This is a genomic window from Kribbella kalugense, from assembly GCF_004365875.1.
In the GTDB taxonomy this organism is placed as follows: Bacteria; Actinomycetota; Actinomycetes; order Propionibacteriales; family Kribbellaceae; genus Kribbella; species Kribbella kalugense.
Genome location: NZ_SODF01000003.1, coordinates 401,260 through 458,930 on the forward strand (window position 1 = coordinate 401,260; position 57,671 = coordinate 458,930).

The 57,671-nt window shown below is 67.7% G+C and carries 53 protein-coding genes (2 of these 53 only partly in view); 26 read left to right on the plus strand and 27 right to left on the minus strand.

The annotated features are described in order from the left end of the window. From nirB to EV650_RS33255, 3 genes are all read right to left on the minus strand, one after another. On the minus strand, nucleotides 1-2,895 hold the 5' portion of the coding sequence (gene nirB, locus EV650_RS33245) for a nitrite reductase large subunit NirB (protein ID WP_134123125.1). It extends 984 nt beyond the left edge of the window; only the first 2,895 of its 3,879 coding nucleotides appear in the window; the start codon lies at nucleotides 2,893-2,895; its stop codon lies off the left edge, out of view. After that, complete coding sequence (locus tag EV650_RS33250) at nucleotides 2,892-4,844, minus strand: molybdopterin oxidoreductase family protein (RefSeq protein WP_439648822.1); 1,953 nt, start codon at nucleotides 4,842-4,844, stop codon at nucleotides 2,892-2,894. Before EV650_RS33250 ends, nirB begins: the two co-directional genes overlap by 4 nt. A gap of 140 nt (nucleotides 4,845-4,984) precedes the next feature. Next, on the minus strand, nucleotides 4,985-6,352 hold the full coding sequence (locus EV650_RS33255; RefSeq protein ID WP_134123127.1) for an MFS transporter: 1,368 nt from the start codon (nucleotides 6,350-6,352) through the stop codon (nucleotides 4,985-4,987). Between the two features lie 161 nt (nucleotides 6,353-6,513). Here EV650_RS33255 and EV650_RS33260 point away from each other — a divergent pair, with 161 nt between their 5' ends. Continuing rightward, nucleotides 6,514-8,655, plus strand: coding sequence for an MMPL family transporter (locus EV650_RS33260; RefSeq protein WP_134123128.1), 2,142 nt, complete (start codon nucleotides 6,514-6,516; stop codon nucleotides 8,653-8,655). Between the two features lie 108 nt (nucleotides 8,656-8,763). On the opposite strand, the gene EV650_RS33265 is transcribed toward EV650_RS33260, so the two are convergent. Further along, nucleotides 8,764-11,760, minus strand: a complete 2,997-nt coding sequence (locus EV650_RS33265; RefSeq protein ID WP_166678369.1) for a helix-turn-helix transcriptional regulator — start codon at nucleotides 11,758-11,760, stop codon at nucleotides 8,764-8,766. Between the two features lie 103 nt (nucleotides 11,761-11,863). Here EV650_RS33265 and EV650_RS33270 point away from each other — a divergent pair, with 103 nt between their 5' ends. After that, complete coding sequence (locus EV650_RS33270) at nucleotides 11,864-13,300, plus strand: Nramp family divalent metal transporter (protein ID WP_134123130.1); 1,437 nt, start codon at nucleotides 11,864-11,866, stop codon at nucleotides 13,298-13,300. A gap of 84 nt (nucleotides 13,301-13,384) precedes the next feature. On the opposite strand, the gene EV650_RS33275 is transcribed toward EV650_RS33270, so the two are convergent. Beyond that, nucleotides 13,385-14,167 (minus strand): aminoglycoside 6-adenylyltransferase, encoded by a 783-nt coding sequence (locus EV650_RS33275; RefSeq protein ID WP_134123131.1) that lies wholly within the window; start codon nucleotides 14,165-14,167, stop codon nucleotides 13,385-13,387. 67 nt (nucleotides 14,168-14,234) lie between these two features. Continuing rightward, entirely contained in the window at nucleotides 14,235-15,164 is a 930-nt protein-coding gene (locus EV650_RS33280; protein ID WP_134123132.1) for an SMP-30/gluconolactonase/LRE family protein, read from the minus strand. A 175-nt stretch (nucleotides 15,165-15,339) separates the two neighbouring features. On the opposite strand from EV650_RS33280, the gene EV650_RS33285 reads away from it, so the two are divergent. After that, nucleotides 15,340-16,710 (plus strand): three-helix bundle dimerization domain-containing protein, encoded by a 1,371-nt coding sequence (locus EV650_RS33285; protein ID WP_238174639.1) that lies wholly within the window; start codon nucleotides 15,340-15,342, stop codon nucleotides 16,708-16,710. On the opposite strand, the gene EV650_RS33290 is transcribed toward EV650_RS33285, so the two are convergent. After that, nucleotides 16,701-17,603, minus strand: coding sequence for an SMP-30/gluconolactonase/LRE family protein (locus EV650_RS33290; RefSeq protein ID WP_134123133.1), 903 nt, complete (start codon nucleotides 17,601-17,603; stop codon nucleotides 16,701-16,703). The two genes, EV650_RS33285 and EV650_RS33290, sit on opposite strands and share 10 nt — an antisense overlap. A 57-nt stretch (nucleotides 17,604-17,660) precedes the next feature. Between EV650_RS33290 and EV650_RS33295 the strand changes: the two genes are divergently transcribed. Next, the gene (locus EV650_RS33295; RefSeq protein WP_238174640.1) at nucleotides 17,661-18,107 is read left to right on the plus strand and encodes an Lrp/AsnC family transcriptional regulator; all 447 of its coding nucleotides are present in this window, start codon (nucleotides 17,661-17,663) and stop codon (nucleotides 18,105-18,107) included. 65 nt (nucleotides 18,108-18,172) lie between these two features. Beyond that, nucleotides 18,173-19,960, plus strand: a complete 1,788-nt coding sequence (locus tag EV650_RS33300) for an acetyl/propionyl/methylcrotonyl-CoA carboxylase subunit alpha (RefSeq protein ID WP_134123134.1) — start codon at nucleotides 18,173-18,175, stop codon at nucleotides 19,958-19,960. A gap of 26 nt (nucleotides 19,961-19,986) precedes the next feature. Here EV650_RS33300 and EV650_RS33305 read toward each other — a convergent pair whose 3' ends face one another. Further along, nucleotides 19,987-20,658: a TetR/AcrR family transcriptional regulator gene (locus tag EV650_RS33305; protein ID WP_134123135.1), complete on the minus strand. Its 672-nt coding sequence runs from the start codon at nucleotides 20,656-20,658 to the stop codon at nucleotides 19,987-19,989. 72 nt (nucleotides 20,659-20,730) lie between these two features. On the opposite strand from EV650_RS33305, the gene EV650_RS33310 reads away from it, so the two are divergent. Continuing rightward, nucleotides 20,731-22,011, plus strand: a complete 1,281-nt coding sequence (locus EV650_RS33310; protein WP_202875150.1) for a serine hydrolase domain-containing protein — start codon at nucleotides 20,731-20,733, stop codon at nucleotides 22,009-22,011. A 171-nt stretch (nucleotides 22,012-22,182) separates the two neighbouring features. On the opposite strand, the gene EV650_RS33315 is transcribed toward EV650_RS33310, so the two are convergent. After that, nucleotides 22,183-22,662, minus strand: coding sequence for a GNAT family N-acetyltransferase (locus EV650_RS33315; RefSeq protein WP_134123136.1), 480 nt, complete (start codon nucleotides 22,660-22,662; stop codon nucleotides 22,183-22,185). Between the two features lie 107 nt (nucleotides 22,663-22,769). On the opposite strand from EV650_RS33315, the gene EV650_RS33320 reads away from it, so the two are divergent. Next, nucleotides 22,770-23,624, plus strand: coding sequence for a peptidylprolyl isomerase (locus EV650_RS33320; RefSeq protein WP_134123137.1), 855 nt, complete (start codon nucleotides 22,770-22,772; stop codon nucleotides 23,622-23,624). Between the two features lie 56 nt (nucleotides 23,625-23,680). Here EV650_RS33320 and EV650_RS33325 read toward each other — a convergent pair whose 3' ends face one another. The 3 genes from EV650_RS33325 to EV650_RS33335 form a co-directional block, all read right to left on the minus strand. Then, nucleotides 23,681-24,841 carry a glycoside hydrolase family 76 protein gene (locus EV650_RS33325; protein WP_134123138.1) on the minus strand — a complete coding sequence of 387 codons (1,161 nt, stop codon included), beginning with the start codon at nucleotides 24,839-24,841 and terminating at the stop codon, nucleotides 23,681-23,683. A gap of 77 nt (nucleotides 24,842-24,918) precedes the next feature. Further along, on the minus strand, nucleotides 24,919-26,142 hold the full coding sequence (locus EV650_RS33330; RefSeq protein WP_134123139.1) for a SpoIID/LytB domain-containing protein: 1,224 nt from the start codon (nucleotides 26,140-26,142) through the stop codon (nucleotides 24,919-24,921). Next, nucleotides 26,139-27,521: a peptidoglycan recognition protein family protein gene (locus EV650_RS33335; protein ID WP_134123140.1), complete on the minus strand. Its 1,383-nt coding sequence runs from the start codon at nucleotides 27,519-27,521 to the stop codon at nucleotides 26,139-26,141. Before EV650_RS33335 ends, EV650_RS33330 begins: the two co-directional genes overlap by 4 nt. A gap of 155 nt (nucleotides 27,522-27,676) precedes the next feature. Between EV650_RS33335 and EV650_RS40535 the strand changes: the two genes are divergently transcribed. Next, the gene (locus tag EV650_RS40535) at nucleotides 27,677-28,573 is read left to right on the plus strand and encodes a hypothetical protein (RefSeq protein WP_166678370.1); all 897 of its coding nucleotides are present in this window, start codon (nucleotides 27,677-27,679) and stop codon (nucleotides 28,571-28,573) included. Nucleotides 28,574-28,653: 80 nt separating this feature from the next. Here the strand turns inward: EV650_RS40535 and EV650_RS33345 are convergent, their stop codons facing one another. Next, the gene (locus EV650_RS33345) at nucleotides 28,654-29,547 is read right to left on the minus strand and encodes a hypothetical protein (RefSeq protein WP_238174641.1); all 894 of its coding nucleotides are present in this window, start codon (nucleotides 29,545-29,547) and stop codon (nucleotides 28,654-28,656) included. Nucleotides 29,548-29,669: 122 nt separating this feature from the next. On the opposite strand from EV650_RS33345, the gene EV650_RS33350 reads away from it, so the two are divergent. Together EV650_RS33350 and hypB are read left to right on the plus strand one after the other, a co-directional pair. Then, a complete protein-coding gene (locus tag EV650_RS33350) occupies nucleotides 29,670-29,999 on the plus strand; it encodes a hydrogenase maturation nickel metallochaperone HypA/HybF (RefSeq protein WP_134123141.1) in 330 nt (109 codons plus the stop codon). Between the two features lies 1 nt (nucleotide 30,000). Further along, nucleotides 30,001-30,777, plus strand: coding sequence for a hydrogenase nickel incorporation protein HypB (gene hypB / locus EV650_RS33355; protein ID WP_134123142.1), 777 nt, complete (start codon nucleotides 30,001-30,003; stop codon nucleotides 30,775-30,777). Here the strand turns inward: hypB and hypE are convergent. The 5 genes from hypE to EV650_RS33380 form a co-directional block, all read right to left on the minus strand. Continuing rightward, nucleotides 30,774-31,841 carry a hydrogenase expression/formation protein HypE gene (gene hypE / locus EV650_RS33360; protein ID WP_238174642.1) on the minus strand — a complete coding sequence of 356 codons (1,068 nt, stop codon included), beginning with the start codon at nucleotides 31,839-31,841 and terminating at the stop codon, nucleotides 30,774-30,776. The two genes, hypB and hypE, sit on opposite strands and share 4 nt — an antisense overlap. Continuing rightward, a complete protein-coding gene (gene hypD / locus EV650_RS33365) occupies nucleotides 31,834-32,952 on the minus strand; it encodes a hydrogenase formation protein HypD (RefSeq protein ID WP_134123143.1) in 1,119 nt (372 codons plus the stop codon). Before hypD ends, hypE begins: the two co-directional genes overlap by 8 nt. Beyond that, nucleotides 32,949-33,263, minus strand: coding sequence for a HypC/HybG/HupF family hydrogenase formation chaperone (locus EV650_RS33370; protein ID WP_134123144.1), 315 nt, complete (start codon nucleotides 33,261-33,263; stop codon nucleotides 32,949-32,951). The genes hypD and EV650_RS33370 overlap by 4 nt, the downstream gene beginning before the upstream one ends. A gap of 22 nt (nucleotides 33,264-33,285) precedes the next feature. Next, the gene (gene hypF, locus EV650_RS33375; RefSeq protein WP_202875152.1) at nucleotides 33,286-35,559 is read right to left on the minus strand and encodes a carbamoyltransferase HypF; all 2,274 of its coding nucleotides are present in this window, start codon (nucleotides 35,557-35,559) and stop codon (nucleotides 33,286-33,288) included. Between the two features lie 82 nt (nucleotides 35,560-35,641). After that, a complete protein-coding gene (locus tag EV650_RS33380; RefSeq protein WP_134123145.1) occupies nucleotides 35,642-36,106 on the minus strand; it encodes a helix-turn-helix domain-containing protein in 465 nt (154 codons plus the stop codon). 177 nt (nucleotides 36,107-36,283) lie between these two features. Between EV650_RS33380 and EV650_RS33385 the strand changes: the two genes are divergently transcribed. The 9 genes from EV650_RS33385 to EV650_RS33425 are packed head-to-tail and all read left to right on the plus strand — an operon-like array spanning nucleotide 36,284 to nucleotide 43,932. Further along, nucleotides 36,284-37,357, plus strand: coding sequence for an NADH-quinone oxidoreductase subunit B family protein (locus EV650_RS33385; RefSeq protein WP_202875154.1), 1,074 nt, complete (start codon nucleotides 36,284-36,286; stop codon nucleotides 37,355-37,357). 4 nt (nucleotides 37,358-37,361) lie between these two features. Then, nucleotides 37,362-39,161 (plus strand): nickel-dependent hydrogenase large subunit, encoded by a 1,800-nt coding sequence (locus EV650_RS33390; protein ID WP_134123146.1) that lies wholly within the window; start codon nucleotides 37,362-37,364, stop codon nucleotides 39,159-39,161. A gap of 1 nt (nucleotide 39,162) precedes the next feature. Further along, nucleotides 39,163-40,002: a NifU family protein gene (locus tag EV650_RS33395; RefSeq protein WP_134123147.1), complete on the plus strand. Its 840-nt coding sequence runs from the start codon at nucleotides 39,163-39,165 to the stop codon at nucleotides 40,000-40,002. Further along, nucleotides 39,999-40,667, plus strand: coding sequence for a DUF5947 family protein (locus tag EV650_RS33400; protein ID WP_202875156.1), 669 nt, complete (start codon nucleotides 39,999-40,001; stop codon nucleotides 40,665-40,667). Before EV650_RS33395 ends, EV650_RS33400 begins: the two co-directional genes overlap by 4 nt. Next, nucleotides 40,660-41,292, plus strand: a complete 633-nt coding sequence (locus EV650_RS33405; protein WP_134123148.1) for a DUF6084 family protein — start codon at nucleotides 40,660-40,662, stop codon at nucleotides 41,290-41,292. Before EV650_RS33400 ends, EV650_RS33405 begins: the two co-directional genes overlap by 8 nt. After that, on the plus strand, nucleotides 41,289-42,566 hold the full coding sequence (locus EV650_RS33410; protein WP_134123149.1) for a hypothetical protein: 1,278 nt from the start codon (nucleotides 41,289-41,291) through the stop codon (nucleotides 42,564-42,566). Before EV650_RS33405 ends, EV650_RS33410 begins: the two co-directional genes overlap by 4 nt. After that, a complete protein-coding gene (locus EV650_RS33415; RefSeq protein WP_134123150.1) occupies nucleotides 42,563-43,021 on the plus strand; it encodes a hydrogenase maturation protease in 459 nt (152 codons plus the stop codon). Before EV650_RS33410 ends, EV650_RS33415 begins: the two co-directional genes overlap by 4 nt. A 3-nt stretch (nucleotides 43,022-43,024) precedes the next feature. Beyond that, nucleotides 43,025-43,243, plus strand: coding sequence for a HypC/HybG/HupF family hydrogenase formation chaperone (locus tag EV650_RS33420; RefSeq protein ID WP_134123151.1), 219 nt, complete (start codon nucleotides 43,025-43,027; stop codon nucleotides 43,241-43,243). After that, nucleotides 43,240-43,932 carry a DUF6390 family protein gene (locus tag EV650_RS33425; RefSeq protein ID WP_134123152.1) on the plus strand — a complete coding sequence of 231 codons (693 nt, stop codon included), beginning with the start codon at nucleotides 43,240-43,242 and terminating at the stop codon, nucleotides 43,930-43,932. The genes EV650_RS33420 and EV650_RS33425 overlap by 4 nt, the downstream gene beginning before the upstream one ends. Here the strand turns inward: EV650_RS33425 and EV650_RS33430 are convergent. The 3 genes from EV650_RS33430 to EV650_RS33440 are packed head-to-tail and all read right to left on the minus strand — an operon-like array spanning nucleotide 43,884 to nucleotide 45,984. Then, entirely contained in the window at nucleotides 43,884-44,285 is a 402-nt protein-coding gene (locus tag EV650_RS33430; RefSeq protein WP_134123153.1) for a helix-turn-helix domain-containing protein, read from the minus strand. The two genes, EV650_RS33425 and EV650_RS33430, sit on opposite strands and share 49 nt — an antisense overlap. Nucleotides 44,286-44,329: 44 nt before the next feature. Beyond that, the gene (locus EV650_RS33435) at nucleotides 44,330-44,608 is read right to left on the minus strand and encodes a muconolactone Delta-isomerase family protein (RefSeq protein WP_134123154.1); all 279 of its coding nucleotides are present in this window, start codon (nucleotides 44,606-44,608) and stop codon (nucleotides 44,330-44,332) included. Then, nucleotides 44,605-45,984, minus strand: a complete 1,380-nt coding sequence (locus EV650_RS33440; RefSeq protein ID WP_134123155.1) for an NAD(P)H-quinone dehydrogenase — start codon at nucleotides 45,982-45,984, stop codon at nucleotides 44,605-44,607. The genes EV650_RS33435 and EV650_RS33440 overlap by 4 nt, the downstream gene beginning before the upstream one ends. Nucleotides 45,985-46,015: 31 nt before the next feature. Here EV650_RS33440 and EV650_RS33445 point away from each other — a divergent pair, with 31 nt between their 5' ends. Continuing rightward, entirely contained in the window at nucleotides 46,016-46,477 is a 462-nt protein-coding gene (locus tag EV650_RS33445; RefSeq protein WP_134123156.1) for a gamma-glutamylcyclotransferase, read from the plus strand. A 31-nt stretch (nucleotides 46,478-46,508) separates the two neighbouring features. Further along, entirely contained in the window at nucleotides 46,509-48,143 is a 1,635-nt protein-coding gene (locus tag EV650_RS33450) for a phospho-sugar mutase (RefSeq protein WP_134123157.1), read from the plus strand. A gap of 45 nt (nucleotides 48,144-48,188) precedes the next feature. On the opposite strand, the gene EV650_RS33455 is transcribed toward EV650_RS33450, so the two are convergent. From EV650_RS33455 to EV650_RS33470, 4 genes are all read right to left on the minus strand, one after another. Continuing rightward, nucleotides 48,189-48,635 carry a hypothetical protein gene (locus EV650_RS33455; RefSeq protein WP_134123158.1) on the minus strand — a complete coding sequence of 149 codons (447 nt, stop codon included), beginning with the start codon at nucleotides 48,633-48,635 and terminating at the stop codon, nucleotides 48,189-48,191. A gap of 179 nt (nucleotides 48,636-48,814) precedes the next feature. Continuing rightward, a complete protein-coding gene (locus EV650_RS33460) occupies nucleotides 48,815-49,768 on the minus strand; it encodes a neutral zinc metallopeptidase (RefSeq protein WP_134123159.1) in 954 nt (317 codons plus the stop codon). Between the two features lie 113 nt (nucleotides 49,769-49,881). Then, a complete protein-coding gene (locus EV650_RS33465; RefSeq protein WP_134123160.1) occupies nucleotides 49,882-50,754 on the minus strand; it encodes an alpha/beta hydrolase in 873 nt (290 codons plus the stop codon). A 2-nt stretch (nucleotides 50,755-50,756) separates the two neighbouring features. Continuing rightward, nucleotides 50,757-51,317, minus strand: a complete 561-nt coding sequence (locus EV650_RS33470; protein WP_134123161.1) for a PH domain-containing protein — start codon at nucleotides 51,315-51,317, stop codon at nucleotides 50,757-50,759. Nucleotides 51,318-51,363: 46 nt separating this feature from the next. Between EV650_RS33470 and deoC the strand changes: the two genes are divergently transcribed. From deoC to EV650_RS33490, 4 genes are read left to right on the plus strand one after another with little or no spacing between them, the layout of a single operon-like run. After that, on the plus strand, nucleotides 51,364-52,320 hold the full coding sequence (gene deoC, locus EV650_RS33475; protein WP_134123162.1) for a deoxyribose-phosphate aldolase: 957 nt from the start codon (nucleotides 51,364-51,366) through the stop codon (nucleotides 52,318-52,320). A gap of 5 nt (nucleotides 52,321-52,325) precedes the next feature. Next, nucleotides 52,326-53,762: an aldehyde dehydrogenase family protein gene (locus EV650_RS33480; RefSeq protein ID WP_134123163.1), complete on the plus strand. Its 1,437-nt coding sequence runs from the start codon at nucleotides 52,326-52,328 to the stop codon at nucleotides 53,760-53,762. 19 nt (nucleotides 53,763-53,781) lie between these two features. Next, the gene (locus tag EV650_RS33485; protein ID WP_238174643.1) at nucleotides 53,782-54,627 is read left to right on the plus strand and encodes an aldehyde dehydrogenase family protein; all 846 of its coding nucleotides are present in this window, start codon (nucleotides 53,782-53,784) and stop codon (nucleotides 54,625-54,627) included. 2 nt (nucleotides 54,628-54,629) lie between these two features. After that, a complete protein-coding gene (locus EV650_RS33490; RefSeq protein ID WP_238174644.1) occupies nucleotides 54,630-55,643 on the plus strand; it encodes a S66 family peptidase in 1,014 nt (337 codons plus the stop codon). Here the strand turns inward: EV650_RS33490 and EV650_RS33495 are convergent. Then, a complete protein-coding gene (locus EV650_RS33495) occupies nucleotides 55,637-56,251 on the minus strand; it encodes a hypothetical protein (protein ID WP_134123166.1) in 615 nt (204 codons plus the stop codon). The two genes, EV650_RS33490 and EV650_RS33495, sit on opposite strands and share 7 nt — an antisense overlap. A 17-nt stretch (nucleotides 56,252-56,268) precedes the next feature. Further along, nucleotides 56,269-57,279, minus strand: coding sequence for a serine/threonine-protein kinase (locus EV650_RS33500; RefSeq protein WP_134123167.1), 1,011 nt, complete (start codon nucleotides 57,277-57,279; stop codon nucleotides 56,269-56,271). Nucleotides 57,280-57,323: 44 nt separating this feature from the next. Here EV650_RS33500 and EV650_RS33505 point away from each other — a divergent pair, with 44 nt between their 5' ends. After that, a protein-coding gene (locus EV650_RS33505; protein ID WP_238174645.1) for an RNA polymerase sigma factor crosses the window boundary here: on the plus strand, nucleotides 57,324-57,671 show its 5' portion. Its footprint extends 195 nt past the window's final position; only the first 348 of its 543 coding nucleotides appear in the window; it begins with the start codon at nucleotides 57,324-57,326; its stop codon lies off the right edge, out of view.

Here is a 57,671-nt window from a genome sequence, read left to right on the forward strand (position 1 = left end):
CGCCACCACGGGCTTGCAGATGTCGCAACCACGCCCGGACCCGTGCCGCTCGACGATCTCGCTGAACGTCCGCAGCTCGGTGATCCGAACGACATCGAACAGCTCGGCCCTCGACAGCGCGAAGTGCTCACACAACGCCTTGCTGACCTCGACCCCGGCCTCGGTGAGCTCGCTGTTGAGCAGATTCTTCACGATCGGCAGGCACGAACCACAGCTGGTCCCGGCGCGCGTCTCACCGCAGACCGACTTGATGTCGGAGCATCCCTCGCGGACGGCGCACCGGATAGTGCCCGCGGATACGTTGTTGCACGAGCAGACCGGCGCATCGTCGGGCAGCTCCAACTGCACCGGTCCAGCACCCTCGGGCAGCAAGAACGCGGCCGGGTCAGCGCCAAGCTCTCTGCCGACCATCGGGCGAAGTCCGGAGTACGCCGACGCATCGCCGACGAGGATGCCGCCGAGCAGGGTACGAGCGTCGTCCGACAGCACGAGCTTCTTGTAGACGCCGGCCACCGGGTCGGCGTACACGATGTCGAGCGCACCCTCGGTCGCGCCGAACGCATCCCCGAAACTCGCCACGTCGACACCGAGCAGCTTGAGCTTGGTCGAGGTGTCCGCGCCGGGGAAAGTTGCCTCGCCACCTAGTAGGCGGTCGGCAACTATCTCGGCCATCGTGTAGCCGGGGGCAATCAATCCCCAGACGCGCCCTTCAATACAAGCGACTTCGCCGATCGCCCACACACCGGGCACCGACGTACGGCAGGCCTCGTCCACGACGACGCCGCCGCGTTCGCCGATCTCCAAACCGGCTTCACGGCCCAGCTCGTCGCGGGGACGGACACCGGTCGCGAAGACGACCACGTCGGCCGGCAGGTCGGGGCCATCGGCAACAGCCATCGCCCGCGCTGCCCCTTGCGGAGTGAGCTTGACCCGCTGACATTGCGTTGCTGTGAGTACTTCGACATCGAGTCCCGCAATCAACCGGGACAGGGCCGACCCGCCGCCCTCGTCGACCTGCAGTGGCATCAACCGTGGCGCGAACTCGACGACCTTCGTGGTGGCATCCAACGCACGCAGCGCACCGGCCGCCTCCAGGCCGAGCAGCCCACCTCCGACGACGACGCCGCTGACCTGCTTACCCTCGGACTTCAGCCGCTCGACGTACACCCGGAGCGCCGCGACATCGTCGATGGTCCGGTAGACGAAGCAGCCTTGCGCATCGTTGTTCTTGACCGGCGGGACGAAGGCCGCCGAACCAGTCGCCAGGACAAGTTCGTCGTACCCGATCTGCTCGCCGCGCGAGGTCGTCACGGTGTTGGCCGAGGTGTCGATCGAGGTGATCCGCAGGCCCTTGCGCAGGTTCACCGCCGGGTCGTTCCACAGGTCGGGGTCGCCGAGCGAGAGGTCCTGTGGGTCGCGGCCGGAGAAGTAGCTGGTCAGCGCGACCCGGTCGTACGGCAGCCGCGGCTCCTCGGCGAACACCGTGATCCGGTACTGGATGTCCGTGTCGCGTTGCCGCAGCGCCTCGACCAGCCGGTGCGCGACCATGCCCCCGCCGACCACCACCAGGTGCTTGGCCTTGTTCAGCTCTGCCATCGTCGCCCTCCTGCTCAGGACTGGTTCGGTCTCGCCGCGACGAAAGCGGTCGAGCAGTTCGCCGACGGCACCGGTGCAACTGCCGCACCCGGTTGTCGCCCGCGTCATGGCGGCGATGCCGGCAACACTGTCGGCACCCCCACGCCAGGCCGCCTCGATCGCGACCCTGGTGACCCCGTTGCACCTGCAGACCGGCGCCGCCTTCAACTTTGGTACGACGGGCTCCACCAGCAACCCGTCCGCCACGACCGGTGTACGCCGATCCGCCAGCAAGACCAGCTCTGCGGCGACCTCCGGCGCCCCCACTGCGACCGCTGACCGCACGACGCCATCGCGGAGAACGGCCCGCACATATCGCGTGTCGTCCTCGAGCCGCACCACCTCGCCGTCCTCGTCTTTGTTGCCTAGGACAAGTACGTCGAGCCCGCCCGCGGTCAATCGCACAACCTCGTAATCGGGAAGCTCAAAGTGCTTTCCCATCAAGTGCGTAGCGAGCGCCTCAGCCTGCGTCCACGCAGAGTCAACGGTCCCGGTGACCCGACCATCGATCTCCGCACAGTCACCAATCGCGTGCACTCGCGGGTCATCCGGGCTGGTGAGAGTCCGGTCGACCACGATCCCAGTCCGCACGGTCAGACCGTCCGCGAGCTCGGTGCGCGCCTGCACGCCACACGCGGCGACCAGCAGTTCGCCGTACACCTCCCGCCCGTTCGCCAACCGCAGCGCCCGGAACCGCCCGTCCCTCACCGAAGTCCCGTCGACCTCGGCGTTCAGGAGCACCTCGACCCCAAGCTCCCGCACCGCCCGCGTGACCCGTCGGCCCGCGGAAGGCCGGATCGCCTTGTCCAGCAGGGTTTCCCCGTCATGTACCAACGTCACCGCAACCCGGCGTTCCCGAAGCGCACACGCAGTCTCGACACCGAGCACACCCCCGCCCAGCACGACCGCGCGCCGCACCTCCCCCGCCGCCGCAACGATCGCCCGCGCATCGTCCACAGACCGCAACGTGCAAGCACCATCGATCGCCGCGATCGGAACCGCGCCGGTAGCGAACACCAGCCGGTCGTAGCCAAACTCCCGCCCGTCAGCGACAGTCACCACCCGACGACCCCGATCAACCGCCACCGCGGTCGCGACCGGCTCGTCGCCCACCACCGGCTCCGCCCGCCCCGCGACGAACTCGGTCAGTCGGCTCCGGTTGTACGACGGTTCGTCGCCCAGCACAGTCACGTCGTACGACGGCAACAGCTGAGCCAACCGCCGCCCCGCCATCCCACCGCCGATGATCACGACTCTCATGCCGAAACCCCCGTCGCCGGAAGGGCCGCAGCAGTGACCTCAACCGCACACGCCTTGAACTCAGGCATCCCCGACACCGGGTCGAGCACATCGTTGGTCAGCTCGTTGACCGCCTCCGCCCCACCGAAGTGGAACGGCACGAACACCGTGTCCGGCCGCACGTCCGCCGTCACCCGCGCCGGCAGCACCATCGACCCACGCGCAGTACGCAACCGCACCGGCCGCCCGTCACCGATCCCCAACTGAGCGGCCACCCGCGGATGAATCTCCGCGAACACCTCCGGCTCGGCTTCGGCCAACTCCGGCACCCGCCGCGTCTGCGCCCCACTCTGATAGTGCTGCAGCAACCGCCCAGTCACAAGATACAGCGGCGCCTCCGCGTTGAGGTCATCCGCCACCGGCCGATGATCGACCGCCACCACATGCGCCCGCCCGTCCGCCGTCGGGAACCCGTCCGCAAACAACCGCGGCGTACCCGGATGCCCTTCCGACGGCACCGGCCAGAACAAGACCTCGCCGGCATCCAACCGGTCCCAGGTGATCCCCGAGTAGTCGGCTCTCCCACCAGCGCTCGCTCGCCGAAGCTCCTCGAACACCTCAGCCGGATCGGTCGAAAACCCTTTACTACCAAGCCTTTCGGCCAAACCAGCGAACACCGCGAGATCGCTCCGAACCTCACCCGGTGGCGGTACGGCGGCCCGCCGCCGGAGCACCCGCCCCTCGAGCGAGGTCATCGTCCCGTCCTCCTCGGCCCACTGCGTGACCGGAAAGACGACATCCGCCAGCAACGCGGTCTCCGACGGTACGACGTCCGCCACGACGAGCAGATCCAACGAGGCGAGCCGTTCACGGACGGAGGCGAGATTCGGCGCCGACACGAGCAGGTTGCTCCCGTGGACGAGCAGCGCCTTCGGGCCATCCGACGTACCCAGGGCGTTGATCAGCTCGACCGCGCTCTTCCCTGGACCGGGCAGCTCATCGACACCCCAGACCCGCATCAGGTGTTCGCGAGCGGTTGGATCCGAGATGCTGCGGTAGCCGGGCAGCTGGTCGGCCTTCTGACCGTGTTCCCGACCGCCCTGTCCATTCCCTTGCCCGGTGATGCAGCCGTATCCACTGCCCAGCCGACCTGGGAGCCCGAGCGCCAACGCGAGGTTGATACAAGCGGTCACCGTGTCGGTACCCTTGCTGTGCTGCTCCGCACCCCGACCGGTCAGGATGAACAGTCCCCGCCCGCCGTGGACCGGAGCCGCCGCAGCCAGCACCCGCGCCGCCCGCCGGATGGTTGCGGCCGGCACACCAGTCACCCGCTCAGCCCGCTCCGGCCACCAGGAAGCCGTCGAGCGAATCAGCAGGTCAGGGTCATCAGTCCGATCACGGAGGTAGGTCGTGTCGGCGAGGCCCTCCTGCACCACCACGTGAGTGAGCGCGAGCACCAACGCCAGGTCAGTCCCAGGCGTTGCTTGCAGGTGGATCCCACCTGCATCGGAGGTCAGTCCAGCAGTGGCCGAGCGCCGCGGGTCGACGACCAGAAGCCCACCCGAGTCCCTCGCGCTCTGCAGATGAGCGACCGCCGGCGGCATCGTCTCGGCAATATTGCTACCGACCAGCAGGACCGCGTCCGCACCACCCAGATCGGCCAGCGGGAACGGCAGTCCGCGATCGATCCCGAACGACCGGTTGGTCGCGGCCGCCGCCGACGACATACAGAACCGTCCGTTGTAGTCCACGTTCGCGGTCTTCAACGCCACCCGAGCGAACTTGCCGAGCGCGTACGCCTTCTCGTTCGTCAGCCCACCGCCACCAAACACCGCCACCGCATCGCGACCGTGCGCCGCCTGCAGCGTCCGGATCCGCTCAGCGACGAAGTCCAGCGCGGCGTCCCAGCTCGTCTCCACCAGGTCTCCAGCACCGTCGCGGATGAGCGGCGTGGTGAGCCGATCTGGCACCGTGAGTACCTCTGCAGCCGTCCACCCCTTGCGACACAGCCCGCCCTGACCCCGCGGCCGCACCTCCACTGCACCCGGCCGGGCGACCGGATGCAGGGTGGTTGCGCACTGCAAAGCGCAGTACGGGCAGTGGGTAGGGATCACACGCGCTCCTGGCTGAGCGGGCCGCCCTTGCGGAGGTAGCAGAAGTACGTCACCGCGAGGCAGACCACGTAGAAGCCACAGAAGACATACAGCGCAGGCACCAGCGAGCCGAAGTTGCTCGTCGACATCGCGAAACCACGCGGCACCAGGAACCCGCCGTACGCACCGATCGCAGAAGCGATCCCGATGCAAGCCGCCGCCTCCCGCCGCGCCCGGCCCGCGTCGTTCGGCGTGGTCAGCCGGAACACCGCCGGGATCATCCGGTACGTCGAACCGTTCGCCGCACCGCTGGCGACGAAGAGGAACAGGAAGCTGATCAGGAACGCGGCGAAGCTGTTCGCGTTCAGCGAGACGATCGCGGCGAGGATGCCGAGGCCCATCACCACGAACGAGCAGACCGTCACCCGGGCACCGCCGACCATATCGGCGAGCTTGCCGCCGAACGGTCGCGCGAACGACCCGACCAGCGCGCCGAGGAACGCGATGTGCGCCACCGTGATCTCGGGGAACGTGGTCTTGATCAGCAGCGGGAACGCCGCCGAGAAGCCGATGAACGAGCCGAACGTGCCGATGTAGAGGAACGAGATGATCCAGGTGTGCGGCCGCTTCGCCGCGGCGATCGACGTACGGAACGACGAGTTCGCCACCGACAGGTTCGCCATTACCTTCCAGGCCCAGAACGCGGCCAGGACGATCAGCGGGATCCACAACAGCCCGGCCCGATCCAGCGCGAGACCCGTCCCGGCGACGATCACGATCGGCACCACGAGCTGAACCACCGCGACACCCAGGTTGCCGCCGGCCGCGTTGATGCCGAGCGCGAAGCCCTTCTCCTTCTCCGGATAGAAGAACGAGATGTTGGTCATGCTGCTGGCAAAGTTGCCGCCACCGGCTCCCGCGGTCGCCGCGACCAGTGCCATCACCCAGAACGGCGTACCGGGCTGGGTGATGAAGTAGGTCAGGCCGATGGTGGGGATCAGCAGCAGCGACGCGGACACGATGGTCCAGTTCCTGCCGCCGAACTTCGGTACTGCGAACGTGTACGGCAGGCGCAGCGTCGCGCCGACCAGACTGGGGAGCGCGACCAGCCAGAACAGCTGGTCGGTCGTGTAGGTGAAGCCGGCCTTGGGCATCGACACCACGACGATGCTCCACAGCTGCCACACCGAGAAGCCGAGAAACTCGGCGAAGATCGAGGGCCAGAGGTTCCGCCGCGCTACCGCACGGCCCTTCCCGGCCCAGAATCCTGCGTCCTCCGGATCCCACACATCGATCCAGCGCCCGCGCCGCGGCACCTCGACAGTGCCCACAGCACCGGTCTGGTCGCGCGGAGTGACGACCTCCGGGCCTGCTTCGAGCGTCATCGTGCGTCTCCGATCGTCCGACCTGACTGATTAGGCCAGGACGCTATGACCGGGGTGTTTCCACGTAGTCATCTTGTTGTTACGTCGCCGAAACGGGTCCCGCACACCCCTCGCGGGGTGGTGAGAGATCGCAGGTACTGTTCCAGCGTGCGGAGTCTTTTATGAAGGGGTGGATGTGGCGGGCAGGCATCGCCGCCGTACTGATCATCTGGCTCGTGCTGGGGTCGCTCGGCGGTCCCGCTGTGGGGAAGCTGAGCGAGGTCCAGCAGAACGACAACGCCAACTTCCTCCCGAAGCAGGCCGAGTCGACGGTGGTCGCCAACGAGGCGAGCAAGTTCGTCGACTCCAAGGCCCTGCCGTACTTCGTCCTGGTCGAGCGCGACTCCGGGATCACCCAGGCGGACCGGGACAAGGTCAAGGCGTTCGCGGCCGGTCTCCCGAGCCTCGACATCGGTAACGGGAAGAAGCTCGGCGAGTACCTGACCGCTCCGATCGCTCCCGCGACCCCGTCTGAGGACGGCAAGGCGCTGCTGCTCACCGTCCAGACCAACGGCGACCGCGCCGACGAGGTGGTCAAGCAAGGCACGACCGTGCTGTTCGCGGTCGCGGACACGCTGCGGACCAACATCAAGCAGGACCTCACACCGACTGGTCTGCAGGTCTATGTCACCGGTCCGGGCGGGGTGTTCGCGGACTTCGTCGTCGCGTTCAGCGGGATCGACGGGATCCTGCTCGGGGTCGCGCTGGCGGTCGTGTTCGTGATCCTGCTGATCGTCTACCGCAGTCCGATCCTGCCGGTCGCGGTTCTGCTCACCGCGGTCTTCGGCCTCGCGCTCGCCGCGCTGGTGGTCTATCCGCTGGCGAAGCACGGCGTACTGCAGCTGAACGGCCAGAGTCAGGGCATCCTCTTTATCCTCGTCGTCGGAGCGTCGACCGACTACTCGTTGCTGCTCGTTTCCCGCTACAAGGAAGAGCTGCACGACTACGAGAGCAAGTACCAGGCGATGCGGGTCGCCTGGCGGGCGGCGATCGAGCCGATCGCAGCCAGCGCGGCGACGGTCATCCTCGGTCTGCTCTGCCTGCTGCTCTCCAAGCTCGGCAGCACCAAGGGCCTCGGTCCGGTCGGCGCACTCGGCATCGCCGGCGCATTCATCGCGGCGATGACGTTCCTGCCCGCGATCCTGCTCGCCTTCGGCCGGCGGATCTTCTGGCCGTCGATCCCGCGCGTCGACCACGTCCACTCCAGCGACCAGGTCGGCGGGCGGCGACTCTGGGGCCGCGTCTCCGGGCTCGTCGGCCGACGAGCCCGCCGGGTCTGGGCGATCACCGCGCTGGCGTTGCTGGCCTGCGCGGCGTTCCTGCCGACGTTCAAGGCCAGCGGTACGTCGCAGGAGGACCTGTTCCTCAACAAGGTCGAGTCGGTCACCGGTCAGCAGCAGCTGGCCAAGCACTTCGACGCGGGTGCCGGTACGCCGGTGGAGATCCTGACCCCAGTCGCACAGGTGGACCAAGTCATCCAGACCGCGACGAAGGTCGACGGCATCGGTACGGCGTCCGCCTCAGTGGCTCCCGGCGTACCGCCGAAGGTTGTCGACGGCAAGGTCCTCGTCCAGGCCACCCTGAAGGTTCAGGCCGACTCACCGGACGCGACCAAGGTCGTCAAGCACCTGCGGTCCTCATTGGACTCGGTCAGTCCGGACATCCTGGTGGGCGGCAACACGGCGATCAACCTCGACGTACTGGACGCCGCGCAGCGCGACCTGAAGGTGATCATCCCGACCATCCTCGCGGTCATCTTCGTCGTACTGATGCTGCTGCTCCGCTCGCTGGTCGCCGCGATCCTGCTGGTGATCGCCAACGTGCTCTCGTTCGGCGCGACCGTCGGCGTCAGCGCGCTGATGTTCAACCACGTCTTCAAGTTCCCCGGCGCCGACCCCGGCATCCCGCTCTACGCCTTCGTCTTCCTCGTTGCCCTAGGCATCGACTACTCGATCTTCCTGATGACGCGCGTCCGCGAGGAATCCCAGGAACACGGCACCAGACCCGGCATCCTGGTCGGCCTGGCCGTCACCGGCGGCGTCATCACCTCAGCCGGCGTAGTCCTGGCCGCCACCTTCTCCGCCCTAGCCGTCCTCCCCATCCTCTTCCTGGTCCAAATAGCCTTCATGGTCGCCTTCGGCGTCCTCCTAGACACGACCGTCGTCCGCTCCCTCCTCGTCCCCTCCCTAGCCCACGACCTCGGCAAGAAGGTCTGGTGGCCCAGCAAACTGTCCCGATCCGACGGCGCCAGAACTCGGGACTGACGACAGGAAATGGGGGCTAGACACCTGATATTTCCTGTCTCCAGCCCCCGGCACCTGTCCACACCCACGCCAACTGGACGGGCGGAGCTGGCGGGGCGTTGGAGATGCTCAGGGCTTCCTGAGGGAGGCTAGTTCGGTGCGGTTGGAGACGCCTAGTTTGGTGTAGACGTGGGCGAGGTGGGTCTTGACCGTGCCGCGGCTCATGAAGAGGCGTTCGCCGATTTCGGGGTTGCTGAGGCCTTCCACCGCGAGCGCGACGACCTGTTCCTCGGTCGGGGTGAGGCTGGCCCAGCCGGCGGACGGTCGGCCGCGGGATCCGCGGGTACGGCGGGCATACGCGACGGCTTCGTGCAGCGGGAGCGGCGGCTCGTCCGACGTCGGCAGGTCGGGATGGTCGGGTGGCGTAGCCAGACCGAGATTGGCGCGGGCGGCAGCTGCGGCAGTGGCCAGGCGGGTCGCGTCCGCAGGACGGTTGGTGTGATTTGCCAACAGGGCAAGAGATTCCAGGCTCTCGATGGTGTAGGTGCGCAATCCGTGGTCAACCCGGATGGTCAACGCCTGATGCAGCAGGTCCGCCGCATTCTCCGGCTGCGTGGTGATCGCGATCCGGCCTTGCTGGTCGAGTGCGTCGGCGAGGATACGTGGGAGGTTGTAGCGGCGCGCCAATTCGACGGCGCGTTCGAGTACCTCGGACGCGTCACGGCCACCGGCGCGCAGGGCAGCCGCGACCGACGGCAGCAGCATGGCGGGTACGAACGTCTCAGCGAGCGGACCGTCCGCCGCGGTCTCACGGGCCGTCCACTCGACGGCCGCGTCGTACTCACCGCTCCAATAGGAGATCAGCCCCATGACTTGCCCGAGGTTCGACACGACCGCACCCGCGGTCTCGGCCAGCTCGAGCAGCGGCCGCATCAACTCGCGCGCGTCGTCGAGTCGGCCGGTGCGCGCGAGCATCGTCGCCAGCTGTCCACGTGCGGTTCCGACGCGGTGGAAGTCAGCCAGTGGTTCTGCCGCAGCGAGGGCCCGCTCGGCGACTTCGACCCCCTTCGACGGTTCGCCGGTCGACATCAGGCTCTCGGACCACACGGTCAGCACAGTCGTCGCGATCCCGCGTTCGCCGCTGGTGATCAGACCGTCGGCGGCGCGATCGATCAGCGGCCGCAGCTCATCATGCCGGTCCCACAACGAAAGCAGGACGCACTGCAAGGCGATGTTCGCGTTCCGCGCCTGCTCGTCGTCCCCCGCCAGCCGCACCCCCTCGGCCGTCAGGTCCCACGCCTTCTGGAAGTCCGTGAAGAACTCGCCCACGGCAACCAACGCAAGGAAAAACGAGCGCAACCGGTCGTCACCCAACTCCGTCGCAAGCTCGAGTCCGCGACCGGCCGCGTCGTACCCGAACGGATCGACTGTGTCGGCAACGGTCGCGTAGCCGTAGAGCAAACGGGCCTGAAGCAACGTTCGGTCGTCGGGCGCGAGCTCGATCGCGCGGCGCAGATAGCCGATGCCCTCGTTGCCCGTCGCCTGCAAGTTCCACAACCACCTCAGCGCCGCGGCCAACCGCCGACCGCGGTCCGGGTCCTCCGCCGACAGCCCGTACTCGAGAGCGGCCCGGAAGTTCTCCCGATCCGGCTCGATCAGCGTCCGCCAGGCGTCCCGATCCTTGTCCAGCAAGGGTTCCGCGGCCTCGGCGGCTCCGAGGAAATGGTCGAGATGCCGATCCCGTACATCGTCGTCTGCCGTCAACCGTGTTCCGGCGTACTCGCGGATCGTCTCCAGCAACCGGTACCGTCCGCCCTCGGCGACAACGAGCGATTTGTCGACAAGCCGCGCCAGGATCTCGAGTACGCCGCCTGGGCCGCAGACCGCCGTGGCTGCGTCCAGGGCGAACCCGCCCGCGAAGACCGCGAGCCGCCGGAAGACCTGGCGTTCGTCCGGATCGAGCAGGTCGTGACTCCACTCGATCGACGCAGCGAGGGTCTGCTGCCGGGCCGCGACGCCGCGAACGTTCTTGGTCAGCAGGCCGAACCGGTCGCTCAAGCCGGCCTCGATCTGCTCCGGTGTGAGCGTCCGTACCCAGGCCGCCGCGAGTTCCAGCGCGAGCGGCATCCCGTCCAGCCGAACGCAGATCGACCGGATCGCCTGCTCTGACTCGGGAAACTCCGAGCCGGCCCGCTCGACGAAGAGCGCCCGCGCCTCGTCCGGAGCGAGCGCGGGCACCCGCCAGATCGCCTCACCGGGAAGGTCCAACGGCTCCCGGCTCGTCGCCAGCACCGAGATCTCCGGGCATCCGGTGTGCAGCGCGAGCACGAACTCCGCGACGCCGTCGATGATCTGCTCGCAGTTGTCCAAACAGATCAGCGCTCGTTGTGTCCGCAGTTGGCCGATAAGAAGCCGGTCCCCCGACTCCGCCAGGAGACCGATCGCGGCTGCGACCGCGTCTGGGATCTGGGTGCGGTCCGTGACCGCCGACAGGTCCACCCACCAGACGCCGTCCGGCCAGCGCTCGGCCAACTCGGCCGCGGTCTGCGCCGCCAACCGGGTCTTCCCGCTGCCACCCGGACCCGTGAGGGTGACGAGCCGGCTGCCGGAGAGTTGGGTCCGGAGCGCGGCGACCTGGGTACGGCGGCCGACGAAGCTGGTGAACATCACCGGGAGGTTGTTCGGCACCTGGTCCAGCGAAAGCAACGGCTCGGTCGTCGCGGTGAGTTCGAAGATCCGCTCCGGCGATCCGAGATCCCTTAAGCGGTGTACGCCGAGGTCGGCGACAGCCATCCCGGCAGCAGTTGTTGCTGTTAGCAACGTCTGGCCCGGGTTCGCGATCGCCAGCAGTTGCTCAGCATGCCGGACGGCCGGCGTTATGGTTTGCCCGGTGTGCAACGCGATTCGAAGGAGTTCACCGGCGGGGACCTGGGATGCCGCCTCCCGGAGCTCCTGCGCCGCGGCGATCGCGTCGGCCGGGTCGTCGTACACGAGCACGGGCCAGCCGGCATCCCGGCGTACCAGCTGCTCTCCCGGAAGTTTCGCGGCCAGTCCAGCCAAGCGTGCGTACGCCGGTGCGCTCGCGGCCCCGGCATACGACGCGGTAAGAACGGTCACCCCACCCATGCCGGTCAGTGTGCCATTCCCCTGTGTCCACTGTGTCGGGTCGCCGTTGTCGACAGTATTCGTTAACCTCCGGGGCAGGGGGTCGAGGAGAGTGAGGAGCCTGATGGCAGACACCACGTCGACTGACCACGGACGATTCGCACTACCGACCAAGAATCTGCCCGCACCGCAAGTTCGCGACCTGCCCGAGCCGCCCGCCAAGACCTGGAAGATCATCGGCCCCGGCATGGTCGGCGCCGGGGTGGGGCTGGCCTCGGGTGAGTTCATCCTCTGGCCGTACATCTCCAGCCAGGTCGGACTGGTGTTCCTCTGGGGCGCCGTCGTCGGCGTGGTGGTCCAGTGGTTCCTGAACATGGAGATCGAGCGGTACACGCTGGCAACTGGTGAGACAGCGTTGACCGGCTTCAACCGGTACGGGAAGCATTGGGGCCTGTTCTTCGCGATCATGACGTACTTCGCGAACCTCTGGCCCGGCTGGGCGACGAGCTCGGCGTCGATGCTCACGTACCTGTTCGGCGGCGGCGACCCGCGCTGGATCGCGATCGGCATGCTGCTGCTGATCGGGGCGATCCTGACCTTCGCGCCGGTCGTCTACGTGATGCTCGAGCGGCTGATCGCGGTCAAGATCGCGGCCGTCGCGCTGCTCGTCGTACTCGCATTGATCTTCGCGATCCGCGGCAAGACCTACGGCGCACTCGGCGACGCAGTCACGCACCCGCAGTTCCCGGCCGACCAGCTCGGGTTCGCGCTGGTGATGGGCGCGATCGCGTACGCCGGTGCGGGCGGCGGGCAGAACCTTGTCCAGAGCAACTGGATCCGGGACAAAGGTTTCGGCCAAGGTCTGCACGTGCCGCGGCTGACCTCGCCGGTGACTGGCGAGACCGAGGCCGACCCGACCGCCAACGGGTACACGTTCACCCCCGACGACGCGAACCTGGCCCGTTGGAGGCGCTGGTGGAAGTTCGCGAACATCGAGCAGGCCGCGACGTTCGTGGCGATCACCGTGATCACGATCGTGTTCACGTCGATGCTGGCCCACGCGACCCTGTTCGGGAATCCGGACGTCAAGAACAGCATCGGCTTCCTGAAGATCGAGGGTACGACGCTGCAGACGGTCGTCGGCGGCTGGTTCGGCTACCTGTTCTGGGCGATCGGCGCCTTCTCCCTGTTCGCCGCGGCGGCCGGGATCGTCGACTACACGTCCCGCCTGTCGTCGGACATGATCAAGGCCCGCTACCTCCGCGAGTCCAAGATCACCGAGTCCAAGCTGTACTTCTGGCTGGTCTGGGGTCTCGTTGCCTTCGGCATCATCGTCCTGCTGGCCGGCCTGACTCAGCCCCTGGTCCTGCTGGTCATCTCCGCCTGCACCGCCGGCACGATGATGTTCGTGTACTCCGGCCTGCTCTGGTGGATGAACTCCCGGGCCCTCCCCCGCGCCATCCGCATCACCCCCTGGCGCACCGCAGTCCTCGGGTTCTCCTTCCTGGCCTTCGGATTCCTGGCCGTCTTCACCCTCATCGACCAGCTGAAGAAGCTGTAGGCGGACCGCCATGCATGCAGAACCCCGGTTTGGGCGGCCCAAAACGGCCTTCCGACGGGGTTCTGCCTGCGTGGAGATGCAGCCTCAGCCGAGGAAGTCGACGGCGGCTTCCTCGGCGGCGGTACGTCGTACCACCTGAACGCCGCTGCGCTCCCGGACCGTGCGGTAGACGTCGACCGTCGCCTGCAAGGCGCGCAGGCAGTCGGCGCGGTCGGCGGTCGCGACGGTCTCTCGCAGCGCCGGCCCGAGCTCCGGTGCGAGCGTTTCCAGCCGCCGTACGCCGGCCGGCCGCGTGGTCCGCCCGATCCCGGCCAACGGCGCAATCGAGATCGACCGCATCGCGCCGAGACTTTCAATGGCCTCGAACAACTCACCCCGGGCGATCTTCACCGCGACGTAGTGCACCCAGACCCAGAAGCGATCCTCGATCCACTGCGCATCCGGCTGCGGCCACTGCGCCGTGGACTCGGCCCGAACCCGCTCGACAGTGTCGTCCCGCTGCCACAACACGAGCCCGTCCTCGACCCGATCGCGATAGCCGTCGGGCGTCACGAACTTCAGATCGACATGCACCAGCGGCGGCCCGAACAACGCGATCAACAACCGCGGCTCACCGACATGCTCCCCGGTAAAGCTCGCCAGCAGCGGACCCAGCCGCCCCGCAAACTCCTTCGCCTCGGCGAGGCACTCCGGCTGCCCCTCCGCCGTACAAACCAGCACCAGATCCAGATCCGAATACTCATCACCGGTGCCCGAGGCAACCGATCCCCCGACCACCACCGCAAGCACCCGCGGATCCTTCTCCGCCTCGGCCACCACATTCTCCGCAAGCACCCGCAAATGCTCCGGCACGCCGACCAGCTCCACACTTCCTCCTAAATCAGGTCAGCAGGCCATCATCACCCACACCCCACGCCGAAGCGACTGATTTAGGTCAGTGACTGGGCCCGTACGCCTCCGGTGCGCCGTTCGCCGTGGTGTAGAGGGAGTAGACGGAGGTGGTGGCGGTGATGAAGAGGCGGTTGCGTTTGGGGCCGCCCCAGGTGAGGTTGCTGACGGTTTCGGGGACCAGGAGTTTGCCGAGCAGGGTGCCGTCGGGGTGGTAGACGTGGACGCCGTCGGCGGCGGAGGTCCAGACGCGGCCTTGGGTGTCGAGGCGGAAGCCGTCGAAGATGCCGTTGCCGCATTCGGCGAACAGCTCGCCGCCGGAGAGTTTGTCGCCGTCGACGGTGAAGACGCGCATCGTGCCCTCCTCCGAGTCGGAGATGTAGAGCAACGACTCGTCGGGCGAGAACGCGAGCCCGTTCGGGCGGTTGAAGTCGTCGGCGACCCGGGTCAGCGCGCCATCCGTGCCGACCCGGTACACGTGACACCCACCGGTCTCGATCTCACCCTTGTAGCCCTCGTAGTCGCTGTCGATCCCGTACGCCGGATCGGTGAACCAGACCGAGCCGTCGCGCTTCACCACGACGTCGTTCGGGCTGTTCAGCCGCTTCCCGCCGTACTCGTGGGCGAGCACCGTGACGCCGCCGTGGTGCTCGGTCCTGGTCACCCGCCGGTTGCCGTGCTCGCAGCTGACCAGGCGGCCCTCGGTGTCGCGGGTATGGCCGTTGGTGTTGCCGGCCGGCTGCCGGAAGACGGAGACCTGGTACGACGTTTCGTCCCAGCGCAGGATGCGGTCGTTCGGGATGTCGCTCCAGAGCAGGTACCGACCGGCAGCGGAGTACACCGGGCCTTCGACCCAGCGGCCGCCGGTCCACAGCCGCTCGAGCCGGCTGTCGCCGCGGGTGCCGGCGAACCGGTCGTCCAGCTGCTCCCAGACGGCCGGCGCGGTCCCTGCCAACGGCTCGAGAATTCCGGTCATCACGACTCCTCGCGAACTCGGCTGCAAACGCTTTCGGCCGAGCCTATGTGGTTCTCCCCGACCGCGCCCCCAGACGCCCGCCGGTTGGACCTCTGGGCCGGAAGGATGTGCGTGGCGCCGAACGGGGGCGCAGAGTACGGCGCCGGAGTCAGACACCGTGATGTGGAGACATCCTTTGACGCTCGACACCGTTCGCGAAGAGAAGGCGATCGAGAACCTCACTCGCCGTCTCAACGACAGCTTCGCCGACATCCATACTCCCGAAGAAATCGAAAATGCCGTGGCGGCGGCTCGCCGGCAGTTCGAGGGGGACCGGGTCCGCGACTACGTCCCGATCCTGATCGAACGCATGGCCCGCCAGGAACTCACCCCGCAACCCGACCCAATCACGATGGAAGACCCGCCGACCACCCAAGCCGGACCCGACAGTCCGCGCCGACGCATCCCGATCGCCCTCCCGGCCGCGGTCGCCGGAGTACTCGTGCTCGCCACAGTCGCGACCGTCCTCGTCGTCCGCAACGGTGACGACGTACAGGCGCAGACCCCGTCCGGCCCCATCACCCTCAGCGGCGTGATCGGCTCCGAGAAACGCGCTTTCTTCGAGGATCCCGACGTCAAGGCGGCCCTGGCCAAGCACGGCTTCGAGGTCAAGGTCGACACCGCCGGCTCACGCGAGATCGCGACCTCGGTCGACCTGAGCAAGTACGACTTCGCGTTCCCGTCCAGCACCACCGCGGCGGAGCGGATCCTGCAGCCGACCTCCGGCCGACCGACCGTCAGCGGCAAGAAGTACTCCGTGTTCTCGTCGCCGATGGCGATCGCGACCTTCCAGCCGATCGTCAACCTGTTGTCCGCGAGCGGCATCGCCAAGCAGATCAACGGCACCTGGTACTTCGACGTTCGCAAGTACGTCGACCTCGCGCACGCCAACTGGCGGTGGACCAACGTCCACGGCAACACGACGTACCCGGTGAACAAGCGGATCCTGATCACCACCACCGACCCGCGCACCTCGAACTCGGCGGCGATGTTCCTGTCGATCGTCAGTTATGTTGCCAACCACAACAGTGTGGTGCAGAGCGAGGCGGACGAGAAGAAGGTGCTGCCGCTGGTCGCGCCGCTGTTCGTCAACCAGGGCTACACCGACAACTCCAGCGAGGGACCGTTCGACGACTACCTGTCGCTCGGGATGGGCAAGTCGCCGATGGTCAACATCTACGAGGCGCAGTTCGTCGAGGCCGCGGTCGAGCACAAGCTGAAGCCGGGCATGGTGCTGATGTACCCGTCGCCGACCGTGCAGTCCAAGCACACGCTGATCTCGCTGAACGCGAACGGTGAGAAGCTCGGTGAACTCCTGTCGACGGACCCCCAGCTCCAGCAGCTCGCGGCCCGGCACGGGTTCCGGACCACCGACGCGTCCCAGTTCGCCAACGTGGTCAGCCAGAACAAGGTCCCGGTCGCGAAGGACGTTATCGACGTCGCCGACACCCCGACGTACGACACCCTCGAGCGTCTCCTGGACGCGGTCTCCAAGTCCTACCGCTGAACGTTCGACAGCCACGACCACACGGACGTGGTCGCAGTCATGAACAAACGGTTGCCCTTGGCACCGCCGAACGTCAGGTTGGACATGACGTTCGGCAGTAGCAGCTTGCCGATCAGAGTGCCGTCCGGGTCGAAGCAGTGCACGCCCTCGTGCGTCGCCGCCCAGACCCGGCCGGCGCCGTCGAGCCGGATCCCGTCGAACATCCCGGCCTCGCAGTGCGCGAACACCTCGCCGCCGATCAGCTTCTCGCCGTCCACGTCGAACCGGCGGATGTGCTTGGCCGGCGTATCGACGACGTACAACTGCTGCTCGTCGTGGGTGAAGGCGAGACCGTTCGGGCGGATGAAGTCGTCAGCAACCACCGTTAGCACGCCGTCGGGCGCGATCCGGTAGACGTGGCAACCATCGATCTCCTGCTCGGCGGCGTGACCCTCGTAGCTCGAGGTGATGCCGTACGGCGGGTCGGTGAACCAGATCGAGCCGTCGCTGTGTTCCACCACGTCGTTCGGACTGTTCAGCCGGCGGCCGTCCAGGTGGGACGCGAGGACCGTACGGCTGCCGTCGTACTCCGTCCGCACGACCTGGCGATCGCCCTGCGAGCAACTGATCAGCCGGCCGACGCGGTCGATCGTGTTGCCGTTGATGTAGCCGGACGGCTCACGGAACACGCTGACGTGCCCGGAGACCTCGTCCCAGCGGAGCATCCGGTCGTTCGGGATGTCGCTGAAGAGCAGACAGCGCCAGGCAGGCGAGTACGCCGGTCCTTCGAGCCAGCGGCCGCCGTCGTACAGGCACTCGACGTACTCGTCGCCGGCGACCTTGGCGAACCGCGCGTCGAGCACCACCAGCTCGGCCCGGATCCGCGGGAGAGTGTTGGTCAGAGTGATCGTCATGCCCAAACCATATCCTGCTATCGTCAGCTTCGACAGAATGAGATTTGGATTCGGGTGATGATGACCATAGATGATGTGGACCGCAAGCTGCTGGCGGCGTTGCAGGAGGACGCCGGGCAGTCGTACGCCGCGCTCGGGCAGATCGCCGGGTTGTCGGCCGGATCGGCTCACGAGCGGGTCCGGAAACTGAAGTCGGCCGGCGTGATCCGGCGTACGACGGTCGACGTCGACCCGGCCGCGCTCGGTCGCGGCGTACTCGCGTTCGTCCTGCTCGAGTCCAACGCCTGGATGGGCGATTCCCGGGAGGCGCTGCTGGCCATCCCGGCGGTCGAGGAGGCACACATCACCGCCGGCCCGGCATCGGTTCTGGTGAAGGTCCGGACGACAACCACCGAAGACCTGCAGGCGACCTTGCGCGCCCTCCACCAGGTGGACGGCGTGACCAGCACGCAGACAGTCGTCGTACTGGAATCCTTCTTCGAACGCCAACCCACCGTGGTGTGAGCAACGCCCTGTCTCACCGGAGGGCTGCTTGACCCTAGACTCGGGCCAGCCGAAGGGAGTCAGCTGTGTCCGACAGCAAGCAGATCACCAAGGTGCTCGTCGCCAACCGGGGCGAGATCGCCGTCCGGGTCGTCCGCGCCGCCGCCGACGCGGGGCTGGGCAGCGTCGCGCTGTACGCCGACCAGGACCGGGACGCTCTGTTCGTCCGGCTGGCCGACGAGGCGTACGCGCTGGATGGATCGACACCGGCCGACTCCTACCTGAACATCGAGAAGATCCTCGACGTCGCGGCCCGCTCCGGTGCGGACGCCGTACATCCCGGCTACGGCTTCCTGGCCGAGAACGCCGCCTTCGCCCAGGCCGTGCTGGACGCCGGGCTGATCTGGATCGGCCCGCCGCCGTCGGCGATCGACTCGCTCGGCGACAAGGTCAAGGCGCGGCACATCGCCGAGAAGGTCGGCGCACCGCAGGTCCCGGGCACGCCGGACCCGGTCGCCGATGCCTCAGAGGTGATCGCCTTTGCTGACGAGTATGGGCTGCCGATCGCGATCAAGGCGGCGTACGGCGGTGGTGGGCGCGGGATGAAGGTCGCGCGCACGCTGGAGGAGATCCCGGAGCTGTTCGAGTCGGCGACTCGCGAGGCTGTCAGTGCCTTCGGTCGCGGTGAGTGCTTCGTCGAGCGGTACCTGGACAAGCCGCGGCACGTCGAGACCCAGTGCCTGGCCGATGCCCACGGCAACGTTGTCGTCGTCTCGACGCGTGACTGCTCGCTGCAGCGTCGGTACCAGAAGCTGGTCGAGGAGGCGCCGGCGCCGTTCCTGTCGGACGAGCAACTGGAGACGCTTTACAAGTCGTCGAAGGCGATCCTGCGCGAGGCGGGATACGTCGGGGCCGGGACGTGTGAGTTCCTGGTCGGGCAGGACGGGCTGATCTCGTTCCTCGAGGTGAACACGCGGCTCCAGGTCGAGCACCCGGTGTCGGAAGAGGTCACCGGGCTGGATCTGGTCCGGGAGATGTTCCGGATCGCCAACGGCGAGGAGCTCGGGTACGACGACCCTGCGGTCTCGGGGCACTCGATCGAGTTCCGGATCAACGCGGAGGACGGCGGGCGTGGGTTCCTGCCGGCTCCGGGGACGTTGACCCGCTGGCATGCGCCGTCTGGTCCCGGCGTACGGCTGGATGGCGGTTACGACCAGGGCGAGACGGTGCCGGGGGCGTTCGACTCGCTGATCGCGAAGTTGATCGTGACCGGTCGCGATCGTCAGCAGGCGCTGGAGCGGTCCCGTCGGGCGCTGCGTGAGTTCGTCGTCGAGGGGATGCCGACTGTCATCCCGTTCCACCAGGCGGTTGTTTCGGATCCTGCCTTCGTCGGGACCGACGGGTTCAAGGTCCACACGCGGTGGATCGAGACCGAGTACGACAACCAGCTCACGCCGTACGACGGCCCTCTCGCTGACGCACCAGAGGACGCCGAGCGGGAGAAGGTGACTGTCGAGGTCGGCGGCAAACGACTCGAGGTCGTCCTGCCCGCCGGTCTGGGTGCGATGGCCGGCGCGACCGCCGGCACTGGCGCTGGCGCTGGCGCGAAGAAGAAGCCGTCCAGGCGGGCCGGCAGTGCGAAGAGCTCGGCCGCCTCGGGCGACTCGCTCACCTCGCCGATGCAGGGCACGATCGTCAAGATCGCCGTCGACGAAGGCGCGACCGTTGCCGAGGGCGACCTGATCGTCGTCCTCGAGGCAATGAAGATGGAGCAGCCCCTTAACGCCCACAAGTCCGGCACCGTCACCGGCCTCAGCGCCGAGGTCGGCGCCACCGTCTCGGCCGGCGCCACCATCTGCGAGATCAAAGACTAGGCCTCGGCTGGATTGCCAGACTGGGCCTAACGCGCGAGGCGGGCCGCGAAGCCGTCCAGGATCGACTGCAGCCCGAACTCGAACGTGTTGTCCGGCTCGGCGGCGTACTCCGCGGCGGCCGTCGTTCCCATCCGGGCGCGCAGATGCCGGAACTGTGACGCCTGCGACCGCGCCGCAGTCATGAACTCCTTCATCGTGCGCTCGGCGTCCTGCCCGCCGCGACTCAGCCGACGGTTGAGCGACACCTGCGCAGCGGCACCGAGCGCACTGCCGATCACGAAGAGCATGACCGTACCGGCCGCGCAGTCCGCGTCCGCCGGCGCGAACCCGGCACGTTCGTAGTTCGCCAGGCTGTGGTCGTCGTACTCGAACTTAGATCGACCGGCGAGCAGATGACTCCCGAAGGCCTGGGCGTACCACGGGTGCCGCAGCAGCATCGATCGCAACCCGGTCGCCATCACGGTCGCCGCCGCGCGCCAGTCCATCGCATCGAGATCCGGGAGCCCGACCTCCGCCCAGGCCGCGTCGGCGGCGAGCTGGACGAGCTCGTCCTTGGTCTTGATGTGCCAGTAGATCGCGGTCGGGGCTGACCCGAGCCGCTGACCGAGGGCGCGCATGTTCAGCCCGTCCAGCCCTTCGGAGTCGAGCTGCTCGATCGCGGCCGTGACGATCTGCTCGACGGTCAAGGTGTTCCGCATGACTTGAACTTAGTTCAATCGAGGCGCTAAGGTCTACTTGTACTTAGTTCAAGTCACCGAGGAGTGGGGCAAATGCTGACAGAGTTCGTCGAGAAGACAGCGGTCGAGCTGGGGATCCCGGGCGTTGCCGTCGGGGTGCTGATGGACGGGGAGGAGACGGTCGTCACCCACGGCGTGACGAGCCTGGCGCACCCGCAACCGGTCGACCGCGACACCCTCTTCCACATCGCGTCGGTGACGAAGACCTTCACCGCGACCGCCCTACTGCGGCTGGTCTCCCAGGGCAAGGTCGAGCTCGACGCTCCGGTACGCCGGTATGTCCCCGAGCTGCGCCTGATGGACGAGGACGTCGCCGAGCGGATCACGGTGCTGAACCTGCTCAACCACACCGCCGGCCTCGACTGGAACGTCATCGACCCCGCGGACGGAGACCTCTCGCTCGCCGCGTTCGTGCAGAAGCTGGCCGGCTTGCCGATCATCGCCGCGCCCGGCAGCAGGGCGTCGTACAGCCAGGCCGGATTCAACCTGGCCGGTCGCATCATCGAGAACGTCACCGGTCAGCCGTACGAGAAGGCAATCGCGGAGCTCCTGCTGGAGCCGCTCGAGCTGAGCAGCACGATGTTCGACCTCGACGAGGTCATCGTCCGGAAGTTCGTGGTCGGGCACAACCGCGCCGACGACGGGACCGTCACGCCGGCCGTGCCGTGGAAGGCGAACCGGGCCGGCGAGCACGGCAACAACCCCGGCGGCGGCGCGGTCACCACCGTCAGCGATTTGTTGCGCTGGGCAAGGTTCCACCTCGGCGACGGCGACGGGCTGCTGCCGGCGCACGTGCTGCACGGGATGCGCGACCAGACCATCGCACTGCGCGCCAGCACGCTCGGCGACGGGTTCGGAATCTGCTGGTTCCTGAAGACGATCGACGGCGTGCGGACGATCGGGCACGGCGGCTCCGGCAACGGACAGTTCGCCGAGCTCCTCGTCGTACCGGAACGGAACTTCGCGATTGTCTCGCTGACGAACGGCGGTCCGGACGGGTACACGTTCAACCAGACCGTCGTCCGCTGGGCGCTCGAGCACTACCTCGGCCTGGTCGAGCGCGATCCCGAACCGCTCCCGTACGACGCCGCGCGCGCCAACGAAGCAGCCGGCCGCTACGAGATCGACGCGATGAACCTCGACCTCGCCACCGACGGCACCCGCCTCACCCTCGCCGTCGGCATCAAGCCCGAACTCCGCGCCGCCTCCGACATCGAGTGCCCCCGGACTACCCCGCCGCCGAGATCGGCCTCCTCCCCAACGACGAATACATCATCACCGAAGGCGGCCTCACCGGCCAACGCGGCTACCTGACCCGCACCCCCGCCGGCAAAATCACCGGCCTAGACCTAGCCGGCCGCCTCTTCACCCGCACAACCTGAGTCGTGCGCGCGTCGGGGCTGTGAACACCCGCAGGGGTCCTTGAACAAGTTATTGCTTGTCTAAGGACCCCGTAGGTTGTTCAAGGACCCCACAGGACTGCAGCTACTGGCTGGCCGTTGGTGCCAGCCCGGCGACGTAGATTGCTGCTGGGTTGCCTGGGTTCCAGCCTGGGAGGGGGTCGATGGTGTCGATCTGCACGAAACCCATCCGCTCCCAGAACGCTCGGGTTGCTTCGTAGGGTTTGTAGTCGACGGCAGCATCCAGCGTCTTCAGCTCAACCACCTTTACGCCGGTCGCCCGCAGCTCGCCCATGACTTCATGTGCGAGCTGGCTCCCGATCCCCTGCCGCCGGGCCGACGGGTCCACGGCCGCCCAAAGGATCTCGGCAGCCCGCGTCCCTCGCCGCTCGACCACCACGAACCCGACCACCTGCCCGTCGCGAACAGCAACCCACCCGAGCAGACACCCAAGATCTCCCCGCACCTTCTCCGGCACATCCGCCGTGAAGTACTCCGGCAACGCCCGGACAATCTCCAGACACGCCTCGATATCCCCGTCCACAACCGCCCGAACAGTCGTCACGCCGCCATTCTCATCTCCCCAGCCCGATCAACCTGCCGGATTGACAGACAGTTCTCAGGTTTTCGCTGTAGGTTCCGTGCAGGCATTCCGGTGAGGAGGGTTACTGCATGTCCAAGAAGACCCATCAGCAGCAGCTGGCGGCGCGGAAGGCGCAGCGGCAGGCCGAGCGGGACGCTGAGCGGCGACGGCAGCGGCGGAACCTGGCGATCACCGTCGCCTCGGTCGCGACCGTGGTCGTGGTGATCGTCGGGGTCTTCGTGGTGTTCGGGGTGGGCGGTGACGACAAGCCGGCGGCGAGCGATCAGCCGACTGCCGCGCCGGAGAACAAGCCAACCAGCATTCCGACCGCGATGGCAGCCGCGCCGAAGCGGGCGACGCCGCTCGCGGCCGAGGTGAACTGCGTCTACAAGAAGAGCGCCGAGCCGGCCAGCAAGCCGGTGAACCCGCCGGCCGACGGGAAGGTCAAGGCGTCGGGTACGTCGAAGGTCAGCCTGAACACGTCGATCGGCGACCTGCAGCTCACCCTGGACAGCGCACTGGCACCGTGCGCGGTGAAGAACTTCCTCAGCCTGGTCGGGCAGAAGTACTTCGACAACACCAAGTGCCACCGGCTGACGGTCGGCGAAGGTCTGCAGGTGCTGCAGTGCGGCGATCCGACCGGGAGCGGGTCCGGCGGGCCTGGCTATAGCTTCGCGGACGAGGTCTACCCGACGCTGAAGTACGGGCGCGGGATGCTCGCGATGGCGAACTCCGGTGCGAATACGAACGGCAGCCAGTTCTTCATCGTGTACGGCGATGCTTCCGGGCTGACCCCGCAGTACACGGCGTTCGGGACGATCGACGAGCCGAGCGTGAAGCTGATCGACAAGGTCGCGGAGGCTGGTGTCACGCCGCAGAACGGGCCGCAGGACGGGACGCCGATCACGCCGGTCGAGATCAAGACGGCAACAGCAGCAGCCTGAAACAAAACAGCAGGCCCTCCTGAACATCTTCAGGAGGGCCTGCTGTTGTTCAGACCTCAAGCAAGCAGGTTGTACCTGGAGCGGGGCCAGGCCAGGAGGGCGTGGATTTGGGTTATGCCGGATTGTTGGAGGAGTTCTACCGATCCCTCGCCGAAGTTGTAGAGGTTGGTGGCGGGGTCTCGGGTGGTGGTCCAGTTGTAGTCGGCGTAGGCCTGCATCGCCCTGCGGTAGCGGGGATCTGGCGCGACCGAGTCGAGGATCAGCAGGTTCTTGAACCAGATCGAGTTGAACGCGGCGCCTTGTTTCGCGAGGATCTCCGGCGTGTTGTAGAACGCCAGCGACGCCGATGCGACCGACTTCGCGTCCCGCAGGTACTGGCCGTTACCCGTTGCCTTGAACAACAACACTCCGGCGCCGAGCATCACGCCCTGGTTGTAGCTCCACTGGGTTTTCTCGATGTTGCCGGCCAGGTCGATGTGGTCCCAGTACAACCCGTTCGGCGCGAGCAGGCAGCTCTTGGCCCACGTGTACATCCGCTGCGCCCAGGTCAGGTACGACCGGTCGTGGGTCAGCAGGTAGAGATGGGCACCGAGCTCGGCCGCCGGCCCGTTCGACACGGTGTTGCGGTCCTGGCTCCACGGGGCCTGGGTCCAGTAGACGCCGCCGGCGCACGGGTGCGTCGGATCGGTGTCCCAGCCGTGGACGACGAGCGCGAAGATGTCCTTCGCACGAGCGAGTGCAGCACGGTCACCAGTCCGCTTGTACCGCTGGATCAGGTTCAGCCCGATCCACTCGTTGTCGTCGTAGAACTTGTCTCCACCTTGACCGTTCGGCGGCCGGACGTACGAGTCGTACCCGGTCGGCGTGGTCCCGGCGTTCCAGTAGAACTCGTACGCCGCGATCCGCCGGTCGGCCTCCGCCGATCCCTTCCGGCCCGCACCCGGCACGCCGGCCAGGTCCTCGGCCGCGATCGCCGCCTGCGAGTACGGCCAGACGTACGAGTACGCGTTGGTCTGCGTGTTCGGGTACTCCTCCAGCAACAGCCCACCCTTGCCGGCATCGAAGTACCTGTTGATCGCGTCGTACGACGCGCGCGCCCGAGCTGCCGCGCTGTGATCGCCCCCCGCGTCGGCGGTGGTCATGCCGAGCGACCCGAGGACGGTGACCGCGAGCACTCCGGCGGCCAGACGAGTTGATATACCAAATTTCCTGCGCATCGACCTACTCCTCCTGGGCGGTGGCGGTTGACATCGATGTCACGTTCTAACCGGCCCATGGACACCCCGTCAATGGTTCAGCGCGCAGGCAGTTCCGCAGCAGTAGTTGGCATATCAAGTGGCTTGACCGGGAAGCTGATCCAGCCGGACCGCAGATGCAGCCGGGACCGCACCTGGTCCGCGGTCAGCACCCGCTTCCCCTTCGACCCGACCGCCTCGATCGTCAGCGCCCGCCCGCCGCCCGGACCGACGCCGGTCCGCTTCAGCACGCGCACGTACCGGATCGAACCGACGTCGAAGGTCGCCTGCATGTCCGCCGCCGACCGCCTCACGCTCCACGTCACGTTCGGGTTCCCGTTCTTCGGGTAGCCGTCCCAGCCGTCCGCCTTCATCAGCTGGTACGGCACCTCACCCGCCACCGTCGCCCCGCCGTTCGAGGACGAGAACTCGGCGATGATCGGCTTCCCCTTGTACAACCGGATCTGTCCGGCGGTCGCCGCGACCGCGTTGTTCGTCGACGTCTCCTCCGAGTCATACCCGCCGTACACCTGGCACGACGTCGTATCGCACAGGTCGTACGCCTTCCGGGTCGCGCGATCCCGGTGATAGACCGAATAGGTGCGCGCGGCAACGGCCTGCGCCTGCAACGCGGCCGGCTTCCAACTGGACACGGCTTCCCGCGGTACGACGCCACTCAGGTAGTACTCCAGCGGTACGACGTTGACCGTGTCCAGATGCGTGCCGGAGACGTCGATCGCCCGCAGTGCACCGCGATACCGTCGTACGGCGCCACTCGGCAGGACCAGCCCGATCACCACGGCTCCTTCGAACTGGGCCATGCCGGTGAATGTCTTGTATAGCGTCCACTTCTTCGTCTTCGTGTCGTACGAGCTGAGCTTCGTCCCGTGCTCGCCGTTCGGGTCGATCGACCACTGGCTCCGGGTCGATGCCTTGGGCAACACGTAGACCTTGCCGGTGGCAAAGGACCGGACGGCGAGCTTGTTGACCGCACCGACCCGCACGCCGTCGGTGGTGTCGGCGCTGACCCGGACCCGGATGCTGCCGGTCGCCTTCCCGGCCGTCGTACCCGGGTAGTAGAAGTCCAGGATCTGCTTCACGGACTTCCCGGCCAGCGCCGCACCCTGCGCGCCGTACTGCGACAACCCGCGACCGTGCCCGAATCCGCGACCGACGATCGTCGTATCGGGCGCCGACGCGGTGGGCTGGATCTCGCGGGCCTGCGCGGTCGCGCTGATCACTGCCGACGACAGGACAACTGCCGCGATCGCACGTTTCCTCATACTGCTCTCCCGTAGACAAGATGGACCTGACGACTGCGGCGGTCCCAGACGAGCCAGCCGCGCTGGAACTTCTGCCGGGAACCGCCCGACACTCGGTAGGCATCGGTGACCGGCAACCCGAGCCGCGCACTGCCCGCGCCGAGCCGGCGGAAGCGGGTCCTGAACGCGCCGGCGGTGGAATGAGTGCCGCTGGCAACGGAGTAGAAGACGTCGCGCGTGGCGAAGTACGTCGCCCAGCCGGTCCGGGTCCGATGCTCACCCCAGAACGGCTGGCCGATGTTCCGGAAGCCGAGCTTCCGCGCGTACTGATAGATCGGCGTCGAGAAACTGCCGCTCATCAACGTGTTGACTCGTTGCTTCAGCCAACCGAGTTTGTTGTACAGCTGGGTCCCCGGGCACGCGGTCGCCTTGGTGTCGCGGTGTCCGGAGACGGTGTGCAGGCGGCTGCCGTCCAGTGTGATCGTTGCCAACGGCGACCGATAGTTGGCGTCCAGCTTCCATGCGAGCACGCGGGCCGTGGACTCCAGCATCGCCTGTGGTGGCGCGGCCTTTTCGAAGTTGCCGATCAGCGCGACCCCGAACGAGTTCGAGTTGAACGAGGCCGTGTGCGCACCGAGGACCGGCCACTGCGCACCGCCGTACCTGCCCTCGAAGACCCGGCCGAAGCGGTCGACGAGGAAGTTGTAGCCGAGGTCGCACCAGCCGCGACTCTTCACGTGGTACGCGTACATCGCCCGCACCATCGCCGGGACCTGCGTCCGCGTGTAGTCGTTGCGATCCGCGGTGTGATGGACGAACGCGGCCAGCACGGTCGTCGTGTACTTCGGTCGCGTGCAAGCGGCCCCGTTGTGACTGCGGAGCCGCTCGTCGGCACCCCACCGTTTCCGGCTCACCATCAACGGCATCGGGTACGGCGCCCTCGACGCAGCCGGCTCCACAACGCCAGCCGCGTCGTCGTCCGAGGCATCTGACGCGAGCACACCCGGCTGGATCAGGACGACCTTCGCGCCGGCAATCGTCGTACCAGCGCTGGTCGCGGCGCTGGCCTGCACCCCAGTGGCATTACCGACCCACAACGGTTCGGTGCCACCACGCTCAATTCCTTCGGGCACCAATGGATCTGGGCCGTGTTCGTCCTCGACCGATAACGATTCCCAGTCGGTCCACTTGCCGTCACGCTCTACGCGAACCTTCGCGGTGACGTTCGGTACACCTTCGGGCCAGGTGACGGCGACCATACCGAACGGTTTGGTACGGGCCTGGACGGTCGGACCGTCGAGCGGGATCTCCTGGTACGAAGGGTCGGATTCGTTGTGCTGCAGGGGGATCAGGGTGGCCGCGGTCAGCACGAGAGGGAGTAGTCGGGCAGTCCTGCGCATGAGCCAGCCTTCCGGCGGAGTACGACGGGCGCTGGGCGGTGTCACCGATTATGCGCGGTCGGTGAGCGTTTCCCGGGGATTGCGTCACCCTGCGTGGCGTCGGTGTCTTGAGGGGTTCGGTAGGCTCTGCGTAAAGCCCCCGAGAGAGGCCCGACATGGAATACATCCTGATCATCGCTGTCGTGGTGATCGCGGTCCTGGCGTACCGCTCGTACCGTCGGACCCAGCTGCAGACCAAGCAGCAGCACCAGATCACCGCCGCCGAGGTGGAGGCGGTGAAGCGGACTGCCGACGAGGACATCACCCGGTTCGGCGAGGAGCTGCAGGACCTCGACCTGGAGATGGTCGGCAAGGACCTCGGCGAGGGTGCGCGGCAGGACTACCAGCGCGCGCTGGACTCCTACGAGTCCGCCAAGCAGGCGATCGGCCAGGTCACGCAGGCGGACCAGATCAAGCACGTCGTCGAGATCCTCGAGGACGGCCGGTACGCCGCGGCCTGCGTGAAGGCCCGGGTCAACGGCGAGCCGCTGCCGCAGCGCCGGCCGGCCTGCTTCTTCAACCCGCAGCACGGCCCGTCCGTGGTCGACGTGCTGTGGTCGCCGCCCGGCGGCGCCCCGCGTGAGGTGCCGGCCTGTGCGGCCGACGCCGAGCGGGTCCGCGCCGGCGCCGAGCCGGACGTCCGCAAGGTCATGGTCGGCCCGCAGCGCGTGCCGTACTGGGAGGCCGGTCCGGCCTACTCGCCGTACGCGCAGGGTCTGTTCGGTGGCGTCGGCGGTGTGCTGACCGGCATGTTCATCGGCACGGCGCTCGGCGGCATGTTCTCCGGCGGCGGGTACGGCGACTACGGAGGCGGCTACGGCGACGGCGGCGGTGACTACGGCGACGGCGGTGACGGCGGCGGCGGAGATGGTGGCGGCGACGGCGGCGGTGACGGCGGCGGCGGAGATGGTGGCGGCGACGGCGGCGGTGGCGACGGCGGAGGCGACTTCAACCCCTTCGACGGCGGAGGCGGCGACGGCGGAGGTTTCGACTTCGGCGGCGGCGACTTCTAAAACCGGCGACTTCTGATCAAACCCACAGGGCCCCGGCGAGCATGCTCGACGGGGCGCTGTCATGTGCGGTTACGCAGTGATCACTCGCCGAACAGCGGCGGGTTTCCTTCGCCGGTGTGCAGGTAGTAGACCGGGTCGCTGAAGTTGCCGGGGACCTTGCCCAGACCCTTGATGACGGTCGCGGCTCCGTTGGCGTGACCAACGGCGTACAGATAGGCCGAACCGGTGTTCTTGTCGATTGCCGTCAGCAACGTGCTCTGGGTGCCGCACTTCTCCGCGACCAGGAACTCGAAGCTCTGCCAGGTCGAGGTGCGGACCTTCTTGACCACCGGCGCGAGCTTGATGTTCGCCGGGATGTGGATCGTGTAGAGCGCGCCACCGTTCGTCGTGGCCAGGAACGTGTCGTACGTCGCCGTCTCGCTGATCAGCGCCATCGTCTTGACCGCGGCGTACCCGGTGTACCGCGACACCTCACGGGTGTCCGGGTTGGTCCGGTAGAGCACGCCGTCGCCACGGAGCCGGTACTGCGCGCCGCGGACCGTCCTGCCGCCGTAGAACGAAGTGTCAATCGCCTTGTAGCCCTGATACCCGACACCGTTCGACTTCAGTCCGCTGGTCGGCTTACCGGTCGAGTCGTGGCCGTAGAAGCCGGCGTACAGAGTCCCGTTCACGATCACGTCGCCGTACGTCGTGTCCTCGCCCGCGACGCCGACCGTCGAACGCCAGGTCGACGCGATCTTCGCGAGTCCAGGGGCGAACATATGCGGACCGACCGCCCGCTTCGCCGTGATCGGCGACGACGCGGTGACCGTGGTGTTGGCGATGTCACCGGCCGCGCTGATCGAGCCGACGGATATCGAGCAGGCCGCGGTCGTGGACGTGACCACCGCGTGGCTCGGCGCTGCCGCCAGTACGCCGAGCAGCACGGCGGACCCCGCGACGGCGGAGGCTTTCTTCAGAAGAAGGTTGTTCATACCTCCCACGATGCGACCTCCGCCGCCGAAGTTGCGTTATCTGGTCATCGTCATTGGGACGGAGCGTGAGCCTGACCCGTAGCCGCTCGACGCCGAAGGCCGGGAGGCCTACCGTCGGGAGGGTGCATGAGCTCGCCATTACGGAGAGCATCGTCGATGCGATCGTCGAGAAGATCGGCGACGGACCGGTGGCGGCGGTGCGGCTGGAAGTGGGGCGGCTGTCGGGGGTGGTGACGGACTCGATCCGGTTCTGCTTCGAGATCGTGGCCGGGGGCACCGGGCTCGAGGGGGCCCGGCTGGACATCGACGAGCCGTCCGGGCGGGCGTACTGTCGGGATTGCCGACGAGAGTTCGGGCTCGACGATCCGATCATGCTGTGCGACTGCGGCAGTGCCGATCTCGACATCCTGGCCGGCCGCGAACTGCGGATCATCTCGGTGGAGGTGCGTTGACATGTGCAGCACCTGTGGATGCGGTGGCGAAGACGAAACCACCCGCGTCACCCTGGTCGACGGACCGGAACCGGTCCACGCCCACCCGCACGACCACGCCCACCCTCATGAGCACCCGCACGAGCATGAGCACGAGACCAGGACCGTGCTGCTCGAGCAGGACATTCTGGCGAAGAACGACCTGCTCGCCGCCGCCACCCGGCACCGGCTGGCCGAGCACGCGATCACCGCGATCAACCTGATGAGCTCCCCCGGCTCCGGCAAGACGACGCTGCTGGAGCGCACCGTCCGCGACCTGGCCGGCCGGCGCGAAACCCTTGTCGTCGAAGGCGATCAGGAGACCTGGCTCGACGCCCAGCGGATCCGCGCGACCGGTAGCAAGGTCGTCCAGATCAACACCGGCGCCGGCTGTCACTTGGACGCGGAGATGCTGGACCGCGGCCTGAACGAACTCGCCCCACCCGACGGCTCACTCGTCTTCGTCGAGAACGTCGGCAACCTGGTCTGCCCGGCCCTGTTCGACCTCGGCGAGGCGGCCCGGGTGGTGATCATCTCGGTCACCGAGGGCGCCGACAAACCCGCGAAGTACCCGTACATGTTCCGCACCGCCGACCTCGTCCTGCTGAACAAGATCGACCTGCTCCCGTACGTCGACTTCGACGTCGACCTGTGCGTCGACCTGATCCGCCGCCTGAAGCCAGACGTCGAACTGCTGCACGTCTCCGCGACTCGCGGCGACGGCCTCGACGCCTGGCATTCCTGGCTCGACGCCCGCTAACAGATCCGGGGCAACTGCTCCCCAATTGGCGTATCCACTACCCGGGTAGCACCGAACGCCGTCTTCGTGACGACCATCCCAGGATGCGCCTCGACGCACGAACCGATGATCGCCGCGTCCGCCCCGAGCGGGTGCGCCTGCATCGCCGCGAGTACCTCTTCCGCGTCATCGGGTGCCACGATCGCGAGCAGTTTGCCCTCGTTCGCGACGTACAGCGGATCGAGACCGAGGAACGAGCAGGCGTTCGCGACCGTCTCTGGCACCGGCAGGGTACTTTCGATCAGCTCGACGCCAACCCCGGCCGACTTGGCGATCTCGTTCAACGACGTCGCCACGCCACCCCGGGTCGGGTCCCGCAGTACGTGCAGGTCGGTGCAGACGTCGAGCATCGCCGCGACCAGCCCGTTCAACGGCGCGCAGTCGCTGACCACCTCGGTGCCGAACGAGATGCCGTCCCGCACACTCATGATCGCGATCCCGTGTACGCCGATCTGTCCGCTGACGATGACCACATCACCCGGGGCCGCGCGCTGTGGCCGGATGTCGACGCCGGCCGGGACCAGGCCGACCCCGGCGGTATTGATGTAGACGCCGTCACCATGACCCGCGTCGACAACCTTGGTGTCACCGGTCGCGATCGTCACTCCGGCACGTTGCGCGGCAGCCCCGAGATCCGTCGCGATACGGCCGACGACGGACAGCTCGACGCCCTCTTCCAGGATGAATCCACAGGACAGGTACGCCGCCTGCGCACCACTCATCGCCAGGTCGTTCACGGTGCCGTTCACGGCCAGGTCGCCGATGCTGCCGCCCGGGAAGAACAACGGCTGCACGACGAACGAGTCGGTCGAGAACGCCAGCCGGGCCCCGCCGAGCTGGAACACCGCGGAGTCGGTCAGACCGCCGAGCACCGGGTTGGCGAACGCCGGCATGAAGAGGTGCTCGACCAGCTCCCCCGACATCTGTCCGCCGCCCCCGTGGCCCATCACGATGGTGGTGTGATCGCGCAACGGCAGCGGACAGACCCATTCCTCGAAATTGAGGGCCATGACTTGTTCAGCCACCGCTGCTCACCACCTCGACAGGCGTCTCCAGCCGTCGGTAGAGGTAGTAGGCCGCACACGCGCCCTCACTCGAAACCATCGTGGCCCCCAGTGGATTGCGCGGCGTACAGAGCGTCCCGAACGCCGAACACTCGTGCGGCTTGATCAGTCCTTGCAGGACCTCACCGCTGCGGCACACGGTCGACTCCTGCGTGGTGATGTCCTGCACCTGGAAGCGGTACTCCGCGTCGTACTCGCGGTAGCGCTCCGACAACCGCCACCCGCTCTGCGGGATCATGCCGATCCCCCGCCAGGCCCGGTCGGTGGTCTCGAAGACGTCGGCCAGCATCGCGATCGCGGCCGGGTTGCCCTCGTCGCGGACGGCCCGCTGGTACGCGTTCTCGAGGACGTGCTCGCCCTTCTCGAGCTGGCTGACCGTGCGCAGGATTCCGGCCAGGATGTCCAGCGGTTCGAACCCGGTCACGACGATCGGTACGCCGTACTTGTCGGCCAGCTCCGGGTATTCCGTCGTACCCATCACGCTGCAGACGTGGCCCGCGGCGAGGAAGCCCTGGACCCGGCAGCTGGGTGACTGCATGATCGCCTCGATCGCCGGTGGCACCCGGACGTGCGAGACGAGCAGGCTGAAGTTCGGGATGCCGAGCTTCTTGGCCTGGTAGACAGTCATCGCGTTCGGCGGCGCGGTGGTCTCGAAGCCGATGCCGAAGAAGACGACCTGCTTGTCCGGGTTCTCTTGGGCCACCCGGAGCGCGTCCAGCGGCGAGTAGACCACCCGGACGTCACCGCCCTGGCTCTTGATCCGGAACAGGTCGCGCTCGCTGCCGGGCACCCGCAGCATGTCGCCGAACGAGCAGAAGATCACGTCCGGCTGGGCGGCGATCTCGAGCGCCTTGTCGATGATCTCCAGCGGCGTAACGCAGACCGGGCAGCCCGGCCCGTGGATCATCTCGACGCCGTCGGGCAGCAACTGGTCGATGCCGTGCCGGACGATCGTGTGCGTCTGACCGCCGCAGACCTCCATCATCGCCCACGGTTTCGTCACGGTGGCGTGGATCTGCTCGACCAGTTTCCCGGCCAGGACCGGATCGCTGAACTCCTCGAGATACTTCATTTGGCCGCCTCCCATTCGGTACCGGGTGGTCGCCGCTCGCCGGCCTGCCGCGCGGCCAGTCCCCACTGATCGCCGAACTCTTCCTCCAGCGCGCCGAGCTTGCGGTACAGCGCGAGCGACTGCATCGCGGACTCCTCGTCCAGGCGCTGCAACGCGAACCCGACGTGCACGATGGTGTACTCACCCACCTGCAGGTCAGGCAGGTATTCCAGACAGACGTCCTTCAGCACGCCGCCGAAGTCCACCTGTCCCATCCGGGTACCGTCCTCCTCCCGGATCTCCACGACCTTTCCCGGTACGGCTAGGCACATGACGTTCCCTCCCTCTGGCCCTTCATGAGCGGACCCTGGCCGCGACGGCCAGCTGTCCGAGAGCGAGCCCGGCGTCGGTCGCGGGGACCCGGCGGTGGCGCAGGACGGTGAATCCGGCCGCGGCCAGCGCCGCGGTTGTTGCCGATAGCAACACCCGGTTGACGAACACACCGCCGGACAGGGCGACGGTGGACAAACCTCTGCCGGCGCGGACCCGTTCGGCCAGCGTCACCATGACTTCAGCCAAGGCCCGGTGGAAGCGAGCACTCACAACCCCCGGTTCCACCCCGGCCAGCACATCCCGTACGACGCCCGCCAACACCGGCGCCGGATCGATCTCCTCCCCCGTGATCGCGAACTCGTAAGCCCCTCGATCCTCGGAGGCCAGTCCCTCCAACTCGATCGCGGCCTGCGCCTCGTACCCGGCCCGGTGACACACCCCGGCCAGCGACGAGACCGCGTCGAACAATCTGCCCATGCTGGACGTCGGCGCACAAGCGATGTCCCGCTCCAACTGAGCCCAGAGCAACTGCAGCTCGGCCTTGGCACACGCGCGTACCGACGGCAGGCGTGGATCCCACGCCAACCCAGCAGCCCACAGATGCGACAACGCCATCCGGCAGGGATTCCGTACGCCGGCATCGCCGCCCGGCAACGGCACGTACTTGAGGTGCGCGACCCGTTCGAACCCGTCGTAGTCGGCCAGCAGCACCTCCCCGCCCCACACCGCCCCGTCATCGCCGTACCCGGTCCCATCAAAGGCAAAGCCGATGACGTCGCCTTGATGACGGTGTTCAGCCATCACCGACGCGACGTGCGCGTGATGATGCTGTACGCCGATCACCGGCCGACCGGCCGCATTCAGCTGGGCCCATTGCCGCGAGCGGTACGACGGATGCTTGTCCGTCACGAGCACCTCCGGCCGGACCCCGGTCAACTCCTCCAGATGCTGCTCAGCCCGCTCGAAGGCCTCCAGCGTGGCCAGGTCGTCCATATCCCCAACGTGTGCGGACAACCAGGCATACTGCCCATCCCCTAGGCAGAACGTGTTCTTCAAATCCCCGCCAACCGCCAGTGCCGGCCGGACCGGGACAGGCAGGTCGATCGGGAACGGTGCGTACCCACGAGACCGACGTACCGGCAGCTCGATCTTGTCGACGATGCGTACGACGGAGTCATCACAGGGCACGTGGATCGGCCGATCGTGACCGAGCCAGGCATCAGCAAGGCCAACGAGCCTGCTGAGCGCCTCGTCGTCATCAGTGACGATTGGCTCGCCGGACAGGTTGCCGCTCGTCATCACCAGCACACACGGGCCAGGCTGATCGAACAGGAGTTGATGGATCGGTGTGTACGGCAACATCACGCCGAGATCAGGGTTGCCAGGGGCAACCGCTTCGGCGACAGCCGCACCGGCCTTGCGACGCAGCAATACGATCGGGTGCTGGATGCCGGTCAGCAGCTCCTCCTCGGCCGCATCGATCCAAGCGATCCGCCGGGCGGCGTCAAGATCCGCAGCCATCACGGCGAAGGGCTTATCACCACGATCCTTACGCTTCCGCAGCGTGGTCACGACCGCCTGATCGCCGGCATCACAGACGAGGTGAAAGCCCCCAAGCCCTTTCACCGCAAGGATTCCGCCGTTGACGAGCAGCCCATGCGCTACCGCCAACGCATCTTCGTCGTACTCCGTCTCAAGGCCCGGCTGGACGAGTTGGAGCCGAGGGCCGCAGGCGGGACACGCGATCGGCTGCGCGTGAAACCTCCGGTCGTCGGGATCGGCGTACTCACGGGCGCAGTCCGGACAGAGCGGAAAGCCGGCCATCGTCGTGGCCGGTCGGTCGTACGGCAGACCCGTGATGATCGTGAAGCGTGGACCGCAGTTGGTGCAGCTGATGAACGGATGCCGATAGCGCCGGTCGGACGGATCGGCGAACTCGGCCAGACAGTCCGCACACGTCGCGACATCCGGCGCAACCAACGTGCGCCCCGGACCGCCGGTCGAGTCAAGGATGACGAACTCGGTCCCGCCGACCGGCGACACATACTCCTCAGTCACGGTCGAGACCACCGCCAGCGGAGGTGCATCACTAAGAACGCGACGGGCAAACGCAGCCACCGCAGCGTCCGATCCTTCGACCTCGGCGACCACCCCTGCCGGCGTATTGCCGACCTCACCGGACAGCCCGAGCTCGCGGGCCAGGGCGTAGACGAACGGGCGGAACCCGACGCCCTGGACGACGCCGGTGACCAGCACGCGGCTGCGAACACGTTCCGGCTCGTTCGTTCTGCTCACCCCGCCGGGCGAATAGATTGTCGAATTCCGCGATCAGCGGACAATTCGACACTAAACCCGCGCCAGAGATCAGCGCCAGGGATCACGGCCCGAAGATCTCGTGCACTTTCCGGAGGTCCCGCAGCCGCGGTTCGGTGTCACCGCGCAGCCAGCGGCTGATGGTCCGCACCGACACGCCGATCCGCTGCGCGGCCGCCTGCTGGGACAGCCCCTGACCACGCAATACGCCGTTCAACCAGTCGGCGAACGGCTCCGCGGCCGGCTGTGGCCGGCGGGCGCCCGCACCGTGCAGCACCTCGACCTCGACGCCGTCGGGGAAGATCCGCACGGTCACGTCGAACAGGCCGTCCTTGGGGCCGGCAGCGGCCAGCAGGGCGGTGGTGATGGCCTGATAGAGCGCCTGGTTCTCCTCCACCTCCAGCGTGACCGGCTCGAGCGCCTCGCGGACGAACTGTTCGGCGTCCGGCAGCGATCCGGGCCGGGCCGGGAAAACCTGCGACACGACGACCACGGGCGAGACGAAGACCTCGCGGCCCGGATCGTCCATTGCACGAGAATACCGGTGCGACACTGGTTAAAAATGCCCTCCCGGAATGTCCTGGAATCGGGGATTCCCGGATTTCCGGACACCGCCATTAATACCTGACACAAGTGTCTGTCGGACTGATCAGTCTCGTCGTACGGTCGAAAGAGCCGAATTTCCCGGCGAGGGAGGGACTGGGTCGTGTCCACGACACTTGAACCGGAGCAGGCGCAGCAGGAGACCGACGAGGGTGTCGTGCACATCCTCTGGATGAACGGCGGGTTGAGCTGCGACGGTGATTCGGTCGCCCTGACGGCGGCCACCCAGCCGAGTATCGAGGAGATCGTCCTCGGCGCCCTGCCCGGGCTGCCGAAGATCGCGGTGCACTGGCCGCTGATCGACTTCGAGTGCGGGCCGGAGACCGGTGCGGACAACTTCATCGAGTGGTGGCACAAGGCCGACCGCGGCGAGCTGGAACCGTTCGTGCTGGTGGTCGAGGGCTCGATCCCGAACGAGGCGATCCACGACGGCGAGGGCTACTGGGCCGGCTTCGGGAACAACCCGGCCACCGGCCAGCCGATGAAGACGTCCGAGTGGCTCGACCGACTGGCCCCGAAGGCCACCGCGGTAGTTGCCGTCGGCACCTGTGCGACGTACGGCGGGATCCACGCGATGGCAGGGAACCCGACCGGCGCGATGGGAGTGCCCGACTACCTCGGCTGGAGCTGGAAGTCCAAGGCCGGTCTGCCGATCGTCTGCGTGCCAGGTTGCCCGATCCACCCCGACAACCTGTCCGAGACGCTCGTCTACCTGCTCTACCAGGTCGCCGGGCAGGCCCCGATGATCCCGCTCGACGCGGAGCTGCGGCCGCAGTGGCTGTTCGGCCGGACCGTGCACGAGGGCTGTGACCGGGCCGGGTACTACGAGCAGGGCGACTTCGCCAAGGAGTACGGCTCCCCCAAGTGCCTGGTGAAGCTGGGCTGCTGGGGTCCGGTGGTCAACTGCAACGTGCCGAAGCGCGGCTGGATCAACGGCGTCGGCGGCTGCCCGAACGTCGGCGGCATCTGCATCGCCTGCACGATGCCCGGCTTCCCGGACAAGTTCATGCCGTTCATGGACGAACCGGCCGGCAGCAAGGTCTCCACCACCGCGAGCAAGGTGTACGGCACCGTGATCCGCCGGCTGCGCAAGTACACCATCAACAGCGGCAACAAGGAACCCAAGTGGCGGCACAAAGGCTCCGAGCTCACCACCGGCTACGAGAAGGTCTGGTAGTGCCATGACGACCACCGAACCGAAGCTCGCCACGACTGACTCGAAGAACCCCGATGTCGTCGAGATGGCGTGGGACCCGATCACCCGGATCGTCGGCAGCCTGGGCATCTACGCGAACGTGAACTTCAAGTCGAAGACCGTCGAGGAGTGTCACAGCACGTCCTCGATCTTCCGCGGCTACAGCATCTTCATGAAGGGCAAGGACCCGCGCGACGCGCACTTCATCACCAGCCGGATCTGCGGGATCTGCGGTGACAACCACGCCACCTGCTCGGTCTACGCGCAGAACATGGCGTACGGCGTCGCGCCGCCGCACCTGGGCGAGTGGATCGTCAACCTGGGCGAGGCCGCCGAGTACATGTTCGACCACAACATCTTCCAGGAGAACCTGGTCGGCGTGGACTACTGCGAGCGGATGGTCAAGGAGACCAACCCCGGCGTACTGGAGCTGGCGAACCGGACCGAGGCGCCGCACGCCGGCGACCACGGGTACAAGACCATCGGCGACATCATGCGCTCGCTGAACCCGCTCGAAGGCGACTTCTACCGCGAAGCGCTGCACGTCAGCCGCTACACGCGGGAGATGTTCTGCCTGATGGAGGGCCGGCACGTCCACCCGTCGACGCTCTACCCGGGCGGTGTGGGCACGGTCGCGACGATCCAGCTCTTCACCGACTACCTGACCCGGCTGATGCGCTACATCGAGTTCATGAAGAAGGTCGTGCCGTTGCACGACGACCTGTTCGACTTCTTCTACGAGGCGCTGCCCGGCTACGAGCACGTCGGCGAGCGGCGGATCCTGCTCGGCTGCTGGGGCAGCCTGAACGACCCGGCGATCTGCGACTTCAAGTACCAGAACATGGAGGCGTGGGGACGGCGGATGTTCGTCACCCCGGGCGTGATCGTCGACGGCAAGCTGGTCACCAACAGCCTGGTCGACATCAACGTCGGCCTGCGGATCCTGCTCGGCAGTTCGTACTACGACGACTGGGCCGATGGCTCGCACGAGAAGTTCGTCGACATCGACCCGCTCGGCAACCCGATCGACGTACGGCACCCGTGGAACCAGCACACGATCCCGAAGCCGCAGAAGCGCGACTTCTCCAACGCGTACAGCTGGACCATGTCGCCGCGCTGGTTCGACGGCAAGGACCACCTGGCCCTCGACACCGGCGGCGGCCCGATCGCGCGACTCTGGTCGACGGCGCTGTCCGGTCTGGTCAACACTGACTACATCCAGGCCACCGGTCACAGTGTGAAGATCCAGCTCCCGCGGACGGCGCTGAAGCCGGCCACGGAGTACGAGTGGAAGATCCCGCAGTGGAGCAACGCGCTCGAGCGGAACCGGGCCCGGACCTACTTCCAGGCCTACGCGGCCGCGCTCGCGCTGCACTTCTGCGAGAAGGCGATGGCCGAGGTCAGGGCCGGCCGGACCGAGACCTGGACACCGTTCAAGGTCCCGGACGACGCGATCTCCTGCGGCTTCACCGAGGCGGTCCGCGGCGTGCTGTCGCACCACATGGTGATCCGGGACGGCAAGATCGCGAACTACCACCCGTACCCGCCGACCCCGTGGAACGGCAGCGTCCGGGACAGCTACGGCACCCCCGGCCCGTACGAGGACGCCGTCCAGAACACCCCGATCTTCGAGGAGAACCCACCGGAGCGGTTCAAGGGCATCGACATCATGCGTGCGGTCCGCAGCTTCGACCCGTGTCTGCCGTGCGGCGTGCACATGTTCGTCGGCAACGGGCAGGAGAAGACCCACCTGCACTCCCCGTCCATCGCCGTCAAGCCGTACTGACATGGATCGGCACGATGTCCAGGCCCTGAGCGAACGGATCGACGTACTGCTGGACGAGGTTCAGCGGCGCGCCGATCCCGGGCTGGCCGGTCAGGTGGAGGAGCTGGTCCGCGCGGTGCTGACCTTGCACGGCGCAGGGCTGGAGCAACTGCTGAACCTGCTGGACGAGCCGCAGGTTCGGCAGTTGGTCGGCGACGATCTGGTCGCCGGCCTGCTCCTGCTGCACGACCTCCACCCGGACGATGTCGCGACCCGGATCCAGGTCGCGCTGGACTCTGTCCGGCCGTACCTGGGTTCGCATGCCGGCGGCATCGACTACCTCGGCATCGACGACGACGGCGTCGTCCACCTGAGCCTGCAGGGCAGCTGCGAGGGCTGCCCGGGCTCGACGGCCACGGTCCGGATGACGGTCGAGAACGCCGTCCTGGACGCCGCTCCGGAGGCGGTCGCGGTCGACGTCGCCGGCATGGTCAAGGAGAAGACGAATCTCCTCAAGATCGAGCCGTTCCGACCCCATCGGGACGGCTGGCACCAGCTGGACCTGGTCCCACCCCCCGACCAGGTCCAGCACCTCACCGTCGGCGGCATGGACGTCCTGGTGGCGAATCTGGCCGACACGTTCTTTGCCTATCGCAACAACTGCCCGATGTGCTCGTCCGCTCTGCATCACGGACAGCTGTCCGGCGACCGGCTGATCTGTCCACGCTGCACGGCGGAGTACGACGTACGCCTGGCCGGGCGAGCGTTGACACCGGAAGGGGCACCACCGCTCGAAGCACTTCCGCTGCTGCCGGAGGGATCCGGCTGGAAAGTCGCCATCCCGGGGGTGCAACCGGCGTGAGGCCGCCATCGACGCTGCGGGCGCTCGCGCAGAACAAACCACCTCCGGTCGTCGATCCGGTCGCAGTACTGCGTCAGTTCACCGGCGGCGTCCGCGAGCAGGGGGCGCCGGGTGAGCAGTGTGAGATGTGCACCGCGCGAATCGGCCCTGAGCACTCGCATCTGGCCGATGTCGAAGGACACCGACTGCTGTGCACGTGCCGGCCCTGCTATCTGTTGTTCACCGACGGCGGCGCCTCGCACGGGCACTACCGCGCTGTGCCCGAGCGCTACCGGGCCAACGCGGACTTCACCCTGTCGACGGCGCAGTGGGAGACGATGGGGATCCCGGTCAACCTCGCCTTCCTCTTCTACCAGTCCGATCAGGGCCGGTACGTCGCCTTCTACCCGAGCCCGGGCGGTGCCACCGAGTCACTGCTCGACCTGGCCGGCTGGGACGAGGTCGTGGCCGGCGACGCCCGCCTGCAGGAGTTGGTCCCCGATGTCGAGGCGGTGCTGCTACGCCGCCTCGACAACGGGTTCGAATGCCACCTGGTCCCGATCGACGCGTGCTACGAGCTGGTCGGGATCGTCCGTCAGTACTGGGAAGGGTTCGCCGGCGGCGAGGACGTCTGGCGCCGGATCGACGAGTTCTTCGACGGTGTCCGGGAGCGCGGCCGTGGTTGACCTCGACTTCACCTGCACCGGCTCGGAGGCGGACCGGTACGCCGCGACGCCGCTGATCCAGCTGCGGCTCAAGATCGAGGAGACAACGGGTACGCCGGTGCACGCGCTGGCATTGCGCTGTCAGATCCGGATCGAGCCGATCCGGCGGCGCTACGACGACGAAGAGGCCGAGGGTCTCGCGGACCTGTTCGGCGACCGGGCTCGCTGGGGCGAGACGTTGAAGCCGCTGCAGCTGGCGTTCGTCACACAGATGGTGCCGGGCTTCACCGGCGAGACCGACGTGGACCTGCAGTTGCCGTGCAGCTACGACTTCGACGTCGCGGCTCACAAGTACCTGTACGCCTTGCGGAATGGCGGCGTACCGCTGCTGATGCTGTTCAACGGGACGATCTTCACCGGGCGTCCCGGCACCCTGTCGGTGACACCGGTCGCTTGGCAGAAGGAGACGACGTACCAGCTGCCGGTGGCGGTCTGGCGGGAGGCGATGGACCAGCACTTTCCGGGGTCCGCCTGGCTGCGGTTGCGGCAGGACACGTTCGACCGGCTGTACCGCTATCGCGCCCAGGAGGCCTTGCCCGGTTGGGACGACGCGATCGAGCGGCTGCTGAAGGAACACTTGGAATGAACAGGTTCGAGGCGGTTCAGCAGGTCGCGGACACGGTGCTGTTCGAGGGCTACGTGCTCTACCCGTATCGGGCGTCGGACGGGAAGAACCGGGTGCGCTGGCAGTTCGGCGTACTGATGCCGCCGGACTACTGCCTGACGGATCCGTCCGAGCGGGGCTGGTCGCAGACCGAGTGTCTCCTCGAAGGCGACCAGGCCGTGCTCACCGTTCGACTGCGATTCCTACAGGCACAGCGCCGTACCGTCCTGGATGTCGATGAGATCGAGGTGGAGTCGCTGGAGACAGCCGATGCGACGTACCTGCCGTGGGACGAGGCCGTCGTGCAGACGGTCGATCTCCAGGCGGACCCGCGAAAACTGCCGCGCGAGGAGCCGTTCCAGATCCCAGGCGGCACCGAGACCGAGGCGCTCGGTTCGGTCGGCTTCCTCCGTCGCACCCGGCTCCCTGTCAGCGGGACCGTTGCCCTGAGCATCGAGTCGCTCCCCGGCCCGTACGGCGTGAGCCGGTTGCGGATCCGGGTCGAGAACACGACCGCGGACGGCAGCTCGGAACGGGTCGGCGCACTCCGGCAGGCGCTGATCGCCCACCACCTGATGATCGCCGTCGACGGCGGCAAGTTCATCTCGCTGCTGGACCCACCCGAATGGGCCACCGGCTACGCGGCCGCCTGCGACAACGTCGGCCTCTACCCGGTGCTGGCCGGCGACGAACTGCTCTCGTCGCCGATCATCCTGTACGACCACCCGCAGATCGCGGAGGAGAGCCAGGGCGATCTGTTCGACGCGACCGAGATCGACGAGATCCTCAGCCTGCGGACGATGACCCTGACCGAGGACGAGAAGCGCGAGGTCCGCGGCACCGACCCGCGGACCGCCGAGCTGCTCGCCCGGGTCGACTCGATGCCGCCGGAGCTGCTGGACCGCCTGCACGGCACGCTCCGCTACCTGCGGAAGGTGACCGAACCCGAGCCGAGCAAGCAGCCGTGGTGGGATCCGGGGAGCGACCTGACGGTCTCCCCGGAGACCGACACGGTACTGGTCGGTGACGTTGCTGTTGGCAACGGTTCGCGGGTCCGGCTGCGGCCGGGGATCCGGCGGGCGGACGCACAGGACATGTTCCTGACCGGCCGCCTCGGCACGGTGGTCGCCGTACTCTTCGACGTCGACGGCGTGACCCATGTGGCGGTCGCGCTGGACGGCGAGGAGGGCGAAGTACAGCGGTCACACGGCCGGTATCTGTACTTCAGCCCGGAGGAACTGGAGCCGTTGGGATGACTGTTCTGGTGGCGGGTCTGGGCAACATGTTCTGCAGTGACGACGCCTTCGGCGTGGCGGTCGTCGAGGAGCTCGCGCGGCGGAGTCTGCCGGACGATGTCGAGGTACGGGACTTCGGCATCCGCGGCATCCACCTCGCCTACCAGCTGCTCGAGCCCTACGACCTCGTCGTACTGATCGACGCGGTCCAGCGTGGCGGCCCACCGGGGACGGTCTACGTGATCGAGGCGGAGCCGGGCGCCGAGCCCGGGCCGGAGGTGAGCATGGATGCCCACGATCTCGCTCCGGACGCCGTGCTCTCGCTTGTTCCGCGACTCGGTGGCACCGTGGGACCTGTGGTCGTGGTCGGCTGCGAGCCGACCGGGATCGACGCCGGGATCGGGTTGTCCCCGGCCGTTCAGGACGCCGTGGGGACCGCGGCGCAACTGGTGATCGACATGATCAAGGAGAGGTAGACGATGTGCCTCGGCATCCCGGGCCGCGTGGTCGACTGCCCGGAGGGCGCGGACCTCGGCCAGGTAGAGGTGGCGGGCGTCGTCCGCGACATCAACCTGTCCCTGCTCGACGGGCCGCTCGTCCCCGGTGAGTACGTGCTGATCCACAGCGGCTTCGCGCTGGAGCGGATGTCGCGAGAGCGGGCCGCCGATGCGCTCGCGTTCTTCGGAGCCGACCTGTGAACGGACCGGCCCTCTTCGTCCGGTATGCGTTCGCCCCCAACCGACTTGGGTACTGCGGTCCCGCCGACGCCGGCGCCCTGCTCGAGTACGGCGCACTCGGCCGGGCCGACAACGGATTCCGTGCACTGGCGAAGCAGTTCGACGGCGCCTGGCCGCAACTCCGCCTGATCGCCGGATCCTCGGGTACGGCGGATCCGCTCGACCGCGAGGTGGTCGAGGCGTACTGGATCGGCAACCGCCTGCTCGACCAGGCCGGCGACGCCCGCGGCGGCCTCCCGCATCACAGCTTCCAGGTGTTCTGCCTCTACCCATGGGCCGAGCTGCTCGGCGAAGAACGCAGTACGGCGCAAGCCCTAAGAGTGCTCGACCAGTGCCGCATCCGTTGGGGCCGAGTGGTCGCAGACGCCAACGGCCAGGTCGTGGTGACCTCGCGCCCGTTGGAATGGGACGGCGTACGCCTGGCTCTTGGCGAACCGCGGGAGGAGACGGCGATCCGTGGCTTCGACGGTGTGGATCTGATCTCGCCGTTGGCCCCGGGTGAGTGGGTCTCGCTGCACTGGGGCTGGGTCTGCGACCGATTGACCCGCGCCCAACTGGTTGCCTTACGCCACTATTCGGCGTACCACCTGGGGTTGGTGAATCAGCGCCTCGGTGGGCGTGCGGGGATGTCCGGGCCGAGGATCCAGTGACCGTCCGGGTGCGTGACGACGCCTGGTGAGTTCAGCACCGCCGGCCGGATGACCGGGTGGTCCTCCGCCGTTCCGGACCGATCGGGCTCCCAGCGGGCCGGGTCCTCGGTCAGGCCGAGCAGATAGGTGACCGTGCAATCAAGTGCGCCGGCCAGCTCAGGCAGCCGCACCACGTCGACCCCGGCGCCGTGCTCGAAGCTCGACAGGGTCTTGTTCGTCGTCCGGATCCCCCACCGCGCCAGCCGGCTGACGAGCTGCTTCTGGGTGAGCCCGAGCTGCAAGCGCCGGGCGCGTAGCCGGTGGCTGACGACCAGATGCCGGTCGACAGCGAGGTCGCTTCGGTCCTCGAACATAGGACTACCCCCTGCTGCCACGATCCACGGCCCCCGCGACCACGTCAATCGCCAGGGCGGCCCGAATCCATCTCAGCCAGTGCATGGACCGTGTACCGCGCGAAGTTGAACACCGGCGCCCGCCCCAGCAACCGCTCGAACTCCTCGTGCGAGTCCACCTCGTAAATCCAGGCCCCGCCGTGGGATCCAACCACGTGATACCGGGCCAGCACCTTCCCCTCCCGCTCCAGCCGCTCGCCGTACTCCGGCATGGCGCCGACGGCCCGCGCCATCTCCGGGGAGAGCAGGCTCAGCTCCATCTGCCACAGCACCAGGAACTTCATGAGCGGAGGTGGAGTCGGCGGGCTGCCTCGGCGACCGAGCCAGAGACCGACGGATAGACGGTGAAGGCCTGGGCGACCTGGTCGACGGTGAGGCGGGCGCCGACGGCCAGTGAGATCGGGTGGATCAGCTCACTGGCCCGAGGGGCGACGACCACGCCGCCGACGACGATACCGGTGTTGGGCAGGCAGAAGAGTTTGACGAAACCGTCCCGGACGCCCTGCATCTTGGCCCGGGCATTGTCGGCCAGCGGGACCTTGACGACCATCGCCGTACTGCCGCCGGCGTCGACGACTGCCTGGGTCAGGCCGACGGTGGCGATCTCGGGGGCGGTGAAGACGTTCGCGGAGACCGTCGACTGGTCCAGCGGGGTGACGGCGTCGCCAAGGGCGTGGGCCATCGCGATCCGGCCCTGCATGGCGGCCACCGAGGCGAGCATGAGTACGCCGGTGCAGTCGCCGGCCGCATAGACGCCACGGGCCGTGGTCCGGGAGACCCGGTCGACCTGGACGAACCCTCCGTCGGTCAGCGACACGCCCGAGTCGACCAGGTTCAGGTCGTCGGTGTTCGGCAGCGAGCCGACCGCGAGCAGCGCATGCGAACCCTCGACCTTCCGGCCGTCGGTCAGCGTCACCACCACCCCGTCGCCCTGCCGCCGGACCGACTCGGCCCGGGACTTACTCAGGACGGTCAGACCGCGCCGCTTGAACACGCCCTCCAGGACCGCTGCCGCGTCAGCATCCTCGCCCGGCAGGACCCGGTCGCGGGACGACACCAGGACGACGTCGCTGCCGAGTGCGTCGTACGCGCTGGCGAACTCCGCACCGGTGACGCCGGAGCCGACCACGATCAGCCGCTCCGGCAGCTCCTCGAGCTCGTAGACCTGCTCCCAGGTGAGGATGCGTTCACCGTCGGGCTCGGAGCCCTTGAGGATACGAGGCCTTGCACCAGTGGCGATCAGCACGACGTCGGCGGGCAGCCGCTCGTCACCGACGACCACAGTCTCCGGACCGTCGAGCCGGCCGCGGCCCTTGATGATCCGGACCTTGTCGGAGTCCAGCCGGCGCTCGATGCCCTCCGACTGGGCGGTTGCCAGCGCCTTCACCCGCTTGTTGACGACGGAGAGATCGACACGCACAGAGTTGGCCGGATCGTCGTCGCCGTCGTCCAGCCGGACCCCGAGCTCGCCGGCCTCCTCCACCTCGGTCATCACCTCGGCGGTGGCGATCAGGGTCTTGCTCGGCACGCAGTCGGTGAGCACCGCGGAACCGCCGATTCCGTCGGAATCGACAACCGTCACCTCCCCGCCCAGCTGGGCGGCCGCACTGGCCGCTTCGTACCCACCCGGGCCGCCTCCGATGATCACAACTCGCGCCACGAGAGGCCATTGTTCCGTATCCTGTGTCGTCGTGACCCTGTACGCCGCGTTTGCGTCGAATCTGGACCCGAACCTGATGGCCGACCGGTGCCCGTACTCGCCCCTGCGCGGGACCGGCTGGATCCTCGGCTGGCGCCTCACGTTCGGCGGCGAGGAGCTCGGCTGGGAGGGCGCGATGGCCACCGTGGTCGAGGACGGCTCCGACCCCGGCAACCAGGTCTTCGTCGCGCTGTACGACGTACATCCCAAGGACGTCGAGCGGCTGGACGAGTGGGAATGGATCGAGCAGGACGTCTACAGCAAGATCCAGGTCCGGGTGCAGACCCTGGACGGCGAGCAGCTGGCCTGGATGTACGTGCTGAACGCCTACGAGGGCGGCCTGCCCTCGGCCCGCTACCTGGGCATCCTCGCCGAGGCCGCCGAAGCGGCCGGGGCCCCCGACGACTACGTCAGCGACCTCCGCGCGCGGCCCTGCCAGTCGTCAGGTCATTAGCAGTCGTCAGGACATTAGTTATCGTGCGGTGGTGACCGAAGATCTGAAGGCCGCCGCCGAAGCCTGGCTGAGCGAGGACCCCGACCCCGACACCCGCGCCGAGCTGGCCCAGCTCCTGGACGTCGGCGCCACCGACGAGCTGGCCGACCGGTTCGCCGGCACCCTCGAGTTCGGTACGGCGGGACTCCGCGGAGCCGTCGGCGCCGGGCCGAACCGGATGAACCGGGTCGTCGTGATCCGGGCCGCCGCCGGACTCGCGGCGTACCTGAAGGCGAAGGGCCTCACCACCGGCCCGGTCTTGATCGGGTACGACGCGCGCCACAAGTCGGACGTGTTCGCGCAGGACACGGCGGCCGTGATCCGCGGCGCCGGGCTGGACGCCGTACTGCTGGACCGGCCCACGCCGACGCCCGTGGTGGCCTTCGGGATCAGGCACCTGCACGCGGTCGCGGGCGTGGTCGTGACCGCGTCCCACAACCCGCCGCAGGACAACGGCTACAAGGTCTACCTCGGTGACGGCTCGCAGATCGTGCCGCCTGCCGACGCGGAGATCGCGGCCGCCATCGCCGCCGTCGGCCCGCTGGCCGAAGTACCGCGCGGCGACGACTGGCAGACGGCCGGCGACGACCTGCTGAACGCGTACCTGGACCGCATCGCCCACCTGGTGCCGGCGGATGCGCCGCGTGACCTGAAGGTCGCCTACACCCCGCTGCACGGGGTCGGGCGGACCCTGGTCGAGGCCGCGGTCGCCCGTGCGGGGTTCGCCGCACCGCAGGTGGTCGCGTCCCAGGCCGATCCGGACCCCGACTTCCCGACTGTCGCGTTCCCGAACCCGGAGGAGCCGGGCGCGATCGACGCCGCGCTGGACCTGGCACGGAAGATCGGCGCGGACATCGCGGTGGCCAACGACCCGGACGCGGACCGATGCGCGGTCGCGGTCCCGGACGCGTCGACCAACGGCGGCTGGCGAATGCTGCGCGGCGACGAACTCGGCTCGCTGCTCGGCGAGTTCCTGCTGTCATCCGGGCCGAACGGCGTGGCCGCGTGCTCGATCGTGTCGTCGTCGCTGCTCGGCAAGATCGCCGCGTCGTACGGCGTCCGGTACGTCGAGACGCTCACCGGGTTCAAGTGGATCGGGCGGGTGCCGGAGCTGGTGTTCGGCTACGAGGAGGCGCTCGGGTACTGCGTTGACCCGGCTGCGGTGAAGGACAAGGACGGCGTGTCGACGCTGGTCCGGGTCCTGCAACTGGCCGCGCAGGCGAAGGCCGCGGGGCGCACGTTGCTGGACCTGCTGGACGATCTCGCGATCAAGCACGGACTGCACGCGACCGACCAGCTGTCGATGCGGGTCGACGACCTGGCGCTGATCGCCCAGGCGATGGACCGGCTGCGCGCCACCCCGCCGTCGACGCTGGGCTCTTACACGGTCGCGCGGATCGACGACCTGAGCGACGGATCCGAGACCTTGCCGCCGACCGACGGGCTGCGGTACACGCTGTCCGACGGCGCACGCGTGGTGGTACGCCCGTCGGGGACAGAGCCCAAGCTGAAGTGCTACCTGGAAGTGGTCGTGCCGGTCAGCACGGACGTCGCGAGTGCTCGGCGCCGGGCAGGCGAGAACCTGTCCGGCATCAAGCAAGCGTTGTCGGCCGCGCTGGGTATCTAGCTAGCTAGACATTGCTGGGGAGCACCTGGCGGGTGGCTCCCCGGCTCAGCGGGCCGCGGCGGCTTCGGCTTTCTCGGTCTGCAGGGAACTCTGCAGCGACGAGTGCAGGATGCGAAGCGTGCTGGTGGACTGCATCAGCGCGTCCCGCTCGTCCGGGTTCCGGTTGGCCAGCGCGGTGATGTCGTTGATGCTGGCCTCGATCCGGGCGATCCGGTCCGCGACCGAACCTTCCTGACTGCTGGCCTTGCGGATCGCGTCCGACGTGATCGTCCAGACGTCCTCCTTGTCGTTGGTCCGTCGCGACATGTCCACCATCTGGCTCAGCGCGGCGAGGTCGTGGTCGACCTGGGTGCGCTCCACCGGCGAAGTGATGCCGGCGGTCGCCTGCCGCAGCCTGGTGACATGCCCGGACAGCTCCGACCACGTACTCCGACCGCTCTTGATCTTGTCCAGCACCTTCGCGTACTCGGTGTTGAACTCGTCGTAGTTCACTGTCCTTGACTCCTGCCGTTCGATGCTCGACTCCAGAACTGTAGGCCGTGCGCACCTGAAACAAGTAACCACACGATCGCAGATCGTGCAGGTGTCGCCAAAACGCAACAGCCGCCCGGTACGCCAACGCGTACCGGGCGGCTGAGTTACGTGTTACGAGACTTCTGTCGCGCCTGAGGTCAGGCGACGTACGCGGAGCTCGCGTTGAAGGTGTTGCAGTTGCCCGCGACGGTGTAGCTGTGCCGCGCGTTGAAGCCGGCGGTGACCCAGAACGCGTGGTTCTTGATCGCACCGTGGTCCCGCACGCCGCCCGGCTGGTCGCCGCTGTTGCTGATCACCCAGTTGTACTGGGTCATGAAGCCACCGCTGAACGGGTAGTTGCGCTTGTTCGCGCCGTCCACGGCACCGCCCAGGCAGGACGCCTGCAGCTCACGACGACGGCTCTCCTCGAGCTGCGCGGCGTAGGTGCTGAAGGCGTTCTGACGCGCCCAGGACGCGTTCAGGATGCCGGTGAGCCACTGGACGTGGTGACCGTACTCGTGCGACAGCGTGAAGGTCGCGTACGCCCGCGCCATCGTCGGGCTCTGCTTCCAGTAGTTGATGATCACGTACGCCGGGATGTAGATGTACCCGTTGTCGACACCGCAGAAGAACGCGGTACCACCGGTGACCACGCCACACTTCGAGTTGACCGCGCTCGAGTTGTGGACGACCAGCTTCGGCGCCACCTTGTACGCCGCGCCGGCCTGCTTCAGCGGCAGGGCCCACGAGCCGTAGAGGCACTTGTACAGGTTGTTCTCGTACGCGACGACACCCGCGAACGTGCGCAGCGAGACGTTGAGCTCGTGGCACTTCGACGTCGGGATCGCGCCCGTCTTGTACAGCTTGTTGTAACGCACGACGTTCGTCAGCGACGACTTCGTGCTGAGCGCGTCGCCGGCGGGCGGCGGGCCGGCGACCAGACCGGTGCCGATCTGAATCGGCTTCGGCGTCTCGGCAGCCTGCGCGGCGGCAGTCGTCGTCGTGCTGGAAGTCTGCGCAGCCTGGGCGTTCGGCAGCGCCAGGGCGGCGAAGCCGGCCAGTGCACCGACCGCGGCCACGCCACGCAGGGTGATACGGGAGAGGTTGACCATGAGCTCCACTCTCGATGTGTCTAGGGACCTGTCGGACCAATCCTGGGGTGCACAGGGGTTCACCTGAGGACTGAACACGGGCTCTGACGCAGCGATTCGCGCCACAGTTCCGCTCACTGGCCCAGTTTTCCGCCCAGGAATCGCAATTGGTCAGGGAGCATACGCCGCCAGTAGCCGGGGGTATGCGCCCCGGCCTGCTGACCGCCGGCCGCACGCAGTTCGTCCCGGAGATCCTTCGCGGCCGCCGCGAACGGATCGTCCCGCCCACAGTCGATGCGAACGGCAACATCCCTGAATCCGCTGGGCCGCCCGAACACCTGGCTCCGCTCGAAATCCTCGGGCCCGTCGAACGCTCCGGCCTGCACCTCGTCGTACTCGCGCCACACCGCTGGACTGAGCGCTCCGACCGCGACCGCCCGCGAGTGCTGCAGGGCGACCCAGAGCAAGGCGCCGTACCCGCCCATCGACCAGCCGAGTACGCCGTACCGTCCGGTACGCAGACCGCGCTCGGCCAGCAGTGGAAGGAATTCCTGGTCGAGCATGTACCCGGGATCGTTGCCGTCAGCCCGGCGATGCCAGTAACTGTTCTGCCCGCCGTCCACGGTCGCGACCGCGAACGCCGGCGTACCGGATCGCACCGTAGCAGTCAGATACCGATCGATCCCGAGGTCGTTGACCGCCGATGTGTGGTCGCCCCCACGACCATGCAGAACAAGTACGACGGGCAGCGCCGCCGACGCGTCGTACCCGTCGGGATAGAGGACGCTGTAACCGACCTTCGTCCGCCGGCCGACCGAATCGAAGCTGCCCGATACCACCGGACCAACGGGTACATCGGGTATGACGCCGTCCGGGCCGGTGAGTCCGAGGGCGTCGTGGATCCGGGCCCGGCCAGGGATCACGCCGGTCTCGAGGGCGGCCACTGTGGCGATACCGGCGACTCCGGCCGCGGCTCCCGTTCGGAGGAGAGCGCGTCGGCTGAGCACGCTCAGCGGATTACGGCTGCCACGATGGCGATGACGGCCAGGGCTCCGAGCGCGATCAGCTCGGGCTTGGCCCAGCCAGTCACCACGTCACCCTTCGACTGGTCGGCGTACTGGGTCTGCATCGTCTCGATCCGGTTGACCACGAAGTCGGCCTTGGAAATGGAGCTGTCCGCGGCCAGCTTGCGGCCGCCCACTCGTTGCTTGCGAAGGTCGCGCATGATCAGTTGGACACCGGGAGCGCGGTATCGGTTGTCGTCGGTGTGAACCCGCAGGATGTCGGTCACGTCGACGCCGGTCACCTTGGACCACGGGATCAGGCGGTCGCGCAGGTGGTTACGCAGCAGCACGTGCTCGGGGCTGAGGGTGACCGAGGGCCGCATCAGGCCGGCGTACGCGAGGACCATGAAGATCCCGATGACGCTGCCGACCAGGACACCGGTGGCGGTGCGCCACTCCAGCAGAACGTCGACCAGGCCGAGCGCGCCGATGACCAGCACGATAGCCCCGGTGATCCGGTTCGACGCGGACAGGTACTGCTCGCTCTCAGGCGACTTCGACTTCACCGGGACAAAGTAACTGGCTGTCCGGAACAGCACTAGACTGCCACAGGTGACCACACTCGACAGCGGCGTCGACAGCTTGGCCGACGTGACCTCGTCCGAGGATCGGCTGCGCCGGTTCCTGCTCGGGCTGCCGGGCGTCGACCAGGTCGGCGCCGAGGCCCGCGCCGCCACCCTGAGCACCCGATCGATCAAGACCACGGCCAAGGCGTACGCACTCGACCTGGCGATCTCGATGATCGACCTGACCACGCTGGAGGGGCAGGACACCCCCGGCAAGGTGCGGGCCCTGTGCGCGAAGGCGAAACGGCCCGACCCGGCCGATCCGACCGCGCCGCAGGTCGCCGCGGTCTGCGTGTACCCGGACCTGGTCGCCACCGCGAAGCACGAGCTGAAGGGCTCCGGCATCAACGTGGCGAGTGTCGCAACCGCCTTCCCCAGTGGACGTTCCAGCCTCGCGATCAAGATCCAGGACACCAAGGACGCGGTCGCGTCCGGCGCCGACGAGGTCGACATGGTGATCGACCGCGGCGCCTTCCTGTCCGGCCGCTACGGCCTGGTCTTCGACGAGATCACGGCGATCCGCGAAGCCGCCGGCGACGCGCACCTGAAGGTGATCCTGGAGACCGGCGAGCTGGTCACCTACGACAACGTACGGCGGGCTTCCTGGCTGGCGATGCTGGCCGGTGCGGACTTCATCAAGACTTCAACCGGCAAGGTGTCCCCCGCGGCCACGCTGCCGGTGACGATGGTGATGCTGGAGGCGGTCCGCGACTACCAGGAGGCCACCGGCCTGCACATCGGCGTGAAGCCGGCCGGCGGGATCCGGACCTCGAAGGACGCGATCAAGTACCTGGTCACGGTGAACGAGACCGCCGGACCGGACTGGCTGGACCCGGAGCTGTTCCGCTTCGGCGCCTCCAGCCTGCTGAACGACCTGCTGATGCAACGCACCAAGCTGGCCACCGGGCACTACCCGGGCCCCGACTACTTCACCTTGGACTGACAGGCATGAGCAGATTCGAGTACGCACCGGCCCCCGAGTCGCGGGCCATCGTCGACATCAAGTCGTCGTACGGCCTGTTCATCAACGGCCAGTTCACCGACGCAACCGATGGAAAACCGTTCAAAACCATCAGCCCCGCCTCCGAAGAGGTGCTGGCCGAAGTCAGCGAGGCCGGTCCAGCCGACGTCGACAAGGCAGTCAGAGCAGCCCGCAAGGCGTTCGAGAAGGTCTGGGGCCCGATGGCCGGCCGCGACCGGGCGAAGTACCTGTTCCGGATCGCGCGGTTGATCCAGGAGCGCGCGCGGGAGCTGGCGGTGCTGGAGTCGCTGGACAACGGCAAGCCGATCCGCGAGTCCCGCGACGTCGACATCCCGTTGGTGGCCGCGCACTTCTTCTACTACGCGGGCTGGGCCGACAAGCTCGAGTACGCCGGTGTCGGCGACGACCCGCAGCCGTGGGGTGTCGCGGGTCAGGTGATCCCGTGGAACTTCCCGATGCTGATGCTGGCCTGGAAGATCGCACCCGCGCTGGCCGCCGGCAACACCGTCGTACTGAAGCCGGCCGAGACGACTCCGTTGACCGCGCTCGCGTTCGCGGAGATCTGCCAGCAGGCCGACCTCCCGCCGGGCGTCGTCAACATCGTCACCGGCGCCGGCCGGACCGGTCAGGCGCTGGTCGAGCACCCGGACGTGAACAAGGTCGCCTTCACCGGGTCCACCGCAGTCGGTCGCGCGATCGCCAAGTCGGTCGCCGGCACGGACAAGGCGGTCACGCTGGAGCTCGGCGGCAAAGCGGCGAACATCGTCTTCGAAGACGCGCCGATCGACCAGACGATCGAGGGCATCGTCAACGGCATCTTCTTCAACCAGGGCCACGTCTGCTGCGCGGGTTCGCGACTGCTGGTCCAGGAGAGCGTGTACGACGAGGTGCTGGCGCGACTGAAGCGCCGGATGGGCACCCTGCGCGTCGGCGATCCGCTCGACAAGAACACCGACATCGGCGCGATCAACTCCGCTGCCCAGCTGGCCAAGATCCGCGAACTGTCGCAGGTCGGCGAGGACGAAGGCGCCGAGCGCTGGTCGCCCGAGTGCGAGCTGCCGCCGCAGGGCTACTGGTTCCCGCCGACCGTCTTCACCGGCGTGTCCCAGGCCCACCGGATCGCCCGCGAGGAGATCTTCGGACCGGTGCTGTCCGTGCTTACCTTCCGCACGCCCCAGGAGGCGGTCGAGAAGGCGAACAACACGCCGTTCGGGCTGTCCGCCGGGATCTGGACCGACAAGGGCTCCCGGATCCTCTGGATGGCGAACCAGCTGCGCGCCGGCGTGGTCTGGGCCAACACGTTCAACCGCTTCGACCCGACCTCGCCGTTCGGCGGCTACAAGGAGTCGGGCTACGGCCGCGAGGGCGGCCGCCACGGTCTGGAGGCCTACCTTGCCCACTAAGGACTCTCAGAGGCTCGAAGTGCGTAAGACCTACAAGCTGTACATCGGCGGCGCCTTCCCGCGCAGCGAATCCGGCCGCTCGTACGTCGTGAACGATGCCAAGGGCAAGTTCCTGGCGAACGCGTCGCAGGCCTCCCGCAAGGACGCCCGGGACGCCGTGGTCGCGGCCCGCAAGGCGTTCGGCGGCTGGCACGCGCGGACGGCGTACAACCGTGGTCAGGTGCTGTACCGGATCGCCGAGGTGATGGAGGGCCGGCACCAGCAGTTCAGCCTGGAGGTGTCGCAGTCCGAGGGACTGTCGATCGCCAAAGCCCGCGCGGTCGTGGACGCGTCGATCGACCGCTGGGTCTGGTACGCCGGCTGGGCCGACAAGCTCGCCCAGGTCGTCGGCTCTTCGAACCCGGTCGCGGGGCCGTACTTCGACTTCTCGTTGCCCGAGGCAACTGGCGTGGTCGCGGTGCTGGCTCCGCAGGACTCGAGTCTGCTCGGCCTGACCAGCGTGATCGCGCCCGCGATCGTCTCCGGCAACACGGTCGTCGCAGTCTCGTCGTACGAACGTCCGTTGCCGGCCGTGACGCTGGGCGAGGTGATGGCGACCTCCGACGTACCGGGTGGTGTGGTCAACCTGCTCACCGGGTCGGCGTCCGAGATCGGCCCGTGGCTGGCGTCCCACCAGGACGTCAACGCGATCGACCTCTGCGGCATCTCGTCGGAGGACGAGGCCCGTGACCTGGAGATCGCGTCCGCCGACAACCTCAAGCGGGTACGTCGTCCTGCCGAGGAGGACTGGACCGAGGACCAAGGGTTGTCGCGACTTCTGAACTACCTCGAACTGAAGACCGTCTGGCACCCGATCGGAGTCTGACTGTGATCCAGCCGGGCGACCGAGTAGCAATCGTCTCGCCGTCGGGCGGTCTCCCAGAGATCTTCCCAGGGCCGTACGAACTGGGTCTTCGCAGGTTGCGCGAGGACTTCGGCCTCGAGCCGGTCGAGTACCCGACCACCCGCAAGCTGGGCACCGCGCCGGCGGATCGCGCCGCCGACCTGCACGCGGCCTGGTCCGACCCGTCGATCCGCGCGGTGATCGCGTCGATCGGCGGCGAGGACCAGCTCACCGTGCTGAAGCACCTGGACCCGGACGTGTTCCGCGCGAACCCGAAGCCGTTCTTCGGCTACAGCGACAACACGAACCTGCTCAACTTCCTGCACACACACGGTTTGCCGGCCTTCCACGGCGGCAGCGTGATGGTCCAGTTCGGCCGCGGCGGCGCAATGCACCCGGACACGGAACGCTCCCTGCGAGCAGCCCTCTTCACCGGCGGCGACTTCGAGCTGACGCCGGCCAAGGAGTGGACCGACCACGACCACGACTGGAACATCCCGGCAAACCTCGAGACCGAGCCCCCTCTCTTCCCCGGCACCGGCTGGACCTGGACCGGCTCGCAACCAGTCCGCGGAAAGCTCTGGGGCGGTTGCGTAGAAATCCTCGACTGGCAACTGTCCGCGAACCGCTGGATGCTCCCGACCGAGTCGTACGGCGGAGTCTTCTTCGGCGAGACCAGCGAAGAGCTGCCGACCGCCGACCAGGTCTACCGAATCCTCCGCAACCTGGGCGAACGCGGCCTCCTTGAACGCTTCGACGCCATCCTGTGGGGCCGCCCGAAGTCCACGTCCCTCTTCCAGGAACTGACCCCGGAGCAGTCCGTCGCCTACGTCACGGGCCAGTACCTCGCCGTCGACCGAGCCCTCGCGGAGTACAACCCGACTGCCGTCGTCGTGAAGGGCCTGGACATCGGCCACACCGACCCCCAGCAGATCCTCCCGTACGGCGGCCAGGTCCACCTCGACCCAGCCACCGAGCGAATCACCGTCACCTACTGAATTCTGGTGCTCGTAAGGGCAGGGTTCGGGTTGGGGTAGCACGCGACCGGGGCGGTGGTGGTGAGGAACTTCCACTTGAGCTTGGCCTGGAGGGTCAGGCCGGGGTCGTCGTAGCTGGTCCCTTTGAGCTTGGTTTCGACGACCGCACCGCGGCGACCCGACTTCAGCCGCACCGCGAGAGTCGGCAGCTCGTAGTTCGCGCCGCCGGGGATCGGGCCGGCGACCTTGATCACGACCTCGTTCCCCTCCAACTGCACGCTAGGCGTCGAGTTGAGTCCGGACCCACCGGTCAACCGCGCACTCAGGTACGACGAGTTGGCCGGGACCGGGACCCGCAGCGCTAGGTCGCGAACCTCCTTCAGCTTGAAGCCTTTGACCTCACCCGGAAGCGTCCCAGGCTGCGGATCGACGGCGATAGTAAAGCGAGAGTTCGGCCGGACAGTCGCGGGCGCCTTCGCATCCATGCCTTGGCGCAACGACAGCGTGCGCTGGCCATAGCTCGAATTCGCACGGCACGCATAACTGGCAACGGGCTGGGCGGCCTGAGCAGTGGAAGCAACGGTCAGTGGGAATACGGCGAGAACCACAAGACTGCGGTAAGTAGCCATATGGCTACTCTATGCAGTCACTGGCTGAAGAGGAACCATCCTCCGACACCCGCTGCCACGAAGACCACGGGCAGCGCCAGCAGGAACCACGCCCGCATCCGCCGACGTCGCCGTACCGGCGGGTCCGTCGCGACCGTGGTGTCCAGGTCGTCGTCGGTGATCGCGGTCCGCTCCTCGGCGCGCAGCGGCGCCTCCTGCTCCAGCCGGTACGCCTCCGCCTCGAGCCGGTCGGCCAGCGTGTCCGCCCGCTCCCAGCGATCGGTGACGCGGTAGGCCAGCGCCCGCGCGAAGATGTCGTCGAGCTGCCCGACCGAGTCGTGCAGCACCGAACGCAGGCTCGGCGGCGCCAGGTCCGGGTCGCGGTTGAGTACATCGCCGATCGAGCCCGCGGTGTACGGCGGATGTCCGGTGACCAGCGCGTACGTCACCGCGCCGACCGCGTAGATGTCCGCCCGCTCGTCGAACCCACCGTCACCACGACCCTGCTCAGGCGCCATGTACGACGGCGTGCCGACAGCCTGCGTGAGTCCGGACGCCTCAGCGGCCCGTTTCGCCAGCCCCAGGTCAGCAAGCACGATCCGATGAGTACCGCCGCCGGTCTCGTCTCCCGGTCGCAGCAGCAGGTTCGCCGGCGTGACGTCCCGGTGTACGACGCCCTCACCATGCAGCGCCGCTACCGCCCGAGCCAGGTCCGCGCCCCACCACAGCGCGTCCACCGGGTCGAGCTGGCCTTGCTTGAGTACGTCGCCCAGCGTCCCGCCGCCGACGTAGTCCATCACGAAGTACGGGCGCCCGTCCGGTAGCTGGCCGAGGTCGAAGACCCGGACCACCCGGTCGCTGGCGATCCGGCGCATCAGGCGCGCCTCGGACAGGAAGCGTTCGCGTACGTCGGCGCGCGACGCCCAGTTGTCCGCGAGGACCTTGACGGCGACGTCGACATCAAGGTCGTCGTCGTACCCCCGCCAGACGGTCGCGAACGCACCAGCGCCGATTTTGTCCTGCAACCGGTACCGCCCGATGACATCCATCCCGGCTATTGTCGTCCACAACCGAGCTCATTGGTGACTGGGGGATGATGAACGACGAGCTGGAAGAGCTGGCGGCACTGGCGGCGGCGGGCGACAAGACCGTTCTGCCACGACTGCTGCAGGCGATCCGGCCGCAGGTTCAGCGCCGGGTGGCCAAGTTCCTGCCGTACCGGGAGGACGCCGAGGAGGCGGTCCAGGACACCCTGCTCCAGGTCGCGAACAAGGTGCACACCTTCAAGGGCACCGGCAGCTTCGCCGGCTGGGTGACGGTCGTGGCCACCAACCAGGCCCGCCAGACCTACCGGACCCTCAAGCGCCGCTCCGTCGAGCAGTCCGCCGAGGTGCTGCCGGAGTCCATCGACCCGCGCACCACTTCCGTGATCGCCGGCTCC

Coding starts and splice junctions, on each gene's coding strand:
- EV650_RS33460 (WP_134123159.1), bottom strand. CDS start 49,768: ATGGTCAACCTCTCCCGTATCACCCTGCGTGGCGTGGCCGCGGTCGGT.
- EV650_RS33330 (WP_134123139.1), bottom strand. CDS start 26,142: ATGAGGAAACGTGCGATCGCGGCAGTTGTCCTGTCGTCGGCAGTGATC.
- EV650_RS33390 (WP_134123146.1), top strand. CDS start 37,362: ATGACGACCACCGAACCGAAGCTCGCCACGACTGACTCGAAGAACCCC.
- EV650_RS33305 (WP_134123135.1), bottom strand. CDS start 20,658: ATGCGGAACACCTTGACCGTCGAGCAGATCGTCACGGCCGCGATCGAG.
- EV650_RS33395 (WP_134123147.1), top strand. CDS start 39,163: ATGGATCGGCACGATGTCCAGGCCCTGAGCGAACGGATCGACGTACTG.
- hypB (WP_134123142.1), top strand. CDS start 30,001: ATGTGCAGCACCTGTGGATGCGGTGGCGAAGACGAAACCACCCGCGTC.
- EV650_RS33320 (WP_134123137.1), top strand. CDS start 22,770: ATGTCCAAGAAGACCCATCAGCAGCAGCTGGCGGCGCGGAAGGCGCAG.
- EV650_RS33380 (WP_134123145.1), bottom strand. CDS start 36,106: ATGGACGATCCGGGCCGCGAGGTCTTCGTCTCGCCCGTGGTCGTCGTG.
- EV650_RS33500 (WP_134123167.1), bottom strand. CDS start 57,279: ATGGATGTCATCGGGCGGTACCGGTTGCAGGACAAAATCGGCGCTGGT.
- EV650_RS33265 (WP_166678369.1), bottom strand. CDS start 11,760: ATGGGTGGGGTGACCGTTCTTACCGCGTCGTATGCCGGGGCCGCGAGC.
- EV650_RS33255 (WP_134123127.1), bottom strand. CDS start 6,352: ATGACGCTCGAAGCAGGCCCGGAGGTCGTCACTCCGCGCGACCAGACC.
- EV650_RS33410 (WP_134123149.1), top strand. CDS start 41,289: ATGAACAGGTTCGAGGCGGTTCAGCAGGTCGCGGACACGGTGCTGTTC.
- EV650_RS33290 (WP_134123133.1), bottom strand. CDS start 17,603: ATGACGATCACTCTGACCAACACTCTCCCGCGGATCCGGGCCGAGCTG.
- EV650_RS33345 (WP_238174641.1), bottom strand. CDS start 29,547: ATGAACAACCTTCTTCTGAAGAAAGCCTCCGCCGTCGCGGGGTCCGCC.
- hypD (WP_134123143.1), bottom strand. CDS start 32,952: ATGAAGTATCTCGAGGAGTTCAGCGATCCGGTCCTGGCCGGGAAACTG.
- EV650_RS33325 (WP_134123138.1), bottom strand. CDS start 24,841: ATGCGCAGGAAATTTGGTATATCAACTCGTCTGGCCGCCGGAGTGCTC.
- EV650_RS33435 (WP_134123154.1), bottom strand. CDS start 44,608: ATGAAGTTCCTGGTGCTGTGGCAGATGGAGCTGAGCCTGCTCTCCCCG.
- EV650_RS33270 (WP_134123130.1), top strand. CDS start 11,864: ATGGCAGACACCACGTCGACTGACCACGGACGATTCGCACTACCGACC.
- EV650_RS33280 (WP_134123132.1), bottom strand. CDS start 15,164: ATGACCGGAATTCTCGAGCCGTTGGCAGGGACCGCGCCGGCCGTCTGG.
- EV650_RS33415 (WP_134123150.1), top strand. CDS start 42,563: ATGACTGTTCTGGTGGCGGGTCTGGGCAACATGTTCTGCAGTGACGAC.
- EV650_RS33295 (WP_238174640.1), top strand. CDS start 17,661: ATGATGACCATAGATGATGTGGACCGCAAGCTGCTGGCGGCGTTGCAG.
- EV650_RS33260 (WP_134123128.1), top strand. CDS start 6,514: ATGAAGGGGTGGATGTGGCGGGCAGGCATCGCCGCCGTACTGATCATC.
- EV650_RS33335 (WP_134123140.1), bottom strand. CDS start 27,521: ATGCGCAGGACTGCCCGACTACTCCCTCTCGTGCTGACCGCGGCCACC.
- EV650_RS33430 (WP_134123153.1), bottom strand. CDS start 44,285: ATGTTCGAGGACCGAAGCGACCTCGCTGTCGACCGGCATCTGGTCGTC.
- EV650_RS33495 (WP_134123166.1), bottom strand. CDS start 56,251: ATGGCTACTTACCGCAGTCTTGTGGTTCTCGCCGTATTCCCACTGACC.
- EV650_RS33480 (WP_134123163.1), top strand. CDS start 52,326: ATGAGCAGATTCGAGTACGCACCGGCCCCCGAGTCGCGGGCCATCGTC.
- EV650_RS33370 (WP_134123144.1), bottom strand. CDS start 33,263: ATGTGCCTAGCCGTACCGGGAAAGGTCGTGGAGATCCGGGAGGAGGAC.
- EV650_RS33420 (WP_134123151.1), top strand. CDS start 43,025: ATGTGCCTCGGCATCCCGGGCCGCGTGGTCGACTGCCCGGAGGGCGCG.
- EV650_RS33310 (WP_202875150.1), top strand. CDS start 20,731: ATGCTGACAGAGTTCGTCGAGAAGACAGCGGTCGAGCTGGGGATCCCG.
- EV650_RS40535 (WP_166678370.1), top strand. CDS start 27,677: ATGGAATACATCCTGATCATCGCTGTCGTGGTGATCGCGGTCCTGGCG.